Raw genomic sequence first — 57,671 nt, forward strand, 5'->3', positions numbered from 1 at the left:
GTGGTCGGCGACATCGACCCCGAGCAGACCCTCGCCTGGATCGAGAAGTACTTCGGCAGCATTCCCGGCCACGACGGCAAGCAGCCGCCGCGGGACGGCACGCTGCCCGACATCATCGGCGAGCAGCTGCGCGAGGAGATCGTCGAGAAGGTCCCGGCCCGCGCTCTGATGGCCGCCTACCGGCTGCCCCACGACGGCACCCGCGACTGCGACGCCGCGGACGTGGCCCTGACCATCCTCGGCGGCGGCGAGTCCTCCCGCCTCCACAACCGTCTGGTACGCCGCGACCAGACGGCCGTCGCGGCCGGCTTCGGCATGCTGCGGCTGGCCGGGGCCCCCTCCATGGGCTGGCTGGACGTGAAGACCTCCGGCGGCGTCGAGGTGCCCGACATCGAGGCCGCCGTGGACGAGGAGCTCGCGCGGTTCGCCGCCGAGGGCCCGACCGCGGAGGAGATGGAGCGCGCCCAGGCCCAGCTGGAGCGCGAATGGCTGGACCGGCTGGGCACGGTGGCCGGCCGGGCCGACGAACTGTGCCGGTTCGCCGTGCTGTTCGGCGACCCGCAGCTGGCGCTGACCGCCGTCGGCCGGGTGCTGGACATCACGGCCGAGGAGGTGCAGGCCGTGGCCGCCGCCCGGCTGCGCCCCGACAACCGGGCCGTGCTGGTGTACGAGCCGCTGGCCGAGGAGAACGGCGACGGCGAGAACGACGCGAACGACGCGAACGACGAGAACGAGGGGGCGGAGCAGTGAGCGACACCGCAGCCGTCACGATGACCTTCCACCCGCAGCCGCAGGCCGGCGAGGCCCGCCCGTGGGCCTTCCCGGCCCCCGAGCGCGGCACCCTGGACAACGGCCTGACCGTGCTCCGCTGCCACCGGCCCGGCCAGCAGGTGGTGGCCGTCGAGATCATCCTCGAGGCCCCGCTGGACGCCGAGCCGGCCGGCCTGGACGGGGTGGCCACCATCATGGCCCGGGCGCTGTCCGAGGGCACCGACAAGCACTCCGCCGAGGAGTTCGCCGCGGCGCTGGAGCGCTGCGGAGCCACCCTCGACGCGCATGCCGACCACCCGGGCGTCCGGGTCTCCCTGGAGGTCCCGGCCTCCCGGCTGCCCAAGGCCCTCGCGCTGCTCGCCGAGGCGCTGCGCGCCCCCGCGTTCGCCGACGAGGAGGTGGACCGCCTGGTCCGCAACCGGCTCGACGAGATCCCGCACGAGCTGGCCAACCCGGCGCGCCGGGCCGCCATGCAGCTGTCCAAGGAGCTCTTCCCGGCCGCGCTGCGGATGTCCCGGCCGCGCCAGGGCACCGCGGAGACCGTCGCCCGGATCGACTCCGCGGCCGTACGCGCCTTCTACGAGGCCCACGTACGCCCGGCAGCCGCCACCGCGGTGATCGTCGGCGACTACGCCGGCACGGACCTGAACGCCGTTCTGGCGGACACCCTGGGCGCCTGGACCGGCGGCAGCGCGGCGCGGCGTCCGGCCACCGCGGTGACCGCCGACGACACAGGCCGGGTGGTCATCGTGGACCGGCCCGGTGCGGTCCAGACCCAGCTGCTGATCGGCCGGATCGGTCCGGACCGGCACGACCGCGTCTGGGTGCCGCAGGTGCTCGGCACGTACTGCCTGGGCGGCACCCTCACCTCCCGCCTGGACCGGGTGCTGCGCGAGGAGAAGGGCTACACCTACGGCGTCCGCTCCTTCGGGCAGGTGCTGCGCTCCACCGCCCCGACGGCTCCGGAAGGTGCCACCGGCGCGTCCATGCTCGCCATCAGCGGCTCGGTGGACACCCCGAACACCGGTCCGGCGCTGGAAGACCTCTGGAAGGTGCTGCGGACGCTGGCGGAGGGCGGCCTGACCGATGCCGAACGGGACGTGGCGGTTCAGAACTTGGTGGGCGTGGCCCCGCTGAAGTTCGAGATGGCCGCCTCCGTCGCGGGCACCCTCGCCGACCAGGTCGAGCAGCAGCTCCCGGACGACTTCCAGGCGGAGTTCTACGCGCGGATGGCCGAAACCGGCACGGTGGAGGCGACTTCGGCGGTGGTCAGCGCCTTCCCGGTGGACCGTCTGGTCACCGTCCTGGTGGGCGACGCGGCACAGATCGAGGCCCCGGTGCGGGCGCTCGGCATCGGTGAGGTCACCGTGGTCGCCAACTGACCGTACGGTCGTCAACTGGCCTCCGGACGGCGTCCGGAGGTACGGGTTCCGGCATGGGGTCTGGCACGGGGTCTTGGTGGTTCATCCGCCAAGACCCCTTTTGCTCGCCTAATGTCCGATTAAGTGGAGTGGTTCCCCGTATGCCGTGTGGCGTACGCAACAAAAAGGCGCGTCTGTTTGGCGATTGACTGATGATCCGCCTAGCGTCGGTCCCGCTGCCCGTCAGCTGTAACCGCCGCACCCGCGGCACCGGGCAGCAATCGCCGAGTCCCCGTCAGGCGCGAGCCTGGGGAGCCGGGGACCCACATCAGTCCCTGGGGTGAATCGGTCCGCCTCGCCAGAGGGGGGCCGTAGGAGACCTTCCTGCTCCGAACCCGTCAGCTAACCCGGTAGGCGAGAGGGAAGGAAAGGATCAGCCCCTTCATGGCGTTCGGCAGTCGTGCCGCCGGTTCCGGCAAGCACCGTGGTTCCAGCCGTCTGAGCAAGAAGACCGCCGGCATAGCCGGGATCGCAGCCCTCGCCACCACCGGTGTCGTCGGCTCCTTCGCAGCTCCGGCCTTCGCCGCGGACAACGATCACGCGAATCTCGACACCGGTCTCAACGCCGTCGTGGTCGGCGACGACCTGGCCGGCGACATCGAGACCCAGGCCGCGGCCCAGCAGCACGCCGCCGACGCTGCCGCCGCCAAGGCGCAGGCCGAGGCCGAGGCGCAGCAGCGGGCCGCCGAGGCGAAGCGTCTGGCCGAGGCGAAGGCGAAGGCCGAGCGCGAAGCCAAGGAGCGCGCCGAGCGCGAGGCCGAGCGCAAGCGGCTGAACACCTTCGTCTCCCCGCTGGGCGACTCGTACGTCTCCACCCAGTACAAGGCCGGCGGCGGCATGTGGTCCTCCGGCAGCCACACCGGCATCGACTTCCACGCGGACTCCGGCACCGTGGTCCGCTCGGTGGGTCTCGGCACGGTCGTCGAGGCCGGCTGGGGCGGCGCGTACGGCAACAACGTCGTCATCAAGCACGCCGACGGCACCTACACCCAGTACGGCCACCTCCTCTCCCTGAGCGTCTCCAAGGGACAGCAGGTCACCCCGGGCCAGCAGATCGGCCTGTCCGGGTCCACCGGCAACTCCAGCGGCCCGCACCTGCACTTCGAGGCCCGGACCGGCGCGGACTACGGCTCGGACATCAACCCGATCACCTACCTGCGCAGTCACGGCGTCAGCATCTGACTCTGGTCTGACTCAGGCCCGCAGCACCCGCAGCATCGAAGAAGACCCCCGGCTCACCGAGCCCGGGGGTTTTCTTCTTTTGTTTTCCGTCTCCGCTCGGAAATAATCGTGTGCTGCAATAGAGTCGGGACAATGACACCAGCATTAAGCGGAGGTCCGGTCTTGCGTATTCCTGCGCACGCGGTGTGTACGGCAATCCGCGACGATATCGTCACCGGAGTCTTCGAGCCCGGGAGCAGACTCACCGAGGAACTTCTGGCCCGCCGGTACGGGGTCTCCCGGGTCCCGGTGCGCGAGGCGCTGCGCACGCTGGAGTCCGAGGGCTTCGTCACCACCCGGCGGCACGCGGGCGCCTGCGTGGCCGAGCCGACCGAGCAGGAGGCGGCCGACCTGCTGGAGCTCCGGATGCTGCTGGAGCCGCTGGCCGCCGCGCGGGCGGCCCGGCGCCGCACGGACGCGCACCTCAAGGTGCTCCGCGGCCTGGTCCGGCTGGGCCGGGAGCGGGCCCGGCAGGGCCAGGGCGAGGATCTGCGGGCCCTGGGAGGCTGGTTCCACGAGACCCTGGCCCAGGCCTCCGGCAGCCCCGGGCTGATCGCCCTGCTCACCCAGCTCCGGCACAAGGTGGCCTGGATGTACGCGGTGCAGGTGCCCGCCCAGCCGGTGGAGTCCTGGGCCGAGCACGGGGCGATCGTGGACGCGGTGGCCCGCGGCGACGCGGAACGGGCCCGGGCGCTGACCGCGGCGCATGCGGAGCGGGCCGCCGAGGCGCACCGGATGAGGGGGCGGAGGTCGGGCGCCGGACCGGTGAGGACTTCGCAACCTGCCGTAAACATGTCGAGCGGCCGGCATTAACAGAAGCCGTATACAAAGAGCGGGTGTATTACCGCCCGGGTGTGAGCCGGGTGTGAATTCGGCATCGGCCGGAATTCCCCGTTGCCCGTAATCCGGAATTGCGGAAGCGGGGAAAACGATCGGAGCCGCGGCCCCCGTCCTCCGGGGCCGCGGCTCCGCCACGTGTGCACGACTCGGGACGAACCCGAAGGGTCAGACCGTCTCGGGAAGTTCCTCGAGACCCTCCGCGACCAGCTTCGCCAGGCGGTCGAGCGCCACCTCCGCGCCCTCGGCCTCCGACGCGAGGATGATCTCCTCGCCGCCCTGGGCGCCCAGGCCCAGCACCGCGAGCATGGAACCGGCGTTGACGGGGTTGCCGTCCACCTTCGAGATGGTCACCGGGACGCCGGAAGCGGTCGCCGCACGGACGAAGATCGAGGCGGGACGAGCGTGCAGGCCCTCGGCCCAGCCGACGTTGACGCGGCGCTCTGCCATGGTGATGCCCTTCAGGTTCTTACGGTTGTCTAGACCAGTCTCTCACGACGCCCGGAATGCTCCGACCGACCTCCGACCGACCTTCGGCCCGAGTCTTCTGCCGTTCGGCCTTCCCCAGCTTGCACCGATTTGCCCCTACCCGCCTAACGCGCCGCGCGAGCGCTCCCCGGCCCGTTCGGGCCGTAGGATCAGGCCATGACCACCGCGTCGGATCCTTCGTACCCGGCCCACTGGGAAGCGGACGTCGTACTGCGCGACGGCGGCACCGCCCGGATCAGGCCCATCACCACCGAGGACGCCGGCCGGCTGGTCAGCTTCTACGAACAGGTCTCGGACGAGTCGAAGTACTACCGCTTCTTCGCTCCCCATCCCCGGCTCTCCGACCGCGACGTGTACCGCTTCACGCACCACGACTACGTGGACCGGGTCGGCCTCGCCGCCACCATCGGCGGGGAGTTCATCGGCACCGTCCGCTACGACCGGACCGGCCCCGACGGCCGCCCCGCCTCCGGTACCGCCGACCAGGCCGAGGTCGCCTTCCTCGTCCAGGACGCGCACCAGGGCCGCGGAGTCGCCTCCGCCCTCCTCGAACACATCGGCGCGGTGGCCCGCGAACGCGGCATCCGCCGCTTCGTCGCCGAGGTGCTGCCCGCCAACAGCAAGATGATCAAGGTGTTCAAGGACGTCGGCTACCAGCAGCGCCGCACCTTCGAGGACGGATCCGTCCACCTCACCCTCGACCTCGAACCCACTGCGGAATCCCTCGCCGTCCAGCGCGCCCGCGAGCAGCGGGCCGAGGCCCGCTCGGTGCAGCGGCTGCTCGCCCCCGGCTCGGTCGCGGTGATCGGAGTCAGCCGGTCCGGTGCCGGCGTCGGCGCCGCCGCCCTCCGCAACCTGCGCGACAGCGGCTTCCGCGGCCACCTGTACGCCGTGAACCACGCGCTCGCCCCCGGCATAGCCGGCGACCTCCTCGAAGGGGTCCGCGCCTACCGGACCCTCACCGACATCGGAGCCCCGGTCGACCTCGCCGTGGTCGCCGTCCCCGCCGAGCGGGTCCCCGAAGCAGTCGCGGCCTGCGGCGAACACGGCGTCCAGGGCCTGGTGGTCCTCTCCGCCGGCTACGGGGAGAGCGGGCCCGAGGGCCTCGACCGGCAGCGCGAACTGGTGCGCCAGGCCCGGTCGTACGGCATGCGGATCATCGGCCCCAACGCCTACGGCGTGATCAACACCTCACCCGAGGTGAGCCTGAACGCCTCCCTCACTCCCGCCCCCGCGCCCGCCCGCGGCCGTATCGGCCTGTTCACCCAGTCCGGCGCCATCGGGATCGCCCTGCTCTCCGGTCTGCTGCGGCGCGGCGAAGGCCTGTCCTCCTTCGTCTCGGCCGGCAACCGCGCGGACGTCTCGGGCAACGACATCCTCCAGTACTGGTACGAGGACCCCGACACCGACGTGGCCCTGCTGTACCTCGAAACCCTCGGCAACCCGCGGAAGTTCACCCGGCTCGCGCGCCGCACCTCCGCCGTGAAGCCGGTGGTCGTCGCGAAGGGCGGCCGGCACAGCGGAGCCACCCCCGCCGGACATGCGGTGCCCGGCACCCGGCTGCCCGACGCCACCGTCTCGGCCCTGCTCCGGCAGGCGGGCGTGATCCGCGTGGACACGGTCACCGAACTGGTGGACGCGGGCCTGCTGCTGGCCTCCCAGCCGCTGCCGGCCGGCCCGCGCGTCGGCATCCTCGGCAACTCCGAGTCGCTCGGCGTGCTCACGTACGACGCCTGCCTCTCGGAGCGGCTGCGCCCGCACCCGCCACTCGACCTGACCACGGACGCCACCCCCGCCGACTTCCAGGACGCCCTCACCCGGGCGCTGGCGGACGAGGCCAACGACGCGGTCGTGGTCACCGCCATCCCCTCGGTGGGGGAGCCCGGCCTCGCCGACGACCTCGCGGAGGCACTGCGGGCGGCGGTCGCGGCCGGGCCGGCCAAGCCGGTCCTGGTGGTCCATGTGGAACTGGGCGAGCTGGCGGATGCCCTGTCCGCCGCGCGAAGCGGCGGTTCAGGCCCCCGCCCCCCGGCGTCCCCGGCCCCGGACCTGGCCCCGAACCCGGACCCGGCCCCGCACTCCGCAGACCCGGCCCTCCGGCCCCCGGCCGCGCCCGGAACCGGTCCAGCGGGTGCAGCGGGTGCAGCAGGTGCAGCCGGGTCGGCCGGGCTTGCGTCGCCCGCACCTGCCGGTCCCGCGCGGATCCCCGCCTACCCCGCCGCCGAGCGGGCCGTCCGGGCCCTCGCCCAGGCCGTCCGGTACGCCGACTGGCGCCGCGCCAACGCCGAGGCCGGCAGCGTGCCCGAATACGAGGACATCGACGAGGCCGGGGCCGCCGCCCAGCTGGCCGGCCTGCTCCGCCCGGTCGCCGGCTCCGAGGCCGTCACCCTGACGGACACCGACGCCCGCGAGCTGCTGGCCCGCTACGGGATCACCGTCCTGCCCACCCTCCCCGGGCCCACCCCCGACGCCGCCGCCGAGGGAGCCCGCCGGCTCGGCTACCCGGTGGCCCTCAAGACCACCGCCCCGCACCTGCGCCACCGCGCCGACCTGGGCGGCGTACGGCTGGACATCACCACCGAGGCGGAGCTGCGCCGGTCGTACGAGGAGCTGACCGAGGCCCTCGGCAAGCCCGCCGAGCTCCAGCCCGTGGTCCAGGCGATGGTCCCGCGCGGGGTCGACACCGTCATCCGCTCCGTGATCGACCCCGCCGCCGGCGCGGTCCTCTCCTTCGGTCTCGCCGGGGTCGCCTCCGAGCTCCTCGGCGACACCGCCCACCGGCTCGTCCCCGCCACCGCACGGGACGCTGCCGAACTCATCCGCTCCATCCGGACCGCCCCCCTGCTGTTCGGCTGGCGGGGCAGTGCCCCCGTGGACACGCCCGCCCTGGAGGAACTGCTGCTGCGGCTGTCCCGGCTGGTCGACGACCACCCGGAAGTGGTCGGAGTCACGCTCGAGCCGGTGGTGGTCGCCACCGAGGGCCTCTCCGTATTGAGCGCCACCGTCCGCATCGCCCACCCGCCGGCCCGTACCGACCTCGGCCCGCGCACCCTCCCCAGCTACTGAGCCGCGCACGGCGAGGCCGGGGGAGTCGTCACGGGCCTTAGGATGGACCTCATGGCGAAATCCGGTACGACGACCCAGGGGCTGCGCGCGGCGATCGAGCGCAGCGGCTACTACCCGGCCCTCGTGGCCGAGGCCGTGGAGGCCGCGGTGGGCGGCGAGCCGATCTCGTCGTACCTGGTCCACCAGGAGACCACCTTCGACTCCAACGAGGTCCGCCGGCATGTCACCGTGCTGGTCCTGACCGGCAACCGGTTCATCGTGAGCCACACCGACGAGCAGGCCGCCGACGCCGGATCCCCGTCCCCGTACGCGACCACCTCGACCGAGTCGGTCAAGCTCGCCGGGATCTCCTCGGTGGTGCTCAGCCGCGTCGTCGCCAACCCGGAGTCGTACACGCCCGGCACCCTGCCCCGTGAGGTCGTCCTCACCATCGGCTGGGGCGCCGTCTCCCGCATCGACCTGGAGCCCGCCGCCTGCGGCGACCCGAACTGCGATTCCGACCACGGCTACACCGGCAACTCCACCGCCGACGACCTGAGCTTGCGGGTCAGCGAGGCCGGCGACGGCCCGGAGGCGGTCCGCCAGACCCTGCTCTTCGCCCAGGCGCTGAGCGAGGCCACCGCGGCGACTGCGGCCGGATCGGGTACCGCCCGCTGATGACGTATTCGCCCGCGCAGGACTGGCACGATCCGGAACTGCTGGACCTCGGCGGCGCCCCGGTCCCCGAGTACGGCACCGGCTCGCTCGCCGATCTGCTGCCCACCCTCGTGGCCGGCCAGGGCGTACCGGGGTTCTCCGCAACCCTCGCGGAACTCACCCCGGCCGACCGGAACTGCGTGTTCCTGATCGACGGGCTCGGCTGGGAGCAGATCAAGGCCCACCCGGACGAGGCCCCGTACCTCACCTCCCTCCTCCCCACCTCGCGCGGCGGCACCGGCCGGCCGATCACCGCCGGCTTCCCGGCGACCACCGCCACCTCGCTGGCCTCGGTCGGCACCGGCCTGCCCCCGGCCCGCCACGGCCTGCCCGGCTACACCGTGCGCAACCCTGCCACCGGCGAGCTGATGAATCAGCTCCGCTGGCAGCCCTGGACCTCTCCGCAGGTCTGGCAGCCGTACCCGACCGTCTTCCAGCGCGCCGACGCGGCCGGCATCGCCACCGCCCAGGTGTCCTCCCCGGCCTTCCAGACCACCCCGCTGACGAAGATCGCCCTCAGCGGCGGCACCTTCCACGGCCGGATGACCGGCGAGGAGCGGATGGACCTGGCCGCGGACCGGCTCGCCGCCGGAGACCGCTCGCTGGTCTACACGTACTACAGCGAACTCGACGGCGCCGGCCACCGGCACGGCGTGGACTCCGATGCCTGGCGCGGCCAGCTGATGCACGTGGACCGGCTGGTCCAGCGGCTCGCCGAACAACTGCCGCCGCGCACCGCGCTGTACGTCACCGCCGACCACGGCATGGTGGACATCCCCTTCGACGACGACTCCCGGATCGACTTCGACGAGGACTGGGAACTCGGCGCGGGAGTCGCCCTGCTGGGCGGCGAGGGCCGGGCCCGGCACGTCTACGCGGTGCCCGGCGCGGAGGCGGACGTCCTGACCGTCTGGCGCGAGGTGCTCGGCGACCGCTTCTGGGTCGCGAGCCGCGAAGAGGCCCTGGAGCGGGGCTGGTTCGGTGCCCCCGGCGACTGCGACGAGCGGGTCCTGGGCCGGATCGGCGATGTGGTGGCCGCGGCCCACGCCGATGTCGCCATCACCGCCTCGGTCAACGAGCCGAACGAGTCGGCCCTGACCGGCATGCACGGCTCGCTGACCCCGGCCGAGCAGCTGGTCCCCCTGCTCGAAATCCGCTCGGCCTGACCCGCCTGCCACCTCCCACTCTCCGTTCTCGCCCCCGCCGAAAGGTCCCGTACTTCCCATGCCCGAGCTGGTGTTCTTCTCCGGAACGATGGACTGCGGAAAGAGCACTCTGGCGCTCCAGATCGCGCACAACCGCGACGCGCGGGGTCTCCAGGGCGTGATCTTCACCCGCGACGACCGTGCGGGGGAGGGCAAGCTGTCCTCTCGCCTGGGTCTGGTGACGGAGGCGGTGGAGGCGCCGGAGGGCATGGACCTGTACGCGTACCTGGTGAACCAGCTCTCGCAGGGCGGCAAGGCCGACTACGTGATCGTGGACGAGGCCCAGTTCCTGGCCCCTGCCCAGATCGACCAGCTGGCGCGCATCGTGGACGACCTGGGTCTGGACGTCTTCGCCTTCGGCATCACGACGGACTTCCGCACGAAGCTCTTCCCGGGCTCGCAGCGCCTGATCGAGCTGGCGGACCGCCTGGAACAGCTCCAGGTCGAGGCCCTGTGCTGGTGCGGCGCCCGCGCCACCCACAACGCCCGCACGGTGGGCGGCGAGATGGTGGTCGAAGGCGCCCAGGTCGTGGTCGGCGATGTGAACCGCCCGGCAGAGGAGATCGGCTACGAGGTCCTCTGCCGCCGCCACCACCGCCGCCGCATGACCTCGGCCACGGCCCACGCGAGCGCCCTCTCCCCGGACGTCCTCCCGGTCAACCACGCCTGACCGGCAACCACCCCCAGTGCCGGTGCTTCTCGGGAAACCCGCACGCACGGCGGCACGCCTCGGTAGCTTTGCCGTCCAGGGAAGCTCGTGTGCCGGAGGAGCAGCGTGGGGGCAGCACCGGGAACACCGCGGCTGGGCGTGGTGCTCGTTCATGGATTCAACTCGTCGCCGGACATGTGGGATCCGCTCCGCCGGCTGATCGCCGCCGACCCCGTTCTCGACTTCGTCGAGACCCTTGCCTTCCGCTACGCCACGAAGTTGTGGAGCTTCGACCCGCGCCGGGCCATCCCCTCGTTCGACACGGTCGCGGACAGCCTGAAGGAATACCTCGACACCGAGTCGCGCGCCTTCGGACGCCTGATGCTGGTCTCGCACAGCCAGGGCGGCCTGATCGTCCAGCGCTACCTGACCCGGATGACCGCCGAGGGCCGTGGCGGCGACCTGCGGCGGATAGGCCGGATCGTGCTGCTGGCCTGTCCGAACAACGGCTCCGAGATCGCACTCTCGCTACGGCGTCGCCTGCTGCGGTGCAATCTTCAGGAGCAGCAGCTGCGTCCGCTCAACGAGCAGATCGCCGAGACCCAGCGCGCCGTCCTCCGGGACATCGTCAACGCGGACCAGGTGACCGCGGGCAGCTGCCCGATCCCGTTCTCCGTCTACGCGGGCGAGACCGACAACATCGTTCCGCCGGCCTCTGCGCGCGGAGTCTTCCCCGACGCCGCGGTACTGCCCGGGGACCATTCCGGCATCGCCCGGCCGACGGCTCCCGACCACCGTACGTACACGACCCTCCGACGGCTGATCCTGCTCACCTCCGCAAGCACCGAGCCCCGTGCCGAGCCCAAGGCCGAACCGGTGTCCTCCGCGGCCTTCCCGGACACCTTCGAGGTCGTGGCGGCTGCCGAGCGGGTCTCCGATATGGACGATGCCGCCTTTCGGCTCACGGTCGTCCGGCTGATGCGGAACTCCCTGGCCGCGGACTCCGGTTTCGCTGCCGCCTACAAGGCGCATCCGCGTGACCACCTGGTGGAGATCGTCGAACGGTGCCGCTCGCACCGGGACGCACCGGCCGCGCTGGCCGCCTTCCGTGATGCGGTGACCTTGCTCCGCCCCGACGACGCTGCCACGGCCGATCTGCGAGCAGTGCTCGCGCACCTCCCGTGACACCGGCTGCCGGTATGCCGGACCACGGCGAGCCGGACCCGCCGGGCGCGTCCGGCTGGAGCGTGCAGGACTTGGAAGGGCTCCGCACCGTGCTGGGAGCCTTCTCCGACCTGGACGACCCGCAGGTCTTCCGGCAGGTGAAGGGCCTGATGGGCAGGCAGCTCGGCGAGGGGCGCGGCCCGTTCACCGTGCCGACCTACAGCGATCCGCGCAGCCAGATCGCTGCCCTGGTCGATGCCATGGACCGGCACCAGGACCCCGAGCGGGCGCTGCGGGCACTCGCGGACACCCTGCGGTATCTGCGCAGCGAAGAGGCCGCCATGGCCGAGCTGGACGAGCTGGTCGAGGAACTGGCCCCGTCAGGGCGGCTTCCCCGTTCCCGGCTGCGGGCGGTGGTCGCGGAGCTCGACGCGATGAAGGCCGTCGTGCCGCTGGCCGTGGCGAGCGGTGCACTGGACCGGTCCCTCCTGCCGGGCGAGCCGTCGGGTCTGCGAGGTACCGAGACCGTGTCGGGGATGCTGATGCGGCTGAACGATGCACGGGAGCGGGCCGGGGGCAGAGCCGCCATCGAGGGTCCGCTGGTCCTGCGGTTCCTGGCCGAGCTGTGCGGAGCCCTGTCCGGAGAGCCGGCGGAGCTGCTGCGCAGCCATCTCGTCCTGGCCGGCCGTGAACTGGGGCTTCCGGCGGAGGTGCGGGACGCCCTGACCGGCCGCGGCCGGCCGGCGCTCCGCCCGGCCGGCCGCCGGGTGCTCCAGATCCGGCTGAGCGAGACCTCCCCCGGCAAGCAGGAGTACGAAGTGGACGCCACCCTCTTCGACTGGACCGACGACGGCCTGAGCCGGCCGCACAAGCGCGAGGCCGAACAGCGCTACTCGCTCGGTGACCTCCAGCAGCTCGGGCACACCTGCCTGATCCAGTGGGAAGACCTCGCGGTCCGCCTGGACCGGGCGCACTCGGTCCGGGTGGAGTTCCTGCTGCCGTGGTCACTGCTCGACCACCCGGTCGAGCGGTGGCTGACCGACACCCAGGGATATCTGCTGGGGCACAAGTACCCCGTGGTCATACGGTCGCTGGACCGGATGCGGCAGCAGTCCTGGCACCGGGACTGGGAGCGCCGCTGGCAGGCGTTCCGGTACCCGGGCGCGCCGGACCCACCCGACCACGGGGTCGGCTGGCTGGCCCTGGAGGCCACCGCCTCGCTGGAACGGGGCGGGCACGGCGCCGACGTCCTGCAGCTGCGGGGCCGGGAGGGAGAGGTCAGGGCCTGGCTCGACACCCGTCCGGACAGCGCCGGGATCGCCCTGGCGTTCGCCTACGACCATCGCGACCCCTGCCGGGCGCGTGCCCTCAGGGAAGCCGTGTGCGAGGGAGTGCCGTTCATGGTGTGGCGGCGCGACGGCGGCGACCCGGCCGAGCTCGCCGAGCGGCTACGGGAACCCGCGCGGCAGCGCTTCGCCGATCTGCCGGCCCTCCTGAGGCGGTGGCGGCGCAGCGCGTCCCGTGACGACGCGGCGGACATGCACAACCACCTGACGCTGCTCTGGGACGATCCGCAGTGCGTCCCCCGGGAATCCGTTCTGACCGCTCCTGCACCGGAGGACAAAGCATGACCACTGACGCCGACGCCGAGGCCGAACCCGACTGGTGGATCTACCGCTGCTCCTCCGAGCCGCACAACGGCATCCGGCGGCTGCCCAAGGCACCGCCCTGGCGGTCGTTCTCCGACGGACCGCAGCGCACGGACCTGCTCGACCCTCCGGGTCCGATGTCCGCGGCCGGCCGGCACAGCCGTCGTGGCCGGAATCTGCGCACCTTCCGCTACCAGGCGGAACGCAAGGAGATCCACCTGGTGAACATGGCGCTGATGCTGCGCCGACCGCTGCTGGTGACCGGCCCGCCGGGGGTGGGCAAGTCGACGCTGCCCTACAGCATCGCCGGGGAACTGGGGCTCGGGCCGGTGCTCCGCTGGTCCGTCACCAGCCGTACCACCCTGCAGGACGGCCAGTACGAGTACGACGCCGTCGGACGCCTGCAGGACTCCGGGCTGCTCGGGCGGGGGCGGCAGAAGACGGAACCGCCCGCGATCGGGCACTACCTTCGGCTGGGCCCGCTCGGCACCGCGCTGCTGCCGTGGCGGGTCCCCCGCGTGCTGCTCATCGACGAGATCGACAAGAGCGACGCCGACTTCCCCAACGACCTTCTCCATGTGTTCGAGGAAGGCGAGTTCACCGTCCGTGAACTCGCCCGCCTGCACCGGCCCACCGCCACCGTGATGACCGCGGACGACGAAGGCTGGGTGGAGCTGACGCGCGGCCGGGTCCGCTGCCACGAGTTCCCCCTGGTGGTCATGACGAGCAACGGGGAACGGGAGTTCCCGCCGGCGTTCCTCCGACGCTGCATCCGCCTGGAGATCCACCGACCGGACCGGCGCAAGCTGGCCCGGTTGCTGGCCGCCCACCTGCCGTCGCCCGACGCCCCCTCGACGGCCGCCCACGAGAAGCTCGTCGTCGAATTCCTCCGCAAACAGGACAACGACGGCGCCGAACTCGCCAACGACCAGTTGCTCAACGCGGCACTGCTGGCCCAGCGCCTCTGGGACGACCCCGAGGAGCGTGGTCTGATCGTCGACCACCTGCTGCGTCCGCTCAACGAAGGCTGACCGGTGGACGAGGAGCCGGGCCAAAGCCTGCACCGGCTGCCGGCAGACGACGATGGTCCGTCCGTCGTGGATCTGGCGGACGCGCTGTGGATCGCCCGTTTCCTCGGACGGCCGGAACCGGAAGCCGGGGCCGGGGCCGAGGCCGGGGCTGAAACCGAAGCCGCCGGCCCGACCGGGCCGGAGCCGGAAGCGGGACAGCCGGCCCGCAACCTGCCCGGCGGCCCCGGCCTTCCCGGCCCGCGTCCGGAGACGCCGCTGTACGCGGTTTCGGCCGCCGCACCGGGCGAGTCACCCGGAGCCGCCCCACAGAGGCCGCGGGGTGGCGGAGCCGCTCCGGTGCGGGTGGGCCGGGAGAGCGCGCTGACCGACCCCCTGGCGATATCCCGGGCGCTGAGGCCGCTCAAGCAGCGCGTGCCCGGTCCGGGCACCCCCCTGCTGGACGAGGAGGCGACGGCCAGGGCAAGCGGCGAGAGCCAGATGTTCCTGCCCGCCTGGATGATGCCCACCGAACGCCGGTTCGCGGTCGACCTGGTCGTCGACACCGGTCCATCGATGGCCATGTGGCAGCAACTGGCCACCGATCTGACGACATTGTTCGAGGGGCACGGCGCCTTCCGGGTGACGGACACTTGGTCGCTCGACACCGGCGCCCCCCGGCCGAGGCTGGCACCGTTCCACCGCACTCCCCGCGGCAAGCCGCAGCGCGCCTTCCCGCCCCGGCATCTCGCCGATCCCTCGGGGAGGCGGCTGCTCCTGCTGCTCACCGACGGGGTGGGGCCGCTGTGGCGCGGCCCCGCGCTCATGGACGCGGTCGACCGCTGGTCGCGCACCCGGCCGGTGGCAGTCCTCCAGGTCCTGCCGCACAGCATGTGGCACCGTACGGCCCTCGTTCCGGAGCCGGTCCTCGCGCGCTCCGGCGCACCGGGCCGGGCAACGGCACTGTTCCGCCCGCAGACGCCGTACCGGCGGGCGGCCCGGGGGCAGACCCGGCACCAGCACTGGGTGCCGGTACTGGAACTGCGCCCGGACTGGCTGGCCCCCTGGGCTCGCCTGGTTGCGGGGCAGGCGGGCGACTGGACCCCGATGATGGCCCTCCGGGCCGGCGCCGAACCGCTCCCGCCCTTGCTCCCGGGCCCGGGCCCGGACCAGGACTTCGACCCGGCAAAGCTCGTCGAGTGCTTCCGAGGCGAGGCGTCGGCCGGGGCGTTCGAGCTGGCCGGCTACCTGGCGGCCGTGCCCCTGGTGCTCCCGGTGATGCGCCTGGTCCAACGGGCCATGATGCCCCGGCCGAGCACCGCCCATCTCGCCGAGTTCTTCCTGTCCGGGCTGCTCGTCCAGGTCCCGGACCAGCCCGGATCCGACAGCGACCCGGACCTGACGCTGTACGAGTTCCGGCCCGGCGTCCGCGAGGCCCTGCTGGACACCCTGACCCGGCGTGAGTCGCTGCGGGTCCTGGACGTGGTCAGCCGTGTCTCCGGCCGGGTCGCCAGGCGCCTCGGCGGCACCCTCGACTTCCGGGCCCTCATCCCGGCACCTGGGCTGTCCGAGGGCTGGCGACTCCCGCCGGAAAGCCGGCCCTTCGCCCGGGTCGCCGCCCAGGTCCTGGCGGGGGTCGGCGGGGCGCACCGGACTATGTCGGAGGCGCTGGCCGAGGCAGCGGACGGGCCGGCGGTCGGCAGGCTGCCGGCGTCGCCGCCGGATGGCCGCGGGGACCCCGTAGAGCTGATCAGCCGCCTCATGGCCGAGGCGACCGTCGGCATCCAGAGTGCGCAGGAGGGCGTGAACGGCATTGTGGGGAGTGGTTTCTTCGTCTCGCCGAACCGGGTGCTGACCAGCGCCCATGTCGCCCTGGCCGGATCGGCCGATGCGACGGGCACCGGACTTCGCAGGGTGCGGATCGGCTACGGCGACCAGTTGCTCAGCGGCGTCGTCGAGTGGGCCGGGCCCGACCGCGGCTCCGGAACCGGCAGCGGGTCGGAGCCTGACCTGGCGCTGATCCGGTTGCTCGATCCCGTCGACCATCCCTGCGTATGGGTCACCGAACGTCCTCCCGGCAGTGTCGTCCTCGGTGGGCCGACCGTGTGCTTCGGCTGGAGCATGGTGGACGGCGAGGCCCGGCTCCACAGCTTCCGCTGCACGAGCGACTGGGAATTCAACGAACCGGACGGCGAACGGCTGCTCAGGCTGACCAACGGACCCGAACTCCTGCCGGGCGTGTCCGGCGGCCCGGTGGTGGACCTCACGCACGGCGAGGTCATCGGGGTGCTCAGGAGCATCTCCGGGAAGCAGAACGAGCGTCTTGCCGTGCCGATCCAGGAGCTGCGGCGCCTGCCGGTCACCGACGACCCGCACGAGGACCTGTATCAGCAGGTGTTCACCGCCCACGATCTGCACCACGCCGACCGCCACTCCGCCGACCGCGACCCCGGCACCACCTGGACCGACGTACGCAGCCTGCTCGACGCCACCGCCGCCAACGCCATCTCCGCCGGCCGGCGCACCGAATTGCTCGGCATGCTCGCCCGGCTCCCACCGCCCGCTGCCCCCGGCATTCTGGAGGACATCGTCACGGAACTGCACGGCGATACGATCGGGGACCAGCTGCCTGCGCCCCGCGCCTGGCGGGACGGCCTGGGCATGCTCTACGACGTGCAGCCCGAGGAGATGCTGCGGTACGCCGTCCACGCCGCCACCGCCGCCCGGCCACACGCCGACGAGAACGCGGCCGAACAAGCTCTGTGGGACTGGGCCCGGACCGAAGCAGCAGACATGAGCCGCCCGGTTCGCAGTCTTCTTGCGTCGGACTACGAGTCCCGGAGGCGCGCCCGCGGTAATGCCTCCGCGCGGCGAACCTCCGACGGCCCGCCCCGGCGCGAGGTGGTGCTACTGGAGATCGCCTATACCGGCTATGGACGCAACTACGGCTGGCGGATCGCCATAGTGACGGGCGACGGCGATGTGATGACCGTGCATGCCGACGAGCAGGGCACCGAATCCGGATACCTGCCGCGTGTGGTGGCCCCGGCACTCGCCGAGACGTTGGACCGCTGCGACAGGCCTGGCTATGCGGCCCCCTTGGAGCTCGTGCTGCCTTCCGATCTGTTGCCGGACCTTCCCGTTGAGACTTGGCGCCTCGGCGACCGCATGCTGGGCGCCGACCGCCCTATCGTCACCCGTCTCGGCGGCGCCCGGACCACCGAGGACCTCACCGTCAACGAGCGGCGCCGCGAGCGCTGGCACACCCTCCACGACCGCCCACCGGTCCCGGTGGTCCTGGACGGCGGAGTCCGTACCGAGCTACCGGCCCTGCCGCCCGATGCCCTCCCGGTACTGTCCGGCGGCGACGCCACCTCCGAGGTGCTGCACGACCTGATCGATCTCGGCCACCCGATCGTCCTCTGGCGGCGCGAGCCGGTCGCCGTCGGCGCCTCGGACGCCGACTTCCGGCAGGGTATCGACCGCCTGGTGCGCGAAGCCCGCAGCCCCGAGGACCTCCCCGCCCGCCTTGCCGCGCTCCGCTCACGGCTGGCCGCGGGCGACGCGGACGCCTACTGGTCCGACGGCCTCGCCCTGCTGTACGACGACCCGACCCGCCCCCTGCCCGGCCCCGGCGACCTGCTGGAGGCACCATGAGCCGCGCCGCGCCGCGCCGACCCGGCGGTCAGGGCATGGACTGGACGACCGTGAAGACCGCGCCCTCCGGGTCGGAGACCATGGCCAGGCGGCCCAGCGCGCCCTCGCGGGGCGCCCGGAGCACGTGGCCGCCGAGGTCCGCGACCTGGTCGGCGGCCCGGTCGGCGTCCGCCACCTCGAAGTAGGTCATCCAGTGCGCGCCCCGGTCGTGCGGCAGGGCGCGGCCCACCCCGTGGATCGAGGCCACCGGCAGGCCCCCCACGTGCAGGGTCAGATAGTCGAAGTCGGCCGAGACCACCGCCTCCGCCTCGTGGCCGAACACGGACTGGTAGAACTTGCCGACCATCGTGGTGTCCTGGGTGACCAGCTCGTTCCACACGGGTGTGCCGTGCACCCCGGTCAGCCGGGGCCCGACGGGGGCCCCGGACTGCCAGATCCCGAAGACCGCGCCGGCCGGGTCGGAGCAGATGGCCATCCGTCCGGCCTCGCCAGCGTCCAGCGGGCCCACCGCCACCGTGCCGCCGCAGCAGCGGATCGCCTCCGCCGTCTCGTCCGCGTCGTCGGTGGCGAGGTACGTGGTCCAGGCCACCGGCAGATGGCGGTCCGGGGGCAGCTGGCCGATCCCGGCCACCTCGTGGCCGTCGAGCAGCGCCCGGACGTACGGGCCGAGCGGCTCCGGGCCCGGGATGTACTCCCAGCCGAACAGGGCGCTGTAGAAGTCCTCGGTGGTCCCGAGGCCGTGCACCATCAGGCTCACCCAGCACGGTGCTCCGGTTGTGCGCCGCATTGCTGCCTCGGTCATCGCCGAATCTCCTCCGCGTCTCGGGTGTCTGCTTGCCGCTGTTGATGCTTGCACTCCCCGGGCCGCGGCGCGCCCCGGCCGCGCCGCATTTCGAGCGGCCCCCCAGAGATGACCGAATCAGTGCGGCACGTCGGTGTCCGGCGTGTTAGGCGGGGCCCGCGGAGGGGGAGAGGATGGAGCCATGACTGCGATCCTCTCCGCATCCGAACTGATGGCCGAACTGGCCGGTCCGCGCCCTCCGGTCCTGCTCGACATCCGCTGGCAGCTGGGCGGGCCCGATCTGCGGGCCGAGTACGAGGCCGGGCACCTGCCCGGCGCCGTGTACGTCGACCTCGACCGTGAACTCGCAGGTCCGCCGGGGTCGGGTGGCCGCCACCCGCTGCCGGACGCGGAGGAGTTCGGGGCGGTGATGCGCCGGGCCGGGGTCTCGGCGGACACGCCCGTGGTCGTGTACGACGGCGGGCTGGGGTGGGCCGCGGCCCGGGCCTGGTGGCTGTTGCGCTGGACGGGTCACGGCAACGTCCGGGTCCTCGACGGGGGCCTGGCCGCCTGGACCTCGGCGGGGGGTGGACTGACGATCGAGGAGCCCTCGCGAGAGGGGGGCGATTTCAAGCCAAGTCCGGGAGCGGTGGGACTGCTCGATGCGGATGCGGCGGCTTCGCTCGCCCGGACCGGCGTCCTGCTGGATGCGCGGGCGGGGGAGCGGTATCGGGGCGAAATCGAGCCGATCGACCGGGTCGGAGGCCACATTCCGGGCGCATTGTCGGCACCGACGGCCGAAAACGTGCGGCCCGACGGCAGGCTGCTCCCCGCGGAGGAACTTGCGGCGCGTTTCGCGGGCCTGGGCGCTTCCGGCGAAATCCCGGTGGGTGTGTACTGCGGTTCCGGCGTATCGGGAGCCCATCAGGTGCTGGCGCTCGAGGTCGCGGGCATCCCGGCGGCCCTGTACGCGGGCAGCTGGTCGGAGTGGTCCTCGGACGAGTCCCGCCCGGTGGCGACCGGCCCTGACCCGCAGTAGCGCGGTCCGCTAGCGCGGACCGCTGCGCGCGGCGCCGGGCCCGTGCTCAGTGGCCCGGCGCGGCCGGCTGCGCGCATTCCCGGGGCCGTGCGCGCTGCACGACCCCGGCGTCACGTGACGCCGCGCGTGCCGGGCTGGTACTCGGCGGCCCGCCGCCGTATCCGCCGGCGGGTCGGCCGTACCGGCTTGCGCCGGTGCCTGCACCGGTCCTGCCCGGGTTATTCCTGCTTCTTGCGGCGGGTGCCGAAGACGATCTCGTCCCAGCTGGGGACCGCCGCGCGGCGGCCCGGGCGGACTCCGTCGGCCTCGGCCTGCCGGTCCGTGGTGCCCGTGAGCCGGTCGCGATGGCCGGCCACCGTCCGCGGCATCAGCACGTCCGCATACGCGGCCCCCGCGCCCGCCGAGGCGGCCGGCGAGGCCTCCTCGGCCTCCTCCGGCTCCGACTCGGGCGCGGCGGTGGGCTGCGTCGGGACCACCAGGTCGCCCCGGAAGCTCGGTACCGCCTCCAGCAGGCTGGTCAGGGTGTCCCGCTCCTCTTCCGGCTCCGGCGGGGCCGGGGCCGAGGCGATGGCGGGGAGCTGGCGGTCCAGCGCGCGGTCGAGCGGCCGGTCCCGGGGCAGCCGCGCGATCCGCGGTACGAACGGAAAAGTCGGCTCCGGAGTCGACGGGAGGTCGTCCGACTCGCCGATCAGCGAGCGGGCCTCGTCGTCCACCGCCACCACCAGCCGGCGCGGCGGGTCGTACGTCCAGCTCGCCGAATGCGGTTCACCGGCCACCCGGTAGACCAGCAGGACCTCCCAGGTGCCGTCGTCGCGGCGCCAGGAGTCCCACTGGACGGTTTCCTTCTCGGCCCCGCGCAGCGTCAGCCGCTCCTGCACGGCCTCGCCGAGCTGGGGTCCGGTGTTCTCGCCCGGGCGGCGTACGGGGGTCTTGCGGGCGCGCTCGGCCATGAAGGCACGCTCGGCCAGGACCGGCCCCTCGAAGCGGCGGACCCGGTCGACGGGGATGCCGGCGAGCTGCGCGACCTCCTCCGCGGAGGCACCGGCACGTATCCGGGCCTGGATGTCCCGCGGGCGGAGGTGGCTCTCCACCTCGATCTCGATCTGGTTCAGCCGGGCACGGTCGTTGCGTACCGCCGCGCGCAGCCGTTCGTCGATCGGAAGCGTGTACTCCGTGCTGTCCGCAGCCTTGAGCACCAGTCGTGTGCCGTCATTGGAGACGGCCACGACACGCAGTTCGGGCATGGGGACCTCCCGGGTGGTGCCTGCCGACGTCACGTGCGTCGCTGCTTCCGCTAGTCGAGTGTGGCCTGCCCGGGTGCAGCCTGCCACAACCTTGCCGAGTTAAACCGGCGTGTCGGGCATGCGCCCTTGATCGCCGTTATGGCACGGTTACCTGTTGGCCACAGACAGTGACTGGCCGGTCACTCTGTGCAGCAGAAACCCGTGCGATAGCGCACTCTCGCCGGTTTCGAGCGCCGTTTCTCCATCAACCGGCCCCCTCTCCCGGGTCCGGACATCCGTAAGGACGGACGGCCCCAGGGCTCGCCACAGTACTCCATTCGGGCCACCTGGGTGGACCGCCGCGCCGCCGAACTTGTCCGGCGGCAGGGGAGTTGGGAGACCGACCGGTCGGACGCTCCTGCGCCCGCGGTCGATTTGGGGTGGTGTGCTTCACAGAATCCGCAGAAATGGAACTATCGGTTTCGCTCAGGTGTCAGTAACAGCTGTAGCCGGTCAAGCAGAGGTTGAGGATGGGCCAGAAGACGACGCAGGGCACGAGGCTGATCGGGGAGGCGGAAGAGGCCGGAGAGGCCGGGGAGACGGAGAAGAAGAAGCTCGATCTGAGCGTGACTCAGATCGCGGGGACCTCGCTGGCCACGGTCGCCGCCGCCCTGCTTGCCTCGAAGCTCGGCGTCTACGGCACCATCCTGGGCGCCGGCGTGGTCAGCGTGGTGGCCACCGCCGGCGGCCCCGTCATCCAGCACCTCTTCCGCCGTACCGGCGACCAGCTGCGCGAGGCCGCCGCCCCGAAGGGCCGTCAGGTGCCGGTGGAGGCGTCGGCGTCACCGGCCGAGGCGGGCCCGCCCGCCGTCGGCGAGTTCAGCCCGGCCACCACCCACGGCACCCGGCGCCGGGGCTGGAAGCGCAGCGCGGTCGCCGCCGGACTGGCCTTCGCCCTCGCGATGGGCGGCATAGGAGCGTACGAGGCCTTCGCCGGCTCGCCGGTCAGCAGCGACGGGCGGTCCGTACTGCCCGGCGGCCCCGCCAAACCCAAGGCGGGCGAGGAGGGCAAGGACGGCACGGGCGGCGGCCGGCAGAGGCAGGAGGAACGGTCCGGCACACCCGGGACCGACGGCACCGGCGGGCACTCCGGCACCTCCCCGGCGCCCGGGCACTCCACCGATCCCACCCCGCCGGCCCCGGACCCGGACCCGACGCCGCCGACCCCCGCCCCCACGCCGACCCCCACTCCGACTCCCACCCCGGCGAAGCCGACCCCGACCCCGCCCCCGGCACCGACCCCCGAACCGTCGGCGCCGGGCGGCGACACCGGCCGGGGGGCGGGCAGCGAGCGCGGTCTGGAGAGCACTTCCTGACTGCGCTCGTCGCCCGCCCCCGCCGGGTTCAGTCCCCGAGGATCCGCCGCAGGTAGTCGTTGCCGAACAGCCGGTCCGGGTCCAGCCGGTCCCGCAGCGCGGTGAACTCCCCGAACCTCGGGTAAACCTCGGCGAAGTACCGGGCGTCCCGGGTGTGCACCTTCCCCCAGTGCGGGCGCCCGCCGTGCGCGGTGAAGATCCGCTCGGCGGCCGTGAAGTACGCCTGGTACGGGGTGCCCCGGTACATGTGCACCGCGATGTACGCGGTGTCCCGGCCGGAGGCGGTCGACAGCGTGATGTCGTCCGCCGGGGCCGTCCGGACCTCCACCGGGAAGCTGATCCGCAGGTCCGAGCGGTCCACCATGGCCCGCAGCTCCCGCAGCGCCTCGACCACCCGCTCGCGCGGAAGGGCGTACTCCATCTCCACGAACCGGACCCGGCGCGGGCTGGTGAACACCTTGTACGGGATGTCCGTGTAGGTTCGCGCGGACAGGGCCCGGCTGGCGATCCGGGCGATGCCGGGGATGGCCCCGGGGACCGCGCGGCCCAGCGAGTTGACGGCCTGGAAGAGGCCGTTCGACAGCAACTCGTCCTCCACCCAGGCGCTGACCGCCCCGGGCGGGGCGGCCGGGCCCGTGCTGCGGTTGTTCCGCTTGGTGTTGCAGTTGCCGGTGTGCGGGAACCAGTAGAACTCGAAGTGCTCGTTCTCCGCGACGTGCTGCTCGAATTCGTCCGTCACCTGTTCGAAGCGCATCGGCTCCTCGCGGGCGGTGAGGAAGAACAGCGGCTCCACCGCGAAGGTGATCGCGGTGACCACGCCCAGCGCCCCGATCCCGATCCGGGCCGCCGCGAAGACCTCCGGATTCTCCTTCTCGGAACAGACGAGCAGCCGCCCGTCCGCGGTGACCAGCTCCAACGCGCGGATCTGGGCGGCGATGGAGGCGGAGTCCCGGCCGGTGCCGTGGGTGCCGGTGCCGGTGGCCCCGGAAACCGTCTGCTCCATGATGTCGCCCATGTTGGTGAGCGACAGCCCCTCCCTGGCCAGGGCCTGGTTGAGGTCCTTCAGAACGGTGCCGGCCGCCACCTTCACGGTGCCCGCCGCCCGGTCGATCTCCTGGATCCCGGCGAGTGCCTGCGGCCTGATCAGTACGCCGTCGGTGGCGGCTGCGGCGGTGAAGGAGTGGCCGGTACCGACCGCCTTCACCTTCATCCCCTGCTCGGCGGCCCGCCGGACCGCCTCCTGGATTTCCCCGACCGAGGCCGCTTCCACCACGCGGGCCGGCGTCGCGGACACATTGCCCGCCCAGTTACGCCACGTGCTCCCGGACTTCCTTGCTGTCGCCGTCCCCATCGCCAGAAGTCTCCTCCCCTAGCGCCGGCCTCGTCAGCCGGCGGTAACCCGCGAACGCCACCGCCGCCGCGGCAGCCCCCGCCGAGATGGAGACGACGTACCCGGCCCGCGCACCCGACGAGTCGATGACCCAGCCGGCCACGGAGGACCCGAGCGCGACCCCGACCGCGAGCCCGGTGCTTGTCCAGGTCATGCCCTCGGTCAGCTTCGCGCGTGGTACGTGCGTCTCGATCAGGGCCATCGTCGTGACCATCGTGGGAGCGATGGCGAGACCCGAGACGAAGAGCGCCACGGCCAGAAACGGAAGGTTCCCGGCCAGTAGGAGGGGGATCATACTCACGGCCATCGCACTGACGCCCAGTACCCAGCGGCGTTCGGCCTTGCCCTTGAGGTGCAGCAGGCCGAAGACCACGCCCGCCAGGCAGGAGCCGAGGGCCCAGACCGCCAGCACGATGCTGGCCGCCGACTTGTGCCCCTCCTCCTCGGCGAAGGCCAGGGTGACCACGTCGATGGAACCGAAGATCGCGCCGGTGGCCACGAAGGTGGCCACCAGGACCTGCAGGCCGGGGGAGCGCAGCGCCGAGCCCTTGTCCCCCTCGGTGTGCAGGGCGCGCGGGTGCGGTTCCGGCTCGGTGCCGCGCTGTGCGGTCAGCCACCAGGTGCCCGCCAGCAGGCAGACGGCGGCGACCAGCGGGCCGGCCTCCGGGAACCAGGTGGTGGACAGTCCGATGGCCAGGATCGGGCCGAAAATGAAGCAGATCTCGTCCACCACGGACTCGAAGGAGTACGCGGTGTGCAGCTCGCGCGGGGAGTCCCGGTAGATCGCCGTCCAGCGGGCCCGGATCATCGAGCCGATGCTCGGCACCACGCCGGCACCCACCGCGAAGACGAACCAGGTCCACTCCGGCAGGCCGTTCGCGGCGGCGAGCAGCAGCCCGGACACCGAGGCCACGGCGATGAGGGTGGCGGGCCGCAGCACCCGGCGCTGCCCGTGCTGGTCGACCAGGCGGGAGACCTGAGGGCCCATCACGGCGGCGGAGAGGGCGAGGGTGGCGGTGACCAGCCCGGCCAGCTTGTAGCGGCCGGTGAGCTCGGAAATCATCGTCACGATTCCGATGCCCACCATGGACAGCGGCATCCGTCCGACGAACCCGGCGGCGCTGAACGCCTTGGTGCCGGGGGCGGCGAATATCGCGCGGTAGGGACTGGGCACGCTGCCCTCCGTAAGGGACGTCATTGGCTCATACAGGTTACGGCCGGTGGGAACGCGTCCGCGCGGGGAGGGGAAGGGGGGGCAAGGGGCCACCAAGCCGCCGGCCGGGCGGGGTTCGGAAGGGGTTCGGCCGGGGTGACGAAGTCTTCGGCCGGATTATCGGCTGTCAGCGGCGGGTGGCAGGATTCGAAGCATGTCAGACCAGCTCCCAAGCCCCGTGAGCGGCGCTGCCGGCCCGGCCCGCCCCTACGATGCCCTCCTGCTGCTGTCCTTCGGCGGCCCGGAGGGACCCGACGACGTCGTGCCCTTCCTGGAGAACGTCACCCGCGGCCGGGGCATCCCGCGCGAGCGTCTCAAGGAGGTTGGGCAGCACTACTTCGGCTTCGGCGGCGTCAGCCCGATCAACGCGCAGAACCGGGAGCTGCTGGACGCCCTCCGGAAGGACTTCGCCGATCACGGCCTGGACCTCCCGGTGTACTGGGGCAACCGGAACTGGGCGCCTTACCTGACGGACGTGATGCGTGAGATGGCGGCCGACGGCCGCCGCCGCATCGCCGTGCTGGCCACCAGCGCCTACGCCTCGTACTCGGGCTGCCGCCAGTACCGCGAGAACCTCGCGGACGCGCTGGCCACGCTCGAGGCGGAGGGCGTCGACCTGCCGCGGGTCGACAAGCTGCGGCACTACTTCAACCACCCCGGCTTCGTGCAGCCCATGATCGACGGGGTGCTGGCCGCGCTGGAGTCCCTGCCCGAGGGGGTCCGGGACGGGGCCCGGCTGGCCTTCACCACGCACTCCATCCCGACCGCGGCGGCCGACGCCTCCGGGCCGGCCGAGGAGCACACCACGGGCGGCGAGGGCGGCGCGTACGTCCGCCAGCACCTGGACGTCGCCAGGGTGATCGCCGACGCGGTGCGCGCGGAGACGGGCGTGGAGCGGCCCTGGGAGCTCGTCTACCAGTCGCGCAGCGGCGCCCCGCACATCCCGTGGCTGGAGCCGGACATCTGCGACCACCTGGAGGCGGAGCAGGCCGACGGGGCGCCGGCGGTGGTGATGGTGCCGATCGGCTTCGTCTCGGACCACATGGAGGTCCTGTACGACCTCGACACCGAGGCCACGGCCAAGGCGGCGGAGCTGGGCCTTCCGGTGGCCCGGTCGGCCACCGTGGGCGCCGACCCGCGGTTCGCGGCGGCGGTCCGTGAGCTGGTGCTGGAGCGGGCCGCGAGCGAGCGCGGCGAGCCGGTCGAGCGCTGCGCGCTCGGGATGCTCGGGGCGAGCCAGGACCTGTGCGCGGTGGGCTGCTGCCCGGCGCGCGAGCCGCGGCCGGCAGCCGCCGGCGTGGACAGCCCGTACAAGTGAGGAGCTCTGCCGTGCCGAGCGAGGAGTTGAAGGCGGAACTGCTGGGGCTGGCCCGGGAGGCCGCCCGGCGGGCGGGTGCTCTGCTGCGGGACGGCCGTCCGGCCGATCTGGCCGTGGCCGCCACCAAGACCAGCCCGATCGACGTGGTGACCGAGATGGACATCGCGGCGGAGAAGCTGATCACCGGCTTCCTGGCGGAGCACCGGCCGCAGGACGGGCTGCTCGGCGAGGAGGGCTCGGACAGCGAGGGCACGAGCGGGGTGCGGTGGGTCGTGGACCCGCTGGACGGCACCGTGAACTACCTGTACGGCCTGCCGAGCTGGGCGGTGTCGATCGCGGCCGAGTACCGGGGCGAGACGGTCGTGGGCGTGGTCTGCGCCCCGCTCCGCGGGGAGACGTACCACGCGGTGCTGGGCGGCGGGGCCTGGCTGGGCGACGTACGGCTTGCCTGTCGGCCGGCCGCGCCGCTGGACCAGGCGCTGATCGGCACCGGCTTCGGCTACCTGCAGGAGCGGCGGGCGCACCAAGCGGAGGTCGCGGCGCGGATCATCCCGGTGGTGCGGGACATCCGGCGGGGCGGCTCGGCGGCGATCGACCTGTGCGATGTGGCCTGCGGCCGGCTGGACGGGTACTACGAGCGCGGGCTCAACCCGTGGGACCTGGCGGCGGGGGAGCTGATCGCGCGCGAGGCGGGCGCCCGGACCGGCGGCCGGCCGGGCGCGGCAGCCTCGGGCGAACTGGCGATCGCGGCGAGCCCGGGGGTATTCGAGGCGATCCAGCCCCTACTGGAGGCAGCAGGCGCCTGGCACGACTGACCCGGCCCCGCCACGGCGCGGGGGCCGTCCCCCCCCACCCCGCCCGCACCCGTCCCCGGGGCGGCGCCCCGGAGCTCCGGGACGCGAAGCGGCGCGAGGCTGTCGCCCCACCCCGCCCACACCCGTTGTCCAGGGCTGCGCCGCAGAGCCGGCGCGAAGCGCCCAGGGCTGTGCCCCGGAGCCCCGGGCTGCGAAGCGGGGTGAGGCTGTTGCCCCACCCGGCCCGCGCCCGTTCTCGGGGCTGCGCCCCGGACCCCGGGCGTGCGCCCCGGACCCCGGGCTGTGCCCGGAGCTCCGGGCGCGAGGCGCCCAGGGCGGTGCCCGGCGGAGCCGGGGCACCCCGGGGGTGTGGGGCGCAGCCCCATGAGCGGGGGCCGGGGCCGCAGGCCCCGGTTTTGGGATGGGGGTCCCCCAGCGGAGCCAGGGGGAGGGCGGTGGACGGGCCCCGCGCAGCGGATGGCCCCGCAGGGCTACGCCGCGGTGACGCTGACGCCGTGTTCCGCCGCGAGGCGGTGGAGGTCCTCCAGTTCCGCCTGTTCGACCTCCGCGAGGAAGTCGTCGCCCGTTTGCTGGGCCCGGTTGAGGTCCGACTCGGTGGTGCGAATGCGCTGCAGGAGTCCTGCGGTGAATGCGTCCATGGCGGTTGCGCCCCCTCTTCGTGGCACGGAGGTGTCCGGGAGGTAGGTGATCGGTGGTCGGGTGTTCTGACGTCCTCCCCGGCACCCTGGGCCCAGAAACCTCGAGAAGCGAGGGAATCCTCACTTCCGCCTCCCCGAACGGCCCCCTGGGGCGCCTTACAGCCGGTTTACGGCCGAAACGGGCAGGATGGTTGGCGCAATGGACATGCCCGTCTGGGCTCAGAGGAAGGAAATCGACGTGCGCGTACTCGTCGTCGAGGACGAGCAGCTGCTCGCCGATGCGGTGGCCACCGGACTGCGCCGGGAGGCCATGGCCGTAGACGTCGTGTACGACGGCGCGGCAGCCCTGGAGCGCGTCGGAGTCAACGACTACGACGTGGTCGTGCTCGACCGGGACCTTCCTCTCGTGCACGGCGACGATGTCTGCCGCAAGATCGTCGAGCTGGGCATGCCCACCCGGGTGCTGATGCTGACCGCCTCCGGCGACGTCAGCGACCGGGTCGAGGGCCTGGAGCTGGGCGCGGACGACTACCTGCCGAAGCCCTTCGCCTTCAGCGAGCTGACCGCCCGCGTGCGCGCCCTGGGCCGGCGTACCACCGTCGCGCTGCCGCCCGTACTGGAGCGGGCCGGCATCAAGCTGGACCCGAACCGGCGCGAGGTGTTCCGGGACGGCAAGGAGGTGCAGCTGGCGCCCAAGGAGTTCGCGGTGCTGGAGGTCCTCATGCGCAGCGAGGGCACCGTGGTGTCCGCCGAACAGCTGCTGGAGAAGGCGTGGGACGAGAACACCGACCCGTTCACCAACGTGGTCCGGGTGACCGTGATGACCCTGCGCCGCAAGCTCGGCGAGCCTCCGGTCATCGTGACGGTGCCCGGTTCCGGCTACCGGATCTGACGCGGATGGCCACGACACCGGTGCCACCGGCGGCACCACCACCGAAACCGACCTGGGACCCCGGCCCGCCCGAGGGTCCTTTCCCTTGGCTGAGACCGACCATCCGGATACGGCTCACGCTGCTCTACGGCGGCATGTTCCTGATCGCCGGAATCCTGCTGCTGTCGATCATCTACCTGCTGGCCGCGCAGACCATGCGGGCCGGTCTGCCGCCGCCATTCAAGATCGTCGGCGGTCAGGACGTGCAGGTCACCAGTGAGACCTGCCGGGCCGTGAGCCTGGTCAAGAACGCCGACGAGCTCAACGCGGCCGTGGCCACCTGTATGGACATCCAGCGCAAGCACGCCCTGGACGACCTGCTCAGCCGGTCCCTGATGGCGCTGCTGGGCCTGTCCATCATCGCGTTCGCCTTCGGCTACGCGATGGCCGGCCGGGTGCTCTCGCCGCTGGGCAAGATCACCAGGACGGCCCGGCGGGTGGTCGGCTCCGACCTGACCCGGCGGATCGAGCTGGACGGCCCGGACGACGAGCTGAAGGAGCTCGCCGACACCTTCGACGAGATGCTGGACCGGCTGGAACGGGCCTTCACCGCCCAGCAGCGGTTCGTGGCCAATGCCTCGCACGAGCTGCGGACCCCGCTCGCGATCAACCGGACCCTGCTCGAGGTCCACCTGTCCGATCCCGGCGCCCCGATGGAGCTCCAGCAGCTGGGCAAGACGCTGCTGGCCACCAACGAGCGCAGCGAGCAGCTGGTGGAGGGCCTGCTGCTGCTGGCCCGCAGCGAGAACCAGATCGTCGAGCGCAAGCCGGTGGACCTGGCCGAGGTCGCCTCGCGCGCCATCGACCAGGCGCGGGGCGAGGCCGAAGCGAAGGGCGTGGAGATCCGTGGCGAGCGGGCGCCGGCCGTCGTGCAGGGCAATGGCGTCCTGCTGGAGCGGATCGCCCTCAACCTGGTGCAGAACGCCGTCCGGTACAACGTGCCGGAGGGCGGCTGGGTGGAGGTCACCACCGAGGTCGCCCACGGCCAGGCGGTGCTCGTGGTCTCGAACACGGGTCCCGTGGTTCCCGCGTACGAGATCGACAACCTCTTCGAGCCCTTCAGACGCCTCCGTACGGAGCGAACGGGCAGCGACAAGGGTGTCGGGCTAGGCCTGTCCATCGCGCGCTCTGTGGCGCGCGCACACGGCGGCCGGATCCACGCCGAGCCGCACGAGGGGGGTGGCCTGGTGATGCGCGTCACCCTGCCCATCTGACGGATGCACCTCTGTTCGCTCTCGGCTGAACCCGAGAGCGGCGGGCGTGGACACCTGCTGTGTGATCGATCACAGTGGCGAGTGCCCGCTCCTGTACGGTCCGTGACCCCGGGAGTCCCGGAAAGCCCGGGAAAGTCCGGGTTTCCGGCACCCCGAACAGCGGAAAATACACGGGGTGGCGCTCGTGCACGACGACCTCCGGACCGTGTACGGTCCCGCTCGACATACCGGCCATCGCTCCTTCAGGGGTGCGGCTGGGTGTCGATTGAGTAACAGACCTTGATGTGAGGCAAAATCTCCGCCTCAGGTCGGGCACAAGTCCGGCCTCTCGCGCGTTACGTGCGCTGAGACACCGCTAACACCCAGAGGGGGAGAGCGAACAATGGCAACGGACTACGACACCCCACGCAAGACCGACGACGACGTCGACAACGACAGCATTGAAGAGCTGAAGGCCCGGCGCAACGAGAAGTCGTCCTCGGCAGTAGACGTCGACGACTTTGACGCCGTCGAGGGACTTGAGCTGCCGGGTGCGGACCTCTCCAATGAGGAGCTGGCCGTCCGGGTGCTGCCCAAGCAGGCCGATGAGTTCACCTGCATGAGCTGCTTCCTGGTGCACCACCGCAGCCAGCTGGCCCGCGAGAAGAACGGCCAGCCCATCTGCCGCGACTGCGACTGAGGCAGCAGGCCGTGACAGGCTCGACACCGTTCCGCAAGCGGTTGCTCCGCAGGCAGGGTGAGTCGGTGGCGGCGCACGAGGAGGCAACGGGCCCGGAAACGGGCCCCGCCGCTTCCGGGGCGCCCGCCATCCCCGACGAACCCGGTGTGCCTGCCGGGCCCGATGCGGACGGAGGGCCGGTGCCGGCGGTCGTGGAGACCGGCGGAGCAGCCCGGCGGAAGATCGCCGGGCTTCGGAAGGAAGCCGTGAAACACGGCGTGCGCGTGGGCGGGTACGCCCGGGTGATCGCCCTGTACATCGCCGACCGGGTCATCGAGATCGCCCCGCGCGTTCCCGTACGGGACCTGGCGACGCTGCGCGCACAGTTCCCGGGCCTCGGTCCCGATCAGCTGGCCGACAAGCTGATCGCCGGTGCCGCCCATGGCACCTCGACCGTGGGCGCGGGCATCGGCGCGGCGGCGATGCTTCCGGTACCGCCCGCCATGCCGGCGGAGCTGGCCGCCGAGATCACCGGGGTCGCGGCGATCGAGCTCAAGCTCGTCGCCGAGCTCCACGAGGTCTACGGCCTGCGCCCGCCGGGCAACCTCGCGGAACGCAGCTTCGCGTACCTGACCGCGTGGACCGAAGAGCGCGGCGTCGATCTGACCAAGCCGACCACGCTGAACGCCGCGCTGGGCGGGCAGATGAAGCGGGAGCTGCGCCAGCAGATCATGAAGCGGATGTTCCGCAACCTGCCGATGCTGACCCCGTTCATGGTCGGGGCGGCGGTCGGGGCGGTCATGAACCGCCGCGACACCAAGAAACTTGCAGAGAAGATCCGCGGGGACCTGCGGAAGCGCGCGGTGCCGTGGCACGCGCTGGCGGCCCAGCCGCCCCTGCCCCAGCCCTCCGACCCGCACCCGCTCCCCCCGGCCTGACGCCGTCGCAACGGCCGCTCGGGGCCTTGGGGCCCCGGGTCAGGAGGAGCTGGTCCGGGCAGCGCGGATGGCGGTGGCCAGGGCTTCCGGTTCCCGGGTCGAGACGTACACGTACGGGGTCGGGTCGGACGGGTCCGTGACCTCCACCCGGACCGCCGTCGGGACGTAACTGCGCATCAGCATGAACGCCCGGGTGTCCGCCTTGTACGTGCGCCAGGCGCGCGCCTGCTCCGCGTCCAGGATCTCCGGCTCACCCAGTGCCGACACCGGGATCCGCGCGTCCCCGGCGGCCAGCGAGCCGTTCACCACCCGCACCCGGGCGCTCCCGTACGAGCTCACCAGCAGCCCCGTCAGTGCCGTCCCGCCGACCAGCCCGGCCAGCACGGCCGTCGTCCCCAGCGGTACCAGCATCAGGGCGCAGGCCAGGCCCATCAGCACGGTGATGCCCCACCAGGCGCGGGGGGCAGTCAGGCGTTCGTCATGGTGCGCGGGCGAAAGCTGCATGACTCCAAGCTTGGCACGAGGCGACCGGCGGGTAGCCGCGCGGGTAAGGTCTGCGGCTGTGAGTGGACGAAACACAAGCCTGACGCCCCCGGCCGATGCCGCGGCGCCGGTCCGGCACCCCGACGCGCCGGCCCCCGGCGAACTCCTCGGCGCGCACTACGAGCACTGTTTCGGCTGCGGCGGCGGACAGCCGCACGGGCTCCACCTGGAGGCCCGGGCCGGCGACGGCGTCCGCGTCACCGCCGAGTTCACCGTCAGGCCCGCCCACCAGGGCGCCCCCGGCCTCGCCCACGGCGGAGTCCTCGCCACCGCGCTGGACGAGACCCTCGGCTCCCTGAACTGGCTGCTGCGCGTCATCGCGGTCACCGGCCGGCTGGAGACCGACTTCCTGCGCCCGGTGCCCGTGGACACCGTGCTGTACCTGGAGGCCGAGGTCACCGCCGTGGCCGGACGGAAGATCTTCTGCACCGCCGTCGGACGGATAGGCGGCCCGGACGGCCCGGTCGCCGTCCGCGCCGACGCCCTCTTCATCGAAGTCAAGGTCGACCACTTCATCGAGAACGGCCGGCCCGAGGAGATCCAGGCGGCCATGGCCGACCCGGACCAGGTCAGGCGCGCCCGCGCCTTCGAGGTGAACCCCTGATGGCCATGAACAGCAACCACGCGCCCGTGGACGTACTGATCCGCCGCGTCGATCCCGAGGTGCCCCTTCCGGCGTACGGCCACCCCGGCGACGCCGGCTGCGATCTGGTCACCACCCAGGCCGCGGAGCTCGCCCCCGGTGAGCGGACCGTACTCCCCACCGGGGTGTCCATCGCCCTGCCCGACGGGTACGCCGCCTTCGTGCACCCCCGTTCCGGCCTGGCCGCCCGCTGCGGGCTCGCGCTCGTGAATGCCCCGGGGACGGTGGATGCCGGGTACCGTGGGGAGATCAAGGTGATCGTGGTCAATCTCGACCCTCGCGAGAGCGTCCGGTTCGAGCGCTTCGACCGCATTGCCCAGCTGGTTGTCCAGCGAGTCGAGAAGGTGCGCTTCCACGAGGTGGCGGAACTTCCCGGCTCGGCCCGGGCCGAGGGGGGTTTCGGCTCCACCGGCGGTCATGCGGCTGTGGCCGGAAACGGCGCTGGTCAGCAGGGTGGGAATGGCTACGCTTCGGTCGTATCCGACCGGGAAGGACAGTGACGTGTTCGGACGTCGCAAGAAGAACAGCTCCGTCAAGGACGGTGGCGCGGCCGAGCAGGTCGTCGACGGCGTCGGGGCGGAGGAGCGCGAGTACACCGATGAATCGGACGAGTTCGCCACCGGCTCCCAGCGCCGGGTGAACCTGCCGCCGGCCCCGCGGCCGGACGGCCCCTGGGATGTCTCCGAGGTACCCGGTGATCCGGCCGAGGGCCGGGTCGACCTCGGCGGCATCTTCGTACCGGGTGTCGAGGGCATGGAGCTGCGCGTCGAGGTCGCCGGGGACGCGATCGTCGCCGCGACCGTGGTGCTGCGCGACAGCGCCGTGCAGCTGCAGGCCTTCGCGGCACCCAAGAAGGAAGGCATCTGGGGTGAGGTCCGCGAGGAGATCGCCTCGGGCATCACCCAGCAGGGCGGCATCATCGACGAGGTCCAGGGCCCGCTGGGCTGGGAGCTGCGCGCGCAGGTCCCGGTCCCGCTGCCGGACGGCACCCGCGGCGCGCAGCTGGTGCGCTTCGTGGGCGTCGACGGCCCGCGCTGGTTCCTGCGCGGGGTGATCTCCGGGCAGGGCGCGGTGCAGCCCGAGTCGGCCGGACTGCTGGAGACGATCTTCCGCGACACCGTGGTGGTCCGTGGCGAGGGCCCGATGGCTCCGCGCGACCCGATCGTCCTGAAGCTGCCGAACGACGCCCAGATGGTGCCGGACGGTGTGCAGACGGAGGACGCGGAGGGCTCCCGCTTCTCCGGCGGAATGGGCCAGCTGGAGCGCGGCCCGGAGATCACCGAGGTCCGCTGACCTCTGGATACGTCCCGATGGACCGTGCCGGGCCGTGCTCCCCTGCGGGGAGTACGGCCCGTTTGCGTACGTGAGAATGGGACACATGGGACGCGGCAAGCTTCGGATCTACCTGGGTGCGGCCCCGGGCGTGGGCAAGACGTACGCGATGCTGGCCGAAGGGCACCGGCGTCTGGAGCGTGGCGCCGACTGTGTGGTCGGCTTCGTCGAGCACCACGGCCGACCACGTACGGAGGTGCTGCTGCACGGTCTGGAACTGGTGCCGCGCCGTGAGCTCAGCTACCGGGGCTCCGCGTTCACGGAGATGGACGTGGACGCGGTGCTGGCACGCCGCCCCGCCATAGCGCTGGTCGACGAGCTCGCCCACACCAATGTGCCGGGCTCGCGCAACGCCAAGCGCTGGCAGGACGTCGAAGAGCTGCTCCGGGCCGGCATCGATGTGGTCTCCACCGTCAACATCCAGCACCTGGAGTCGCTGGGGGACGTGGTCGAGGCCATCACCGGGGTGCGGCAGCGCGAGACGGTGCCCGACGAGGTGGTCCGGCGGGCCGATCAGATCGAACTGGTCGACATGTCCCCGCAGGCGCTGCGGCGCCGGATGGCGCACGGCAACATCTACCAGCCGGACAAGGTCGACGCGGCGCTGTCGAACTACTTCCGTCCAGGGAACCTGACCGCACTGCGCGAGCTGGCCCTGCTGTGGGTGGCCGACCGGGTCGACGAGTACCTCCAGCAGTACCGCGGGGAGCACGGCATCCGCTCGCCCTGGCAGGCCCGGGAGCGGATCGTGGTCGGCCTCACCGGGGGACCGGAGGGCCGTACGCTCATCCGCCGGGCGGCGCGGCTGGCGGAGAAGGGCGCGGGCGGCGAGGTGCTCGCCGTCTACATCGCGCGCAGCGACGGGCTGACCGCCGCCTCGCCCAAGGAGCTCGCGATCCAGCGCACGCTGGTCGAAGACCTTGGCGGAACGTTTCACCATGTGATCGGCGACAACATCCCCGATGCGCTGCTCGAATTCGCGCGGGGTGTGAACGCCTCCCAGATCGTGCTCGGATCCAGCCGCCGCAAGACCTGGCAGTACCTGCTCGGGCCGGGCGTCGGAGCCACCGTCGCCCGGGAATCGGGCCCCGACCTGGACGTGCACATCGTCACCCACGAGGAGGTGGCCCGCGGGCGGGGCCGCGGCCGTGGACTGCCGGCGGCACGCGCCGGGGCCCTGCTGGGCCGGACCCGGACCGTGGCCGGCTGGGTGGTCGCCGTGGTGTGCCCGGCCCTGCTGGCCGTGCTGCTCACGCACATCGACGTGGACCCGGGCATCGCCAACGAGATGCTGCTGTTCCTGGGACTCACCGTGGCGGCGGCGCTGCTCGGCGGACTGTTCCCGGCCCTGGCCTCGGCGGCCTTCGGATCCCTGCTGCTCAACTACTACTTCGCCCCGCCCCTGCACCAGTTCACCGTCTCCGACCCCAGGAACATCGTCGCCATCGTGGTGTTCTTCTCGGTGGCGGTGTCCGTGGCCTCGGTGGTGGACCTGGCCGCCCGCCGCACCCAGCAGGCGGCCCGGCTGCGCGCCGAATCGGAGATCCTCTCCTTCCTCGCCGGCAGCGTGCTGCGCGGCGAGACCACCCTTGACGCCCTCCTGGAACGGGTCCGCGAGACCTTCGGCATGGAATCGGTGACCCTGCTGGAACGGCAGAGCGACACCGACCCGTGGACCTCGGCCGGCAGCCTGGGCCCGAACCCGGTGACCCGCCCCGAGGACGCGGACGTGGACATGCCGGTCGGCGAGCACATGGCCCTCGCCCTCTCCGGCCGGGTCCTGCCCGCCGAAGACCGCCGGGTCCTGGGCGCCTTCGCCGCCCAGGCCGCGGTGGTCCTGGACCGGCAGCGCCTGGTCGGGGAGGCCGAGGAGGCCCGCCGGCTGGCCGAGGGCAACAAGATCCGGACCGCCCTGCTGGCCGCGGTCAGCCACGACCTGCGTACCCCGCTCGCCTCCATCAAGGCCTCCGTCTCCTCGCTCCGCTCGGAGGACGTGGACTGGTCCGAGGAGGACCGGGCCGAGCTGCTCGCCGGCATCGAGCAGGGCGCCGACCGGCTCGACCACGTGGTGGGCAACCTCCTGGACATGTCCCGCCTGCAGACCGGCACCGTCACCCCGCTGATCCGCCCCGTCTACCTCGACGAGGTGGTGCCGATGGCGCTGGCCGGCGTACCCGAGGACAGCGTGCAGCTGGACATTCCGGAGACGCTGCCGATGGTCGCCGTGGATCCCGGGCTGCTGGAGCGTACGGTCGCCAATGTGGTCGAGAACGCGGTCAAGTACAGCCCCGACGGGCAGCTCGTCACCGTGGCGGCCAGCGTGCTGGCGGACCGGGTGGAGGTCCGGGTCGTGGACCGGGGTCCAGGCGTCCCCGACGAGGCCAAGGACCGGATCTTCGCCCCCTTCCAGCGGCACGGGGACGCCCCGCGGGGTGCCGGAGTGGGCCTCGGCCTGGCCGTCGCCCGTGGATTCGCCGAGGCCATGGCGGGCACCCTGACCGCGGAGGACACTCCCGGGGGCGGCCTGACCATGGTCCTGAACCTGCCGGCCGCGGACGGGGAGGGCCCCGCACCGGGCGAGGCCGGTGCGCACTCTCCTGAGACCCCTGAGAAGGCTGCCGCTACCGGACCGCAGGACCCAGCCGCACCATCGCAGGACGGCGTACGCATACGAGAGAAAGCAGGACCTCAATGACCCGGGTGCTCGTGGTCGAGGACGAGCCGCAGATCGTCCGTGCCCTCGTGATCAATCTGAAGGCGCGGAGGTACGAGGTCGACGCGGCTGCCGACGGGGCGACCGCCCTGGAGCTGGCCGCCGCCCGCCACCCCGACGTGGTCGTCCTCGACCTCGGGCTGCCCGACATGGACGGGGTCGAGGTGATCAAGGGGCTGCGCGGCTGGACCCGCGTCCCCATCCTGGTGCTCTCCGCCCGCCACAGCTCCGACGAGAAGGTCGAGGCGCTGGACGCGGGCGCCGACGACTACGTCACCAAGCCCTTCGGCATGGACGAGCTGCTGGCCCGGCTGCGCGCCGCCGTCCGCCGGGCCGAGCCGCCCGCCGGCTCCGGCGAGGACGAGGTGATCGTGGAGACTGCCGGGTTCACGGTGGACCTGGCCGCCAAGAAGGCCGTCCGCGAGGGACGCGACGTACGCCTGACCCCGACCGAATGGCACCTGCTGGAGGTCCTGGTCCGCAACGGCGGCAAGCTGGTCAGCCAGAAGCAGCTCCTCCAGGAGGTGTGGGGCCCGTCGTACGGGACCGAGACCAACTACCTCCGGGTGTACATGGCCCAATTGCGCCGCAAACTGGAGGCGGACCCCTCGCACCCCGTGCACTTCATCACCGAACCGGGCATGGGATACCGCTTCGAGAGGTAGTGGGGCCGCCGGTACGCTTCCTGTATGAGTGCTGAACCGCGTCCCGACAAGCCCGCGAAACCGGCCCGGCCGGCGGGCCGGTTCCGCCGGATGATCGAACGGCTGTCCTCCACCCAGGAGGAGCTGCATTCGGCGGAGCTGCAGGAGGACGCAGAAGCCGCGGGGTGCACGCGGATCTGCGACTGCCACGACCGCCAGATAGTGAAGGTGACCGGTACGCTGCGCACCGTCACCCTGCGGCCGAGGGCGGGCGTCCCCGCCCTGGAGGCGGAGCTGTTCGACGGCTCGGCCGCGCTGGACGTGGTGTGGCTCGGCCGTCGCTCGATCGTGGGAATCGAGCCCGGCCGGCGCATGATCGCCTCCGGGCGGATTGCGATGAGCCACGGCCGCCGGGTCCTCTTCAACCCGAAGTACGAACTCCGACCCCTCGGACAGGAGCACTAGCCGGTGACGTCATGGGACAAGCCGAGCCCCGCCGAGGCGGCGGCCTCGACTCCGACATCGACTCCAACCTCGGCGTCGACCTCGACCTCGACCCCGACGGAGGCTGAGCAGAAGGCCGTCACGCAGGCGGCGCTGTTCGACGCCTTCGGCGGGATCCGCGGCACCCTGGAGACGATGCTCCCCGGGCTGCTCTTCGTGATGATCTACACGGTCAACAAGGACGTGAAGATGTCGGCGATCGCGGCGGGCGCGGTCGCCGTGCTGCTGGTGATCGTGCGGCTGGTACGCAGGGACACCGTCAAGCACGCCTTCAGTGGTGTCTTCGGCGTCGGCGTCGGCATCGCCTTCGCCCTCTTCACGGGCAGCGCCAAGGGCTTCTACCTGCCGGGCATGATCTACGGCGCCTGCCTGGGCATCGCGTTCACCCTCTCCGCGCTGGTGGGCTACCCGCTGCTCGGGGTGGTGCTGGGGCCGGTGTTCAAGGAGAACCTGTCCTGGCGCACCCGGAACCCGGGCCGCAAGAAGGCGTACACCAAGGCGAGCCTGGCCTGGGGGCTGATCTTCCTCGCCAAGTACGCGATCCTCTTCCCGCTGTACTGGTGGGGCGACGCCACCCAGCTGGGCTGGCTGCTGATCGCGCTGAAGCTGCCGCCGATGGTGCTGGCCGTGTACTTCACCTGGGTCTTCCTGGCGAAGGCGCCGCCGCCGATCGACGTCTTCGCGGAGATGGAGGCGGAGGAGGAAGCGGAACGCCTCCGCAAGTCGGGCCAAACCCCCTCGCGGGAACCGTAGCCACCACATCCGAGGCCACGAGGGGGGGCAGGTCGACCAAGGTCGCCCTGCCCCCCTCGCCATGCACCCCGGCTGGCCGCTGCAACAGCTCCTCCGGGCGGGCCCCACAGCTGCCCGCCCGCAGACGGGACCCGCGCTGCACGGCCCCAGCGCCACCAGGCCGCGCCCACAGCCGACCGCTCCGCCCGGGCCGGGGCTGCGGGGTGGCCGCAGGCATGGCCGCGCCCGACCGCTGCCCTGGCGAGGCCGGGCCGCGGCGCAGACGCTGGGACCAGCCTGGGAGGCCGGGCCCGCACCGCGGGAAGCGTCACGGCCGGTACGCAGCCGGCCCGGAGCCGACTGCGCGTGCACCCCCTACGACCGCCCCGGCGGGGCGGGCCGGCACGGCTCCGCCCAACCCGGGACGGGCGGGTCACAGCCCCCGCTCAGTGGAGCTGCGGCCAGGGCCGCGGGGCCGGGCCGCGCACAGCCCGGCCGCGCCCTGGGCCGATGCCCGGCCCGCGGGCCCCGGCAGTCAGCCCGGAACGCGGAAGGGGCGGGCCGACCCGTAGGTCGCCCCGCCCCTTGCCGGCCGGCTAGCGCTAGCGCCTTGCCTGGAGGAGGTCCTCCAGTTGTTCCTCACGCGCCTGGGCCGCCACGAACAGCAGTTCGTCGCCCGCCTCCAACGTCTCCTCCGGGCTCGGCGTCAGCACCCGGTTGCCCCGGATGATCGTCACCAGCGAGGTGTCCTCCGGCCACTCGATCTCGCTGATCTGGGTGCCGGTCACCGAGGACTCCGGCGGCAGCGTCAGCTCGACCAGGTTGGCGTCGCCGTGGCTGAAGCGCAGCAGCCGGACCAGGTCGCCGACGCTCACCGCCTCCTCCACCAGCGCCGACATCAGGCGCGGCGTGGAGACGGCGACGTCGACGCCCCAGGACTCGTTGAAGAGCCACTCGTTCTTCGGGTTGTTGACCCGGGCGACCACGCGCGGAACGCCGTACTCGGTCTTCGCGAGCAGCGAGACGACAAGGTTCACCTTGTCGTCACCGGTCGCCGCGATGACCACGTTGCAGCGCTGCAACGCCGCCTCGTCCAGCGAAGTGATCTCGCACGCGTCGGCCAGCAGCCACTCCGCCTGCGGCACCCGCTCCACCGAGATGGCGGTCGGCGCCTTGTCGACCAGCAGCACCTCGTGGCCGTTCTCCAGCAGTTCGCCCGCGATGGAACGTCCCACCGCGCCCGCTCCGGCGATCGCGACCCTCATGCGTGTGCCTCCTCGGGACCTTCGGCGAAGGCTTCCTCGACCTTGGCGATCTCGTCCGTGCGCATCATCACGTGGACGAGGTCGCCCTCCTGCAGAACAGTCTGCGAGGTCGGCAGCATCGCCTCGCCCAGCCGGGTGAGGAACGCGACGCGGACGCCGGTCTCGTCCTGCAGCCGGCTCACCTTGTGTCCGATCCAGGCGGCCGAGGCGTGGACCTCGGCGAGCTGCACGCCGCCGCTCGGGTCGCGCCACAGCGGCTCCGAGCCCGCGGGCAGCAGCCGGCGCAGCATCTGGTCGGCGGTCCACCGTACGGTCGCCACGGTCGGGATGCCCAGCCGCTGGTAGACCTCGGCGCGCCGGGGGTCGTAAATGCGGGCGGCGACGTTCTCGACACCGAACATCTCGCGGGCCACCCGGGCGGCGATGATGTTGGAATTGTCACCACTGGAGACGGCGGCAAAAGCGCCCGCGTCCTCGATTCCGGCCTCGCGGAGGGTGTCCTGGTCGAAGCCGACTCCGGTGACCCGACGGCCGCCGAACCCCGCTCCCAGCCGACGGAACGCGGTGGGGTCCTGGTCGATCACCGCGACCGTATGCCCCTGCTGCTCCAAGGTCTGCGCGAGGGCGGAGCCCACCCTTCCGCAGCCCATAATGACGATGTGCACGGCCGTCCTTCCGGCTGTCAGCGGCTGCTGTTCTCACCAGCCTCATTCATGCTCAGGGTTCACAGGGTCTCAGACCACGGCCCAAGCTACACACGGGCGGTCGCCCGTGGGACCCGTATCGGACCCGTAACCGCACAGTCGCGCCGAATTGCCATACAGCAGGGGTGGTGGTTGGGCAACGGTCTTATCGAACGCTTAACATCCTCTGCGTGTCCAAACTGACCGACGTGCCCAAACGGATCCTGATCGGCCGGGCGCTGCGCAGCGACCGCCTCGGGGAAACGCTTCTTCCCAAGCGGATCGCCCTGCCCGTCTTCGCCTCCGACCCGCTCTCCTCCGTGGCATATGCCCCCGGCGAGGTCCTGCTGGTCCTGTCGATCGCGGGTGTGTCGGCGTACCACTTCAGCCCCTGGATCGCTGCCGCGGTCGTCGTCCTCATGTTCACCGTGGTCGCCTCCTACCGGCAGAACGTCCACGCGTACCCCAGCGGCGGCGGCGACTACGAGGTCGCCAACACCAACCTCGGCCCCAAGGCCGGCCTGACCGTCGCCAGCGCGCTGCTCGTGGACTACGTCCTGACCGTCGCCGTGTCGATCTCCTCTGGCGTCGAGAACCTCGGCTCCGCCGTGGACTTCGTCATCGAGCACAAGGTCCTCTCGGCGATCGTCATGATCCTTCTCCTCACGCTGATGAACCTGCGCGGAGTGAAGGAATCCGGGAAGCTCTTCGCGATCCCGACCTACGTGTTCGTCGCCGCCGTCTTCATCATGATCGCCTGGGGTGCCTGGCAGGGCATCGTCATGGACGAGACCATGTCGGCCCCCACCGCCGACCTGGAGATCAAGCCCGAACACGAGGGGCTGGCCGGTTTCGCGCTGGTCTTCCTGCTGCTCCGGGCCTTCTCCTCCGGCTGTGCGGCCCTCACCGGCGTCGAGGCGATCAGCAACGGCGTCCCCGCCTTCCGCAAGCCCAAGAGCAAGAACGCGGCCACCACCCTGCTGTTCATGGGCATCCTCGCCGTCACCATGTTCTGCGGCATCATCGGCCTGGCCATGGCCACCAATGTCCGGATGGCTGAGCAGCCGGCCACCGACCTCCTCAGGGACGGCGTCCCGGTCGGCGACAGCTACGTCCAGAACCCGGTCATCTCCCAGGTCGCCGAGGCCGTCTTCGGCAACGGCAGCTTCCTCTTCATCCTGCTGGCCACGGCCACCGCACTGGTCCTGTTCCTCGCCGCCAACACGGCGTACAACGGCTTCCCGCTGCTCGGCTCGATCCTCGCCCAGGACCGCTACCTGCCGCGCCAGCTGCACACCCGCGGCGACCGGCTGGCCTTCTCGAACGGCATCGTGCTGCTCTCCGGCGCCGCCATCCTGCTGGTCTGGCTGTACGACGCCGACTCCACCAAGCTGATCCAGCTCTACATCGTCGGCGTCTTCGTCTCCTTCACGCTGAGCCAGATCGGCATGGTCCGGCACTGGAACCGGCACCTGAAGACGGAGCGGGACAAGGCCGTCCGCCGCCGGATGATCCGCTCGCGGGCCATCAACACCTTCGGCGCGGTCTTCACCGGCCTGGTGCTGGTGGTCGTCCTGGCCACCAAGTTCACCCACGGCGCCTGGGTCGCCCTGCTCGGCATGGTGATCTTCTACGGCACCATGACCGCGATCCGGAAGCACTACGACCGGGTGGCCGCCGAGATCGCCGCGGCCGACGGGCCCTCGGACGACAGCGTCCGCCCCTCCCGCGTGCACTCGATCGTCCTGGTCTCGAAGGTCCACAAGCCCACCCTGCGGGCCCTCGCCTTCGCCAAGCTGACCCGCTCGGACACCCTGGAGGCGCTCAGCATCAGCGTGGACGCGGCCGAGACCAAGGCGCTGAAGGAGGAGTGGGAGCGGCGCGGGATCAACGTCCCGCTGAAGATCCTGGACTCGCCGTACCGCGAGATCACCCGGCCGGTCGTGGAGTACGTCAAGGGGCTGCGCAGCGAGAACCCGCGCGACGCCGTCAGCGTGTACATCCCCGAGTACGTGGTGGGCCGCTGGTACGAGCACGTACTCCACAACCAGAGCGCCCTGCGGCTCAAGGGCCGGCTGCTGTTCACCCCCGGTGTGATGGTCACATCGGTGCCCTACCAGCTGGAATCCTCGGAGATCGCCAAGAAGCGGGCGAAGAAGCGCCAGGAGTGGAACGCCCCGGGCGCGGTGCGCCGCGGCCCGGTGACCACCCCGCGCCAAAAGGAATCCAGCAAGCCGTAGCAAGCCGCAGCGAGTCGTTACGGGCCCAGAGGGACACGTAGACTGGTGGGTCGGTCGGTCTTCCGACCCACCAGTCCCTTTCTTCCCTTCCGCCCATCCTCTGGAGCCTCCCCACCATGACCACGCACATCGAGAAGCAGTCACTGGTCGGGGAGGAGTACGAGGTCGAGGTCGGCCCCGTCGCGCACGGCGGTCACTGCATCGCCCGCACCGCCGACGGCCGCGTCCTGTTCGTCCGCCACACCCTCCCCGGCGAGAAGGTGATCGCGAAGATCACGGAGGGCGAGGCGGACTCCCGCTTCCTGCGCGCCGACGCCATCACCGTCCTGGAGGCCTCCAAGGACCGGGTCGAGGCCCCCTGCCCGTACGCCGGCCCCGGCAAGTGCGGCGGCTGCGACTGGCAGCACGCCAAGCCCGGCGCCCAGCGCCGGCTCAAGGGCGAGGTGGTCGCCGAGCAGCTGAAGCGGCTGGCCGGACTCACCCCGGAGGAAGCCGGCTGGGACGGCACGGTCATGCCCGCCGAGGGCGACAAACTGCCCGCCGGACAGGTGCCGCAGTGGCGCACCCGGGTTCAGTACGCGATCGACGACGACGGCCGCGCGGGCCTGCGCAAGCACCGTTCACACGATATCGAGCCGGTCGACCACTGCATGATCGCCGCCCCGGGCGTCTCCGAACTCGGCATCGAGAAGCAGGACTGGCCCCAGATGGCCACCGTCGAGGCCATCGCCGCCTCCGGCTCGGGCGACCGCCAGGTCGTCCTCACCCCCCGCCCCGGCGGCCGGCTCCCCCTGGTCGAACTCGACAAGCCGGTCTCCGTCCTCCGCGTGGAGGAGAAGGACGGCGGCGTCCACCGCGTCCACGGCCGCCCCTTCGTCCGCGAGCGCGCGGACGGCCGCACCTACCGGGTCGGCATGGGCGGCTTCTGGCAGGTCCACCCCCAGGCCGCCGACACCCTGATCAAGGCCGTCATGCAGGGCCTGATGCCGCGCAAGGGCGAGATGGCCCTCGACCTCTACTGCGGCGTCGGCATCTTCGCCGGCGCCCTGGCCGAGCGCCTGGGCGAGAGCGGCGCAGTCCTGGGCATCGAGTCGACGAAGCGCGCGGTGGAGGACGCCCGGCACAACCTGGCGGACTTCCCTCGGGTCCGCATCGAGCAGGGCAAGGTCGAGACGGTCCTCCCGAAGACCGGCATCACGGAGTGCGACCTGGTCGTCCTGGACCCGCCCCGCGCGGGCGCGGGCAAGCAGACGGTCCGCCACATCGCCGGCCTCTCGGCGCGCCGCATCGCGTACGTGGCCTGCGACCCGGCAGCCCTGGCCCGCGACCTGGCGTACTTCCGCGACAACGGCTACAAGCCCCGCACCCTCCGCGTCTTCGACCTCTTCCCGATGACCCACCACGTGGAGTGCGTGGCAATCCTGGAGCCGATCCGCGAGGACGCCTGACCTGTGCTTTCTCGGAAATCGTCAGCTGTTTGACCTGTTTCCGTTCACGCAACGCGTGAAGGCGTGTCGGAGCTGGCGAAAGCTGTCTGACCTGCAGTTTCAGTACGGAATGCGGAGGTCGTCGGTAGCGGTAGCTTGAGACTCCTGAAGCTAGTGACGCTCAAATGACGCACGTTCTGAAAGTCCATCACATGGCCCGGCCGCATCTGTGGATGCGGCCGGGCCGATTGCTTGGGGGTGCTGACTGGTAAGCGGGTAGGTCCTTGCTGTTCCGAACGTGGCAGCAGTTGCCGCTCCGCCTGTTCGTTGGACACTCCCTGCGGCAGGGCGTCCTCGCGGAGGGTGGAGCAGAGGTCAGCCCAAGCCTCGCCCGCCTGTGAAGGGTCCAATCCCCATCGCCCGGGTCGTCGTCCTTATGTGGACGGACGAGGTGAGCGAGGGGTTCGGCCATGCGTCAGGATCTACTGGCGGCTGCGGGCCTGACAGGCGTCGTTCTGGTATGTACGCCGCTCCGAGAGTCTCTGTACCGAGCTAGGGAACTACTCGCCGGCGGCCCGTCCATTGGCAACGGGGCGCCGGAGGCGGTGGACGTAACACCAAGCGCGCCATCCTCTCTACCCCCTTCCCGCCCGCAGGGCGCCGACAGGTCAGCCGTCACCGCAGGACCTGAACCGATCCGGTAGGAGACGCCAGGGCCGATAGCAGTCGGTGTGTGTTCCTTGTAGATCCATCGTCGGTGACCGGCCGTCGGTCTCTGACTGTCGGGATGCCCAACGGTCTCTGGGAGGTGGGTAAGCCTGGTTCGGGGAGTGCCTGGGAGCTACGGGGCCGGTGGCAACACCGGAGCCGCGCTTCAGATCGACTCAACCCGTCACCGCAGTCAGTGCCATCAGGTACACCTGTAGGCATGAGACTTGACGCGTACAAGTTGACCGAGGACGAGACCTGCAAGCAGTTCGTTCGTCCTTCGCTGGCCGCTTCCGGGTGGAAGGACCACCAGATCCGAGGGCAGTACCGGATCAATGACGGCCAGCTTGTGCCGACCAAGAAGCGGCACAGAAGAGGGCAGCCATTGATCGCTGACTATGTCTTGGAGTACATCCCGGACGTTCCCATCGCGGTCGTCGAGGCCAAGCGGTACCGGTTGAGTGCGGACAACGGAGTGGAGCAGGTCAGACGGTACGCCCGGAAGTTGGGGCTGCGGTTCGCGTACGCCACGAACGGCCGTCGGATCGTCGAGATCGACTTCGGTGCCGGCTTCGGTAACGCGAAGAAGCCGGAGATCAAGGACATTGAGCGGTTCCCCACGCCGGAGGAGTTGTGGGGCAGGTTCCTTCAGGAGCAAGGAGTGCAGGGCACCGCTGATGGTGAGGCGTTGCTCTCGGCTCCGTACGACTACACCTTGCGGAACTCCGACAACACCTCCAAGCGCCCCCGTTATTACCAGCGGCTTGCCATCACCCGAGCTCTCGCCGCCTTGGCCCGTGACGAGCTACGCATCCTGCTCGTCCTGGCCACCGGCACGGGTAAGACCATGCTGGCTCTCCAACTGGTGGCCCGGCTCATGAGTGCTCCGGGAAGGTTCGGAGGGCGCAAGCCACGGGTGCTGTATCTCGCGGACCGCAACATGCTGATCGACGACCCGAAGGACCGTTATTTTCTTCCGGTGTTCGGAGAGGACGACGTCCACAAGATTGGCGGGGGCGAGGCCAAGCGCGGCCGGAAGGTTTACTTCGCGCTCTACCAGTCCCTGGAACAGGGCGAGGTGGATTCGGAGCTGTACCGCGAATATCCCGAGAACTACTTCGACGTGGTGATCGTGGACGAATGTCACCGGGGGAGCGCTGCCAGCGACGGTCGCTGGCGCAAGGTGCTTGAGCACTTCGCGCCCGCCATCCAGATCGGGCTGACAGCCACCCCGGTCCGGGAGTCGAAGAAGAAGACCGACACCTATGAGTATTTCGGCGACCCAGTCTATACGTATTCGCTCAAGGACGGCATCGAGGACGGGTTCCTTTCGCCGTACCGGGTGCGCAGGGTCCGGCTGAACGTGGACGTGGAGGGATACCGCCCGCAGCCTGGGGAGAAGGACATCTATGGGCGTGTGATCCCCGACGACGTGTACGGCCCGAAGGACTACGAGCGGGTCATGGTGATCCTGGACCGTACCGACGTGGCGGCGCAGTACGTCCTCGATCATCTGAGGAAGACCGCAGATGACGGCCGGCTCGGCAAGACCCTGGTTTTTTGCGAGAACAACGACCATGCGGCCCGGATGATGAACGCGCTGTACAACGCTGCCTCCGCGGAGGTATCGCGGCTTCCAGACTTCGTCAAACGCATCGTCGCGGCGGACGGTCCGCATGGCAGCGAGGCTTTGGAGGAGTTCCGTAAGGCGGATTCCAGTGAGCCGGTGATCGCTGTGACGTCGAAGCTGCTGTCCACGGGGGTGGACATGCCGCCGGTACGGAACGTGGTGCTGTTCCGGCGGATGGCTTCCATGCCGGAGTTCAAGCAGGTCATCGGGCGTGGCACGAGGCTGTGCCCGGAGATCAGCAAGGAGTCCTTCGACATCATCGACTTTGTGGAGGCGACCCGGCTCTTCGATGATCCGGCCTTCGACGGGCCGCCGCTCAGGGTCGTGCGGGACCTGATGGACAGGCAGGGCGAGGTCACGGACTCCGAAGACGTGACGCCGCTCGCGGAGCCTGGGATAGAGGCGGACGGGCAGACGGTGGCTGAGCCGGAGACGGAGTACGAGCAGCAGGAGGGCGGCCCGTTCGGTGCGGACGGAACGCCAGACGGGGGCGGTGCTGGTGACATCACGGGCGAAGACGAGATCGACAAGGCCCTCTCGAGGGCCCGGCGTTACACGGTGAAGGACGTCGATGTCTTCAAGGTCGGCGAGTTGCGGTACGTACTCGCCGACGACGGGCAGCGCCTTCAGCTGGTGACGATCCAGCAGTGGGTGCACGATCGAGTACTCGAACTCGACCTGGATCCAGCCCAACTGCGTACTCAGTGGGCGCATGCGAAGAGTCGGTCCCTGCTGATGAACGCACTGCGCGAGGCAGACATCGACGTGGAGAAGCTGCCGGAGGAACTGGGCATGCGCGACGTAGACCCGGTGGACCTGCTGGTGAGCACGGCCTGGGAAGGACTGGCTGTGGTGAGCCGGGACGAGCGGCTGACGTGGTTCCGCAGGGAGCACTCGGGTTTCCTGGACTCCTTCGGGGCGCAGGCGAGGGAAGTTCTCGAGGCCATGCTCCTCAAGTTCGAGGAGTCGGGATCGCCGCAGCTGAAGGTGGAGACGCTGAAGGTTCCGCCGTTCAACGAGATGGGCCGGGTGGTGGATCTGACCCGACGGTTCGGAGAGCCAGGGAGGGCGCAGGAAGCGATTGATGGCCTGGCGGCCCGACTGTTGACCGTCGTATAGCGGAAGAGGCGTAAAAGGATAAGATAACTTTAGTTCTGCGTAAGGTGAATCCGTAAAACTAAAGCGTTCTATGCCTTTCATGTCAGTGATAGGGTGTGGGGGTGCTCAGAGACCGTACGGACACTCGCGCCATGCTCTGGCGGGTGGCGGCCGGGCAGCGAGGCTATTTCACGGCCGCCCAGGCCCTGGAGGTCGGGTACTCCTACCAGGCCCAGCGCTATCACGCCCAGCGTGGCAACTGGCTGCTCGTCGACCGGGGGATCTACCGCTTCCGTGAGTTCGCCGATCTGCCGGGCGAAGGTGACGAGCAGTTCGTGCGCTGGTCGCTGTGGAGCAAGGGGCGCGCGGTGATCTCGCACGCCACCGCGTTGGCCGCCCATGACCTGGGCACCGCCAACCCTTCCCGTATCCACCTCACTGTCCCCCGCGGTTTCCGGCAGAAGTCGGACGCAGTGATCCTGCACCGCGCCGACCTCAAGGAGGGCGACACGGAGGCCCGCGCCGGGTACCGGGTGACGACGCCGCTGCGCGCGCTGGCGGAGAGCGCGGCGGCGGACGAGGACCAAGACGTGCTGGAGTCGGCGGTGGCCGAGGCGCTGGAGCGGGGTGTGGTGACCAGGCGCAGACTTCTGCATGCAGCTCAACTCCTCGGTCCGCTCGCAGAGCTCGGCATTGAGCGAGCCCTTGGAGCACTCTCATGACCGGGCGCTATCGCGATGCTGCAGACTTGAGGCGCGCATTGGAGGCGCGCCTTAAGCAGGAGGCCGCCGAGACAGGTACTGACCTGGCGCGCCGTCGTCGGCTCGTCGTCTTCGACCGCATGGCGGCCCGACTGGCTGAGGACCCCGTAGGCGACTGGGTCCTCAAGGGCGGTGCGGTGATGGAGTTCCGGCTCACTGGACGTGCCCGCACCACCAAGGACCTGGACCTGGCGGTGCGGCCGGATGGGGGCGGCGGCCTGGAGGGTGGACCGGTGCGGGAGCTACTCATCGAGGCTCTGGAGGGCGACCTCGATGGGTACGGCTTCCGTTTCCGTGTCGCAGCGCCAGTGGCGTTGAAGGCAGATGTCGCGGGCCGGGGCGGATGGCGGTTCTCCGTCGAGGCCCATCTTGCCGGCAAGCTTTTCGCGGGTGTGCGGGTGGACGTGGTCGACCGGGGAGAGGAGATCTCCCTGACCGAGCGTCTGCCACTTCCTAACACCCTTGATTTCGCCGGCACTCCACCACGCGTGATCGAGGCTGTCGACCGGCGCCAGCACTTCGCCGAGAAGCTGCACGCCCTCACCCGTGACTACGGCGACAGGCCCAATACCCGGGTCAAGGATTTGGTGGACCTGGTGCTGTTGGCGGAGACCGGACTGCTGGGGGACGCAGATCTAGCGAAGGCGGTACGGCATGTCTTCGTCGTGCGCGCCACGCATTCCGTTCCGGACGTCCTTCCGGACCCGCCGCCCAAGTGGCGCGACAGCTACCCCGAGCTGGCCGAGGAACTGGCTACCGACATCCTGCCGACACTCGACGCCGCGATGGCGTTGGTACGGGGATTGTGGGCGCAGGCTTTGGCGAACGACGACAACGAACTCTCCGAACGACACGTACTCCCCGAGCAGGACGAGCAGAAGGACCAGCTGAACTGACATGGCACCGACCAGGAAGAAGGCGGCGGTGAGGGCCCCCGCAACGACACAGGCGCGCCTCGCGTCCCTGATCAAGTCCGCGCGCGACACTATGCGCAAGGACGCCGGAATGAACGGCGACCTGGACCGGCTGCCCCAGCTGTCCTGGCTGCTGTTCCTCAAGGCCTTCGAGGAGCGGGTTGAGGAGGAGGGCGAGGCCCTGAACCCGGAGGGTTATCGGCGGGCCATCGAGAAGCCGTACCGGTGGACGGACTGGGCGACGGACCCGGATCTCAGTGGCGACGAGCTGAAGACGTTCGTCAATGTCCAGCTCATCCCGTACCTGGCCGGTCTCGACAAGAACGCCGACAGAGGCGCGGAGGACCCGCGTAACGTCATTTCGCTCATCTTCAAGGACGTCGTCAACCGTATGCAGTCCGGGACGCTTCTGCGCGACCTGGTCGACATCGTCAACAAGATTCACTTCGTCTCGCACGACGACATCCATACCATGGCCTTCGTCTACGAGTCGATCCTGCGGGAGATGCGCGACGCGGCTGGCGACTCGGGCGAGTTCTACACGCCGAGGCCTGTCAACCGGTTCATGGTCCAGCAGTCCTTCCTCAAGTTGGGTGAGTCGGTGCTCGACCCGGCGTGCGGGACGGGCGGGTTCCTGGTCCAGGCGTACGAGGAACTGAAGGGACAGGTGAAGACGGAGACGCAGCAGCGGCAGCTGCACGCGGGCCTGCGAGGCATCGAGAAGAAGCCCCTGCCTTATCTCCTCGCTTCGATGAACCTGCTGCTGCATGGTGTGGACGCGCCCCGTCTGCGCCGGGAGAACGCGCTGCTCGCGATGAGAAATGCGCAGGCGGCGGAGAAGGTGGACGTGGTCCTCACCAACCCGCCCTTCGGTGGGGAGGAGGAGTCGACGGTCGTCCAGGCGTTCCCAGACGCGTTCCAGACGCAGGAGACGGCGTGGCTGTTCCTGTACTCCATCCTCGATCAGCTGAAGCTGGGGGGACGGTGCGCGATCGTCTTGCCCAACGGCAGCCTGTCTGCCGATGGCGAGAACTCCATCGGCGTGAAGATCAAGAAGAAGCTGATGAAGGACTGCAATCTCCATACGGTGGTGCGTCTCCCGCAGGGTGTGTTCGCGCCGTACACCGCAATCCCGTCCAACATCCTCTTCTTCGAGAAGACTGGCCCGACGCAGGACGTCTGGTTCTACGAGGTTCCATTGCCGGAGGGGCGACGCGGCTACACCAAGACGAAGCCCCAGCGCTTTGAGGAGTACGGCGACTGCGTTGCTTGGTGGGGCGGCGAGAAGCGCGAAGGACGTGAAGTGGGTGAGCGGGCGTGGATGGTTCCGGCGGCGAGGATCATTGGTCAGAGCTTCGACCTGGACATCGCCAACCCGCACGTAGGCGACCAGCTAGCACACCGGACTCCGGAGGAACTGGTGGATGAGCTGGTGAAGACGGAGACGGAAATCCTGGGGCTGCTGGAAGAACTGCGTGTGGGCCTGGAGGAGAGGAAGTGACCAGCTATTCTCAGTATCCACTTTCGTACGTGCTCGTGCCTGTTAGTGATCCAGTGAAGGTTATGGAGGGGGACGAGTATGAGACCGCAGGCATTTATAGTTATGCGCGAGGTCTATTCAAGCGCCCTGTGATCAGCGGATCGGAGACTAAATACCGGCAGTATAACCGCCTGCGGAGTGGTCAGGTTGTGTACAGTAAACTGTTCGGCTGGGAGGGGGCTATTGCGTATGTGACCGAAGAATTCGACGGGGTCCATGTCTCGCACGAGTTCCCGGCATTTTCAATCGATGAAAGTCGCGCAGAGCCACGTTACCTTCGCCACCTCCTTGCCTGGCCCACGTTGCACGCAGCTTTGAGTAAGGAAGCTTCAGGGATGGGCTCCAGGCGGCAGCGGGTGAACCCTGAACGGTTTCTCGGTGCGCACGTGCCACTTCCCGACCTGGTCGAACAGCGCCGCGTAGCCGACAAGCTCGACGCCGCGATGAATCGAATCAACCAAGTCTCCGTGCTGAAGAAGATGGCGGCCGAGCTGGTTCGGCAGCATGCTGACATCATGTTCCGGGCCGTTGAGTCCCAGGCGCCTCTGGCGCAGGTTCTTCGGGAGAGCAGTGACTTCGTTGCAGTAGACCCAGATGCGAGTTACCGAACAGCTGGAATCCTAAATAGGGGCAGGGGCCTCTTCCTGCGGCCGGTAATCATGGGCAGTGAGACGAAGTATCCGCGCTACAACCGTCTCCGGGCAGAGCGGTTTGTGTACAGCAAGCTTTTTGGTTGGGAGGGCTCTCTTGCCGTGGTGCCGGACGATTTCGACGGTATCCATGTGTCCCACGAGTTCCCTACATTCGACATCGACAGGGAAAATGCGGACGTCTCATACATGACGCACATTGCGCGCTGGCGGGGTCTTCACGACAGTCTCAAAGATCAGGGGACTGGTATGGGTTCACGTCGGCAACGCGTCAACGTGAACCGGCTACTGGCCACGAAAATCCCGCTTCCGGCCCTAGCTGAACAGCGCCGCATCGCGGCCGAGCTCACTCTTGCTCGCGAGGTCGCGGAGGCGGGTGCCCAGCAGGTCGCGGACCTGGCCTCGCTGCGGCGAGGGTTGCTCGACGCCGCCTTCGCTGGCCGGTTGTAGGTGGTGGTGTCACTCCGGTGGCACCCGCTGCCACCCTCCATCCGTCACGACCACGTGGTCCAGAAAACGCAGGCCGACCGCCTCTGCCCCCGTCGCCAGGCGGAGCGTCGAGAGGCGGTCGGCCTCGCTCGGGGTCAGGCTGCCGGTCGGGTGGTTGTGGGCGACGCCGAAGGCGGTGCCGCCTGCGGCGAGAGCCAGGGCGAGTACGTCGCGGACGGGGAGGAGGGCGCGATCCGAGGCGCCGTCCGTGAGGATGGCTGTACGGAGGACTGTGCCCGCTCTGTCGCAGACGACCACGACTACGCGTTCGTGGCGCAAGCCGTGAAGGAGTGGGGCGGCCAAAGCCGCCAAGTCGGCTGAGCCAGCGACTCGTTGGCGGTCTTGTGCCGGCGGGGCAGCGACTCGACGCCCTAGTTGGAACGCCGCTGCCACCCGCGCCGCCTTCGCCGGGCCAATTCCCGCCAGACCGGTCGCCATCTCGTGGGCGGGAACCCGGGCCAGCGCATGCAGGCATCCGTGCCGGGCGATCAGACGCCCGGCGAGTTCTACCGCGTCCTGGCCCGCCAGCCCCGACACTAGGAGCAGCGCGAGCAGCTCGCGGTCAGACAGCGCTTCTGCGCCCCGCTCAAGGAGTCGTTCGCGGGGTCTGTCCCGTACCGGGACGTCGTGGATTCGCATTGGCGGCGGGCCTCCTCAGCTGGGTTGCCGGTCCGGTGCACCGGACCTGGCCGCGGGGACCGTCACCGTCATCTGGCCGCCGACCTGTGCCGCAGAGCTGATCAGTTCCATCAGGAGCCGGTGCAGCGTCTCAGACCGCGCCCGCAGGAACTCGTCGTAGTCGTCGCGCAGGGCTGCCTGATATGCGTCTTCCTCGATCAGGTTCGTGCGCAGGCGTGCACGTACCTTCTCCTCGCCGTGCCAGTCGATGTGATCCCGTAGATACACGGACGGCGGGTAGTCGGAGATGTTGTTGTTGGTGATCGCGCTGAGCATCACCAGGTTTCCGCAGGCGTTGGCACGCTGGGCGCTGACGCCGTTGCGGCGGAGGAACGCCTTGGGGAAGAAGTGGTGGAACTGCTTGTCGTTCTGCCCGGCCAGCGCCTTGTCGGTGTCGATGCGGAGCCCGGTGTTCAGGTCCACCGGCTCCTTGTGCGACATCAGGAGAATGAGTAGCTTCGTTGGGGAGTTGCTCCGGGAGAACGGTGTCCGCTGCCACATCACACTGCGCGGCAGCGCCGCGCCGGTCTCGATCTCCGTCGAGCGCCCTGCGGCGAATTCGGAGAGGGCCGTCAGATCAGGGGTCATCTGTGAATCCCGCCAGCCCTTGAAGTACTCACTGCTCGCAGTCAGCCAGAACCACCGGCCGATCGCCGCGTACTGCGCGGCGTTCGGCTTCGGCAACTGCCGGAACAACTCCACCAGGACCGCGAACTGGTTGAAGTACGGCAGCGACTCGGCCCGTGGCGTACGAATCTGGGTGGAGAGGAAATCCACGGCTCGGGCCGCGGCGATGCCGGCCTGCTCGACCGCGATGTGCAACTGCTCGCGGTCCACCCTGCGCAACTCCTGGACGGCCTTGGTGGAGAAGCCGAGCCCTGCTGCTGCCGAGATCGTCCGCAGCATCGTTCTTGCGTCGACCCGGCCGTACTGCTTCCGGTCCAGGATCTGGAGCAGTTGCTCGATCTCCTCCTTGATGTCGAAATCCTTCGACCAAGTGCCGGCGCGCACCAGGTCGACGATGTCCATCTGGGTACCGGTGCTGTTGATCCGCTCGAAGATGCGGGCGGAATCCTCTTCGGTGACGTCGAGTAGAGTCACCACTGGCACTTGGTAGTCGCGGAACTGGTCGCTCAATGCCTCAGCGCGCAGCATGTGCTGCTCGGACGGTCCGTCTTCTCTGACCCAGGCCATCATCGAGCTCGTGGAGTTGAGATTCTGCACCGGAATGACGTGTGGCCCGGTCGGGATGTCCTCGGCGAAGTGCAGGAACTCCTCGCGCTCCAGGTCGTATCCGATCTCCCACAGGTCGCCCCTGCCGTGCAGCGCGCCGACCAGACTGGCGAGGCGCTGTTGGCCGTCGAGCACGTAGTGGACTGGGGCCCCTTCGAGCTGGGGGACTGTTGCGAGGCCCGCGACCTCGTGGCCACTGGCCAGGCGCCGGTCCGGGGTGCGCCACAGGAGCAGGCTGCCGATAGGGTAGTTGCGGCGCACCGAGTCGAGCAGATGGAGCACCTGCTCCGGTCCCCACACAAACGCCCGCTGGTACTTGGGTAAAACGATGTCCCCGGACAACACGCGCTGAGCGAGCGCAGTGATCGGTGCGATCGTCGGTTCAGGCGCCTTGACCCGTCCCGAACTTGCCGGTGGTGACCCCATCTTGACCCCCTGCACTTCAGTGCTCGAACCGTCAGAAGCAGCTATGGGGACGATCGTAAAGGTCGCCACTGACAACGGGCACCGAGCGTCCACTGCACGCGAGGCACTTGTTGGAGTGACGCACCACTCTGGCTGGCGTCGCGGAGAGGGCCATTCAGCGAAGCGGTACTGGCCGAGCAGGGGTCCGTTGCTGGTGCTCGTCCGGACGCCTCAGCAGGAAGCTGCGGCCCGCTCGAGCCACTCCGCCCCATCCGCTGGGACTGGTGTGCAGTCAGCTAGGGCGCGGGCGGGATCACCGGGCGCCGCGACCGAGGTGCGTTCGGCCTTCGTGCGACTGTCAAAGGCTGGTCTTGCCCACGGCCAGCGGTGGCCGGTGTGCTTCCTTGCTCGGGCCCGCAGCGCGCGCCACTCTGTTCTCCGCCGTGACGCTCATTTGGCGCTCTGTGCGCCTGATGACCCCCAGATGGGATGGGAAACCGCTTCTGACCTGTGGTTTTCCTCAGCTGCGACATGGGTGACATGCTTCCGATGACGCACCACGTGGAACGCGTGACAATCCTTGAACCGAACACGAAGGGCGCCTGACCTGCGGATTCAGGCGCGTACGAGCTGGCGGCAAAGCGTGTCCGCTCACGTCTCGGGTTGCTGCCGCGCGTTCTGAAGGCCCGTCACGCAGCCGGATTGCGGTCGGCAGGCAGCGCGAGAGGGGCACATCGCGGGTGTCGACCACCAGCCGTAATCACCGGTGGTCTGATACGAACCGCACGGACTCGGCCAGGGTTCGGCGCGCGCCGTCGAAGTCGGCGAGCCTGGCGGCCAGTGTGGCCGTAGCCAGCCGGGTGGGCAACGCCGTGGAAAACTCGAGACCCTGTACGGCTCGTCGGTCGACATCCGGCAGGACCGGGGCGGAGGCACAGAGCACGCTATCCCTGGCTGCTCGCCAAGCGTGCGGCGTCAGGTCCTCCCGCAGGCGCACGTAGCAGTCGGTCGGTTGCTGGACCGGGTCGGGTGCGATTGATGGCGGCGAGGGTCGCGTTGGTCAGGTAGCCGGCCCAGGTCCACCAGCGGACGTCCCCTTTGTGCCGGTTGATGAGAGTTCCGCCGGGGTGGACCGTCTGGGGCGCTTCCTCGTCATGCGAGTTCCGCAGGGTCACGGCGGCCGCGGGTCAGGGAGACGGGTGGGTCGGCGCCGAGCAGCACGTCCCGCATGGCACGGGCGGGCGCGTACGAGAGGCCGGTGGGCGTGCCGGTCGACCACTTGGCTATGCCTCCGCCCTCCAGGGGTTCGACGAACACACGCTTGCGTCCCCAGTCGGTGAACGTCACCTGCCAGCTGCGCCCCGCCAGGAGCAGTCGGCGAGGCCCCGGCCGTTCCTCGGTGAGGACGGCCGGATCCGCCTGGCCGATCTCAGTGCGCCCGGAAAGCACGGTGAACAGCGGGGGCGCCGTGAGCGAGGCGGTCAGCTCGATGAAATGGCGTCGTTCCGAAGCAGTGTTCCGCTTCCGGGCCGATGAACAGCAGGCACCCGTCGGAGTCGAGGAGCCCCTTGCCCACCAGATGGCGCAGGGTCGGAGCCGTGGAACCGTCGAAGGGCGCCAGTCCGTTCCACTCGTCCGCCCATAGCCCGTCCCCAACTTGTGCTTCTGGAGAGTGACGGCAAGCAGCTGCTGGGCGACCAGGTGCCTAGGCTCAGGCGGTGGGACCACCGGTTCCACCCAGCCCTGGTTCTACAGCAACAGCAGGCCGGCGGCCTGCAGCAGGGAGATCACGCAGTCACGGGCCCCGGTGAGCGGCTGTTCCGACCGGGCCCGTTCTTCGGCGGAGAGAGGCCCGTTCCGTCTTGCACTGCCGGACTTGGCGGAAACTCCGAGTGACGGGGGAGTAGGTCCCCGGTGTGTTGACTGAGCACGGACAGGAGAGGTTTTAGCGGCCGGGTCGCAGGCGGATGTCCTGGGTCCAGGCGTTGGAGCGGCCGGAAGGGGTGGTCTTGCACGCGGTGGTGTAGCAGCGCCAGAACCAGTTGCCGTTCTTCCGCCGGCGGATCTCGATTTCCGTGCCCCGGCACCGGCCGCACTTCGGCGGGCGGGCGAAGGTCTCCGCGTGCTCGTGCGCGAGCAGCTTGCGGGCGAAGTACGCGCCGCGCATCGCGACCATCACCTCCCGGGTCCAGCTCTGGGACAGGGCGTTCAGGCTGCCGAGCAGGACGGTCCGCTCGTCGAAGACCGCGATCTTCTGGTGCATGACGTTCATCGGGATCACGGTGTGGGCCACGGCGCGCAGGTCCGCGATCAGCGCCTGGCTCGCGGGCTTGCGCTGCAACTGGTCCGTGTCGTCGCGGATGAAGACGGTGATCCGTACGCCCCGGTCGGCGGCGGCTGCCAGGGCGGGCAGCAGGGAGCGGAGCCGCTTCGCCACCCACGGCGCCCAGAGCCACAGGGAGTGGTGTGCCCGGTGGATCTCCTCGGTGAAGGTGTCGTAGAAGGTCGTCTCGTCGTGGACGTCGGTCACCTCCACGTGCCGGCCCAGCACCTCCGCCAGGGCCGTGCCGAACTCGCCGCGGAACGGGACCGGGGCCTTCGGTGGGGCGATCAGGTGCTTGGCTTTCAGGACCCGGACGCCCGGGGATCCGATCAGTCCGGCGAGCCTGGCCAGGGCCGTTCCGGGCTTGGCGTTCCTGACGCGGGCCCCGCCGGCGACGACGTACAGCCGGGTCTTCGTCCGGGTCACCGCCACGTTGAACAGGCGGACGCCGTTGCGGTGCCAGGCGTCGGCCCCCGGCTGCCGGTGGGCGAGGGCCATCCACAGCTCGCGGCTGTCCCCGCTGCCCTCCACCGTGTCGAAGACGACGACGTCGAACTCCCGGCCCTGGAAGCGGTGGGCCGTACCGACCTCCGCGAGCGGGCGCCCCGCGCCCTCGACGTCGCGCAGCGCCTCCAGGGTGGCCTCCGCCTGGACGCCGTACGGCGTGACGATGCCGGCCTCCTCACCCTGTTCGCGGTGGAGTTCCACCAGGGCCCGGGCGATGAGGGAGCCGGCCGGCCACCATCCCTTGCGGCTGCCGGTCAGGTGGGGGCGGGCCAGCTCGTGCAGGCCGTCGGTGTCGATGAGGACGATCTCGGGATCGTTGTCCGGCCGCTCCCGCAGCACCTGGGGGCCGCCCGTGAGGACACCGCCGTACGCGAGGTCGTTGGCCAGGCGCATGACGGCGGGGCCGAAACGGTGCTGTTCGGTGAGCGTGACGCAGGACGGGTGCGCCTGGGCGTCGGAGGGTTCCTGGATGCCGCAGTGCTGGAAGACGTCCGGGTGCAGCCACCGCTTCATGTCGGGACGGTCGTTGTTGCCGAGGGACGGCGGGATCACCGGCCCCAGCTGCATGAAGTCCCCGAGCAGGACGGCCGCCCGGTCCGCTTTTCCGGTGGCGAGCAGGACCTCGGGGAGGGTCGCGGCACCC

General features: G+C 70.6%; 46 protein-coding genes, 1 pseudogene and 1 riboswitch (2 of these 48 cut by a window edge). Of the genes and pseudogenes, 34 read left to right on the plus strand and 13 right to left on the minus strand.

Annotated features, from left to right (window positions below):
• From ABT123_RS03715 to ABT123_RS03730, 4 genes are all read left to right on the plus strand, one after another.
• Positions 1 to 750 carry the 3' portion of a M16 family metallopeptidase gene (locus tag ABT123_RS03715; protein ID WP_351309275.1) on the plus strand. The gene continues 615 nt to the left of window position 1, outside the view, so only the last 750 of its 1,365 coding nucleotides appear in the window; its start codon lies beyond the left edge, outside the window; its stop codon occupies positions 748 to 750.
• A gap of 20 nt (positions 751 to 770) precedes the next feature.
• Positions 771 to 2,153 carry a M16 family metallopeptidase gene (locus tag ABT123_RS03720; protein WP_502970859.1) on the plus strand — a complete coding sequence of 461 codons (1,383 nt, stop codon included), beginning with the start codon at positions 771 to 773 and terminating at the stop codon, positions 2,151 to 2,153.
• Between the two features lie 251 nt (positions 2,154 to 2,404).
• Positions 2,405 to 2,564: riboswitch (cyclic di-AMP (ydaO/yuaA leader) on the plus strand.
• Between the two features lie 12 nt (positions 2,565 to 2,576).
• Positions 2,577 to 3,374 (plus strand): M23 family metallopeptidase, encoded by a 798-nt coding sequence (locus tag ABT123_RS03725; RefSeq protein WP_351309281.1) that lies wholly within the window; start codon positions 2,577 to 2,579, stop codon positions 3,372 to 3,374.
• A gap of 162 nt (positions 3,375 to 3,536) precedes the next feature.
• The gene (locus ABT123_RS03730) at positions 3,537 to 4,226 is read left to right on the plus strand and encodes a GntR family transcriptional regulator (protein ID WP_351309283.1); all 690 of its coding nucleotides are present in this window, start codon (positions 3,537 to 3,539) and stop codon (positions 4,224 to 4,226) included.
• 192 nt (positions 4,227 to 4,418) lie between these two features.
• Here ABT123_RS03730 and ABT123_RS03735 read toward each other — a convergent pair whose 3' ends face one another.
• Positions 4,419 to 4,700, minus strand: a complete 282-nt coding sequence (locus ABT123_RS03735; RefSeq protein WP_351309286.1) for an HPr family phosphocarrier protein — start codon at positions 4,698 to 4,700, stop codon at positions 4,419 to 4,421.
• A gap of 195 nt (positions 4,701 to 4,895) precedes the next feature.
• Between ABT123_RS03735 and ABT123_RS03740 the strand changes: the two genes are divergently transcribed.
• The 8 genes from ABT123_RS03740 to ABT123_RS03775 all read left to right on the plus strand — a co-directional run bounded on the left by ABT123_RS03740 (position 4,896) and on the right by ABT123_RS03775 (position 17,832).
• Positions 4,896 to 7,805: a bifunctional acetate--CoA ligase family protein/GNAT family N-acetyltransferase gene (locus tag ABT123_RS03740; protein WP_351309289.1), complete on the plus strand. Its 2,910-nt coding sequence runs from the start codon at positions 4,896 to 4,898 to the stop codon at positions 7,803 to 7,805.
• A 51-nt stretch (positions 7,806 to 7,856) separates the two neighbouring features.
• A complete protein-coding gene (locus ABT123_RS03745) occupies positions 7,857 to 8,462 on the plus strand; it encodes a DUF5998 family protein (protein WP_351309292.1) in 606 nt (201 codons plus the stop codon).
• Positions 8,462 to 9,667, plus strand: coding sequence for an alkaline phosphatase family protein (locus ABT123_RS03750; protein WP_351309295.1), 1,206 nt, complete (start codon positions 8,462 to 8,464; stop codon positions 9,665 to 9,667). The genes ABT123_RS03745 and ABT123_RS03750 overlap by 1 nt, the downstream gene beginning before the upstream one ends.
• Positions 9,668 to 9,725: 58 nt before the next feature.
• On the plus strand, positions 9,726 to 10,376 hold the full coding sequence (locus tag ABT123_RS03755) for a thymidine kinase (protein WP_351309298.1): 651 nt from the start codon (positions 9,726 to 9,728) through the stop codon (positions 10,374 to 10,376).
• A gap of 105 nt (positions 10,377 to 10,481) precedes the next feature.
• Positions 10,482 to 11,540, plus strand: coding sequence for an alpha/beta fold hydrolase (locus ABT123_RS03760; protein WP_351309301.1), 1,059 nt, complete (start codon positions 10,482 to 10,484; stop codon positions 11,538 to 11,540).
• 14 nt (positions 11,541 to 11,554) lie between these two features.
• The gene (locus ABT123_RS03765) at positions 11,555 to 13,150 is read left to right on the plus strand and encodes a VMAP-C domain-containing protein (protein ID WP_351309304.1); all 1,596 of its coding nucleotides are present in this window, start codon (positions 11,555 to 11,557) and stop codon (positions 13,148 to 13,150) included.
• Positions 13,147 to 14,199 carry an AAA family ATPase gene (locus tag ABT123_RS03770; protein ID WP_351309306.1) on the plus strand — a complete coding sequence of 351 codons (1,053 nt, stop codon included), beginning with the start codon at positions 13,147 to 13,149 and terminating at the stop codon, positions 14,197 to 14,199. Before ABT123_RS03765 ends, ABT123_RS03770 begins: the two co-directional genes overlap by 4 nt.
• Positions 14,200 to 14,202: 3 nt before the next feature.
• Positions 14,203 to 17,832 (plus strand): SAV_2336 N-terminal domain-related protein, encoded by a 3,630-nt coding sequence (locus ABT123_RS03775; RefSeq protein ID WP_351309309.1) that lies wholly within the window; start codon positions 14,203 to 14,205, stop codon positions 17,830 to 17,832.
• A gap of 28 nt (positions 17,833 to 17,860) precedes the next feature.
• Here ABT123_RS03775 and ABT123_RS03780 read toward each other — a convergent pair whose 3' ends face one another.
• Positions 17,861 to 18,634 (minus strand): VOC family protein, encoded by a 774-nt coding sequence (locus ABT123_RS03780; protein WP_351309311.1) that lies wholly within the window; start codon positions 18,632 to 18,634, stop codon positions 17,861 to 17,863.
• 181 nt (positions 18,635 to 18,815) lie between these two features.
• Between ABT123_RS03780 and ABT123_RS03785 the strand changes: the two genes are divergently transcribed.
• Positions 18,816 to 19,652 carry a sulfurtransferase gene (locus ABT123_RS03785; protein ID WP_351309314.1) on the plus strand — a complete coding sequence of 279 codons (837 nt, stop codon included), beginning with the start codon at positions 18,816 to 18,818 and terminating at the stop codon, positions 19,650 to 19,652.
• A gap of 218 nt (positions 19,653 to 19,870) precedes the next feature.
• On the opposite strand, the gene sepH is transcribed toward ABT123_RS03785, so the two are convergent.
• Complete coding sequence (sepH, locus tag ABT123_RS03790; RefSeq protein ID WP_351309317.1) at positions 19,871 to 20,929, minus strand: septation protein SepH; 1,059 nt, start codon at positions 20,927 to 20,929, stop codon at positions 19,871 to 19,873.
• Between the two features lie 476 nt (positions 20,930 to 21,405).
• Between sepH and ABT123_RS03795 the strand changes: the two genes are divergently transcribed.
• On the plus strand, positions 21,406 to 22,251 hold the full coding sequence (locus tag ABT123_RS03795) for a hypothetical protein (protein WP_351309319.1): 846 nt from the start codon (positions 21,406 to 21,408) through the stop codon (positions 22,249 to 22,251).
• Between the two features lie 28 nt (positions 22,252 to 22,279).
• On the opposite strand, the gene ABT123_RS03800 is transcribed toward ABT123_RS03795, so the two are convergent.
• Both ABT123_RS03800 and ABT123_RS03805 read right to left on the minus strand, forming a co-directional pair.
• Positions 22,280 to 23,602 carry a D-arabinono-1,4-lactone oxidase gene (locus tag ABT123_RS03800; protein ID WP_351309322.1) on the minus strand — a complete coding sequence of 441 codons (1,323 nt, stop codon included), beginning with the start codon at positions 23,600 to 23,602 and terminating at the stop codon, positions 22,280 to 22,282.
• Entirely contained in the window at positions 23,559 to 24,815 is a 1,257-nt protein-coding gene (locus ABT123_RS03805) for an MFS transporter (protein WP_351309325.1), read from the minus strand. Before ABT123_RS03805 ends, ABT123_RS03800 begins: the two co-directional genes overlap by 44 nt.
• Positions 24,816 to 25,008: 193 nt before the next feature.
• Here ABT123_RS03805 and ABT123_RS03810 point away from each other — a divergent pair, with 193 nt between their 5' ends.
• Together ABT123_RS03810 and ABT123_RS03815 are read left to right on the plus strand one after the other, a co-directional pair.
• On the plus strand, positions 25,009 to 26,172 hold the full coding sequence (locus ABT123_RS03810; RefSeq protein WP_351309326.1) for a ferrochelatase: 1,164 nt from the start codon (positions 25,009 to 25,011) through the stop codon (positions 26,170 to 26,172).
• An 11-nt stretch (positions 26,173 to 26,183) separates the two neighbouring features.
• Entirely contained in the window at positions 26,184 to 26,987 is an 804-nt protein-coding gene (locus tag ABT123_RS03815; RefSeq protein WP_351309329.1) for an inositol monophosphatase family protein, read from the plus strand.
• 470 nt (positions 26,988 to 27,457) lie between these two features.
• Here the strand turns inward: ABT123_RS03815 and ABT123_RS03820 are convergent, their stop codons facing one another.
• Positions 27,458 to 27,625: a hypothetical protein gene (locus ABT123_RS03820; protein ID WP_190344361.1), complete on the minus strand. Its 168-nt coding sequence runs from the start codon at positions 27,623 to 27,625 to the stop codon at positions 27,458 to 27,460.
• A 238-nt stretch (positions 27,626 to 27,863) separates the two neighbouring features.
• Between ABT123_RS03820 and ABT123_RS03825 the strand changes: the two genes are divergently transcribed.
• The 4 genes from ABT123_RS03825 to ABT123_RS03840 all read left to right on the plus strand — a co-directional run bounded on the left by ABT123_RS03825 (position 27,864) and on the right by ABT123_RS03840 (position 31,366).
• Positions 27,864 to 28,517 carry a response regulator transcription factor gene (locus tag ABT123_RS03825; protein WP_150206941.1) on the plus strand — a complete coding sequence of 218 codons (654 nt, stop codon included), beginning with the start codon at positions 27,864 to 27,866 and terminating at the stop codon, positions 28,515 to 28,517.
• A 5-nt stretch (positions 28,518 to 28,522) separates the two neighbouring features.
• Positions 28,523 to 29,770, plus strand: coding sequence for a sensor histidine kinase (locus ABT123_RS03830; RefSeq protein ID WP_351309333.1), 1,248 nt, complete (start codon positions 28,523 to 28,525; stop codon positions 29,768 to 29,770).
• 382 nt (positions 29,771 to 30,152) lie between these two features.
• On the plus strand, positions 30,153 to 30,449 hold the full coding sequence (locus tag ABT123_RS03835; protein WP_150206939.1) for a DUF4193 domain-containing protein: 297 nt from the start codon (positions 30,153 to 30,155) through the stop codon (positions 30,447 to 30,449).
• A gap of 11 nt (positions 30,450 to 30,460) precedes the next feature.
• Complete coding sequence (locus ABT123_RS03840; protein ID WP_351309336.1) at positions 30,461 to 31,366, plus strand: hypothetical protein; 906 nt, start codon at positions 30,461 to 30,463, stop codon at positions 31,364 to 31,366.
• A gap of 39 nt (positions 31,367 to 31,405) precedes the next feature.
• On the opposite strand, the gene ABT123_RS03845 is transcribed toward ABT123_RS03840, so the two are convergent.
• Positions 31,406 to 31,870: a DUF3093 domain-containing protein gene (locus ABT123_RS03845; protein WP_351309339.1), complete on the minus strand. Its 465-nt coding sequence runs from the start codon at positions 31,868 to 31,870 to the stop codon at positions 31,406 to 31,408.
• A 58-nt stretch (positions 31,871 to 31,928) separates the two neighbouring features.
• Between ABT123_RS03845 and ABT123_RS03850 the strand changes: the two genes are divergently transcribed.
• The 7 genes from ABT123_RS03850 (at position 31,929) to ABT123_RS03880 (ending at position 38,498) form a co-directional block, all read left to right on the plus strand.
• Positions 31,929 to 32,513: a PaaI family thioesterase gene (locus ABT123_RS03850; protein ID WP_351309342.1), complete on the plus strand. Its 585-nt coding sequence runs from the start codon at positions 31,929 to 31,931 to the stop codon at positions 32,511 to 32,513.
• Positions 32,514 to 32,518: 5 nt separating this feature from the next.
• Positions 32,519 to 33,052, plus strand: a complete 534-nt coding sequence (dut, locus tag ABT123_RS03855) for a dUTP diphosphatase (RefSeq protein ID WP_502970860.1) — start codon at positions 32,519 to 32,521, stop codon at positions 33,050 to 33,052.
• A gap of 1 nt (position 33,053) precedes the next feature.
• The gene (locus ABT123_RS03860; protein ID WP_351309348.1) at positions 33,054 to 33,845 is read left to right on the plus strand and encodes a DUF3710 domain-containing protein; all 792 of its coding nucleotides are present in this window, start codon (positions 33,054 to 33,056) and stop codon (positions 33,843 to 33,845) included.
• Positions 33,846 to 33,930: 85 nt separating this feature from the next.
• Complete coding sequence (locus ABT123_RS03865; protein ID WP_351309351.1) at positions 33,931 to 36,579, plus strand: DUF4118 domain-containing protein; 2,649 nt, start codon at positions 33,931 to 33,933, stop codon at positions 36,577 to 36,579.
• Positions 36,576 to 37,262, plus strand: coding sequence for a response regulator (locus tag ABT123_RS03870; protein ID WP_351309354.1), 687 nt, complete (start codon positions 36,576 to 36,578; stop codon positions 37,260 to 37,262). Before ABT123_RS03865 ends, ABT123_RS03870 begins: the two co-directional genes overlap by 4 nt.
• A 24-nt stretch (positions 37,263 to 37,286) precedes the next feature.
• Positions 37,287 to 37,706, plus strand: coding sequence for an OB-fold nucleic acid binding domain-containing protein (locus tag ABT123_RS03875; protein ID WP_351309357.1), 420 nt, complete (start codon positions 37,287 to 37,289; stop codon positions 37,704 to 37,706).
• A gap of 3 nt (positions 37,707 to 37,709) precedes the next feature.
• Entirely contained in the window at positions 37,710 to 38,498 is a 789-nt protein-coding gene (locus tag ABT123_RS03880) for a DUF3159 domain-containing protein (RefSeq protein ID WP_351309359.1), read from the plus strand.
• A gap of 581 nt (positions 38,499 to 39,079) precedes the next feature.
• Here the strand turns inward: ABT123_RS03880 and ABT123_RS03885 are convergent.
• Together ABT123_RS03885 and ABT123_RS03890 are read right to left on the minus strand one after the other, a co-directional pair.
• On the minus strand, positions 39,080 to 39,742 hold the full coding sequence (locus ABT123_RS03885; protein WP_351309362.1) for a potassium channel family protein: 663 nt from the start codon (positions 39,740 to 39,742) through the stop codon (positions 39,080 to 39,082).
• On the minus strand, positions 39,739 to 40,407 hold the full coding sequence (locus ABT123_RS03890; RefSeq protein WP_351309364.1) for a potassium channel family protein: 669 nt from the start codon (positions 40,405 to 40,407) through the stop codon (positions 39,739 to 39,741). The genes ABT123_RS03885 and ABT123_RS03890 overlap by 4 nt, the downstream gene beginning before the upstream one ends.
• A 209-nt stretch (positions 40,408 to 40,616) precedes the next feature.
• On the opposite strand from ABT123_RS03890, the gene ABT123_RS03895 reads away from it, so the two are divergent.
• From ABT123_RS03895 to ABT123_RS03925, 7 genes are all read left to right on the plus strand, one after another.
• Complete coding sequence (locus tag ABT123_RS03895; protein ID WP_351309367.1) at positions 40,617 to 42,665, plus strand: APC family permease; 2,049 nt, start codon at positions 40,617 to 40,619, stop codon at positions 42,663 to 42,665.
• 116 nt (positions 42,666 to 42,781) lie between these two features.
• The gene (locus ABT123_RS03900) at positions 42,782 to 44,113 is read left to right on the plus strand and encodes a class I SAM-dependent RNA methyltransferase (RefSeq protein WP_351309370.1); all 1,332 of its coding nucleotides are present in this window, start codon (positions 42,782 to 42,784) and stop codon (positions 44,111 to 44,113) included.
• 907 nt (positions 44,114 to 45,020) lie between these two features.
• On the plus strand, positions 45,021 to 47,549 hold the full coding sequence (gene hsdR / locus ABT123_RS03905) for an EcoAI/FtnUII family type I restriction enzme subunit R (protein WP_351309373.1): 2,529 nt from the start codon (positions 45,021 to 45,023) through the stop codon (positions 47,547 to 47,549).
• Between the two features lie 101 nt (positions 47,550 to 47,650).
• Positions 47,651 to 48,250 carry a type IV toxin-antitoxin system AbiEi family antitoxin domain-containing protein gene (locus ABT123_RS03910; protein ID WP_351309375.1) on the plus strand — a complete coding sequence of 200 codons (600 nt, stop codon included), beginning with the start codon at positions 47,651 to 47,653 and terminating at the stop codon, positions 48,248 to 48,250.
• On the plus strand, positions 48,247 to 49,185 hold the full coding sequence (locus tag ABT123_RS03915; RefSeq protein ID WP_351309378.1) for a nucleotidyl transferase AbiEii/AbiGii toxin family protein: 939 nt from the start codon (positions 48,247 to 48,249) through the stop codon (positions 49,183 to 49,185). The genes ABT123_RS03910 and ABT123_RS03915 overlap by 4 nt, the downstream gene beginning before the upstream one ends.
• 1 nt (position 49,186) lies before the next feature.
• A complete protein-coding gene (locus ABT123_RS03920; protein ID WP_351309381.1) occupies positions 49,187 to 50,704 on the plus strand; it encodes a class I SAM-dependent DNA methyltransferase in 1,518 nt (505 codons plus the stop codon).
• A complete protein-coding gene (locus ABT123_RS03925) occupies positions 50,701 to 51,843 on the plus strand; it encodes a restriction endonuclease subunit S (RefSeq protein ID WP_351309384.1) in 1,143 nt (380 codons plus the stop codon). Before ABT123_RS03920 ends, ABT123_RS03925 begins: the two co-directional genes overlap by 4 nt.
• A gap of 9 nt (positions 51,844 to 51,852) precedes the next feature.
• On the opposite strand, the gene ABT123_RS03930 is transcribed toward ABT123_RS03925, so the two are convergent.
• The 4 genes and pseudogenes from ABT123_RS03930 to ABT123_RS03945 form a co-directional block, all read right to left on the minus strand.
• Positions 51,853 to 52,521 carry a JAB domain-containing protein gene (locus ABT123_RS03930; protein ID WP_351309387.1) on the minus strand — a complete coding sequence of 223 codons (669 nt, stop codon included), beginning with the start codon at positions 52,519 to 52,521 and terminating at the stop codon, positions 51,853 to 51,855.
• 15 nt (positions 52,522 to 52,536) lie between these two features.
• Positions 52,537 to 54,219, minus strand: coding sequence for a DUF262 domain-containing protein (locus ABT123_RS03935; RefSeq protein WP_351309390.1), 1,683 nt, complete (start codon positions 54,217 to 54,219; stop codon positions 52,537 to 52,539).
• A gap of 739 nt (positions 54,220 to 54,958) precedes the next feature.
• Positions 54,959 to 56,046, minus strand: a pseudogene (locus tag ABT123_RS03940) (DEAD/DEAH box helicase); the annotation flags it as partial.
• 97 nt (positions 56,047 to 56,143) lie between these two features.
• A protein-coding gene (locus tag ABT123_RS03945; RefSeq protein WP_351309392.1) for an AAA domain-containing protein crosses the window boundary here: on the minus strand, positions 56,144 to 57,671 show its 3' portion. The gene runs 1,637 nt beyond the window's last position; 1,528 of the gene's 3,165 nt are visible here — the last part of the coding sequence; its start codon lies beyond the right edge, outside the window; the stop codon is at positions 56,144 to 56,146.

This window comes from Streptomyces sp. NPDC002054, from assembly GCF_040296685.1.
Taxonomy (GTDB): Bacteria; Actinomycetota; Actinomycetes; order Streptomycetales; family Streptomycetaceae; genus Streptomyces.

What these genes read in the sequence shown, in the direction of transcription:
- ABT123_RS03720 (WP_502970859.1), top strand. Translation starts at nt 771, where the DNA reads ATGACCTTCCACCCGCAGCCGCAGGCCGGCGAGGCCCGCCCGTGGGCC.
- ABT123_RS03725 (WP_351309281.1), top strand. Translation starts at nt 2,577, where the DNA reads ATGGCGTTCGGCAGTCGTGCCGCCGGTTCCGGCAAGCACCGTGGTTCC.
- ABT123_RS03735 (WP_351309286.1), bottom strand. Translation starts at nt 4,700, where the DNA reads ATGGCAGAGCGCCGCGTCAACGTCGGCTGGGCCGAGGGCCTGCACGCT.
- ABT123_RS03740 (WP_351309289.1), top strand. Translation starts at nt 4,896, where the DNA reads ATGACCACCGCGTCGGATCCTTCGTACCCGGCCCACTGGGAAGCGGAC.
- ABT123_RS03745 (WP_351309292.1), top strand. Translation starts at nt 7,857, where the DNA reads ATGGCGAAATCCGGTACGACGACCCAGGGGCTGCGCGCGGCGATCGAG.
- ABT123_RS03750 (WP_351309295.1), top strand. Translation starts at nt 8,462, where the DNA reads ATGACGTATTCGCCCGCGCAGGACTGGCACGATCCGGAACTGCTGGAC.
- ABT123_RS03755 (WP_351309298.1), top strand. Translation starts at nt 9,726, where the DNA reads ATGCCCGAGCTGGTGTTCTTCTCCGGAACGATGGACTGCGGAAAGAGC.
- ABT123_RS03765 (WP_351309304.1), top strand. Translation starts at nt 11,555, where the DNA reads ATGCCGGACCACGGCGAGCCGGACCCGCCGGGCGCGTCCGGCTGGAGC.
- ABT123_RS03770 (WP_351309306.1), top strand. Translation starts at nt 13,147, where the DNA reads ATGACCACTGACGCCGACGCCGAGGCCGAACCCGACTGGTGGATCTAC.
- ABT123_RS03780 (WP_351309311.1), bottom strand. Translation starts at nt 18,634, where the DNA reads ATGACCGAGGCAGCAATGCGGCGCACAACCGGAGCACCGTGCTGGGTG.
- ABT123_RS03785 (WP_351309314.1), top strand. Translation starts at nt 18,816, where the DNA reads ATGACTGCGATCCTCTCCGCATCCGAACTGATGGCCGAACTGGCCGGT.
- ABT123_RS03795 (WP_351309319.1), top strand. Translation starts at nt 21,406, where the DNA reads ATGGGCCAGAAGACGACGCAGGGCACGAGGCTGATCGGGGAGGCGGAA.
- ABT123_RS03800 (WP_351309322.1), bottom strand. Translation starts at nt 23,602, where the DNA reads ATGGGGACGGCGACAGCAAGGAAGTCCGGGAGCACGTGGCGTAACTGG.
- ABT123_RS03810 (WP_351309326.1), top strand. Translation starts at nt 25,009, where the DNA reads ATGTCAGACCAGCTCCCAAGCCCCGTGAGCGGCGCTGCCGGCCCGGCC.
- ABT123_RS03820 (WP_190344361.1), bottom strand. Translation starts at nt 27,625, where the DNA reads ATGGACGCATTCACCGCAGGACTCCTGCAGCGCATTCGCACCACCGAG.
- ABT123_RS03830 (WP_351309333.1), top strand. Translation starts at nt 28,523, where the DNA reads ATGGCCACGACACCGGTGCCACCGGCGGCACCACCACCGAAACCGACC.
- ABT123_RS03835 (WP_150206939.1), top strand. Translation starts at nt 30,153, where the DNA reads ATGGCAACGGACTACGACACCCCACGCAAGACCGACGACGACGTCGAC.
- ABT123_RS03845 (WP_351309339.1), bottom strand. Translation starts at nt 31,870, where the DNA reads ATGCAGCTTTCGCCCGCGCACCATGACGAACGCCTGACTGCCCCCCGC.
- dut (WP_502970860.1), top strand. Translation starts at nt 32,519, where the DNA reads ATGAACAGCAACCACGCGCCCGTGGACGTACTGATCCGCCGCGTCGAT.
- ABT123_RS03865 (WP_351309351.1), top strand. Translation starts at nt 33,931, where the DNA reads ATGGGACGCGGCAAGCTTCGGATCTACCTGGGTGCGGCCCCGGGCGTG.
- ABT123_RS03870 (WP_351309354.1), top strand. Translation starts at nt 36,576, where the DNA reads ATGACCCGGGTGCTCGTGGTCGAGGACGAGCCGCAGATCGTCCGTGCC.
- ABT123_RS03875 (WP_351309357.1), top strand. Translation starts at nt 37,287, where the DNA reads ATGAGTGCTGAACCGCGTCCCGACAAGCCCGCGAAACCGGCCCGGCCG.
- ABT123_RS03885 (WP_351309362.1), bottom strand. Translation starts at nt 39,742, where the DNA reads ATGAGGGTCGCGATCGCCGGAGCGGGCGCGGTGGGACGTTCCATCGCG.
- ABT123_RS03900 (WP_351309370.1), top strand. Translation starts at nt 42,782, where the DNA reads ATGACCACGCACATCGAGAAGCAGTCACTGGTCGGGGAGGAGTACGAG.
- hsdR (WP_351309373.1), top strand. Translation starts at nt 45,021, where the DNA reads ATGAGACTTGACGCGTACAAGTTGACCGAGGACGAGACCTGCAAGCAG.
- ABT123_RS03915 (WP_351309378.1), top strand. Translation starts at nt 48,247, where the DNA reads ATGACCGGGCGCTATCGCGATGCTGCAGACTTGAGGCGCGCATTGGAG.
- ABT123_RS03920 (WP_351309381.1), top strand. Translation starts at nt 49,187, where the DNA reads ATGGCACCGACCAGGAAGAAGGCGGCGGTGAGGGCCCCCGCAACGACA.
- ABT123_RS03930 (WP_351309387.1), bottom strand. Translation starts at nt 52,521, where the DNA reads ATGCGAATCCACGACGTCCCGGTACGGGACAGACCCCGCGAACGACTC.
- ABT123_RS03935 (WP_351309390.1), bottom strand. Translation starts at nt 54,219, where the DNA reads ATGGGGTCACCACCGGCAAGTTCGGGACGGGTCAAGGCGCCTGAACCG.